Annotated in this window: 38 protein-coding genes and 1 pseudogene (1 of these 39 running past the window's edge); 24 read left to right on the top strand and 15 right to left on the bottom strand. The window is 68.7% G+C overall.

Annotated features, from left to right (window positions below):
- Positions 1–908 carry the 5' portion of a c-type cytochrome gene (locus tag B1991_RS05535; RefSeq protein ID WP_136257720.1) on the bottom strand. The gene continues 103 nt to the left of window position 1, outside the view, so 908 of the gene's 1,011 nt are visible here — the first part of the coding sequence; its start codon is at positions 906–908; its stop codon lies beyond the left edge, outside the window.
- Between the two features lie 82 nt (positions 909–990).
- Positions 991–2,826, bottom strand: a complete 1,836-nt coding sequence (locus B1991_RS05530) for a hypothetical protein (protein WP_136257719.1) — start codon at positions 2,824–2,826, stop codon at positions 991–993.
- A 344-nt stretch (positions 2,827–3,170) separates the two neighbouring features.
- Here B1991_RS05530 and B1991_RS05525 point away from each other — a divergent pair, with 344 nt between their 5' ends.
- Positions 3,171–4,775 carry a S10 family peptidase gene (locus tag B1991_RS05525; protein WP_136257718.1) on the top strand — a complete coding sequence of 535 codons (1,605 nt, stop codon included), beginning with the start codon at positions 3,171–3,173 and terminating at the stop codon, positions 4,773–4,775.
- A gap of 93 nt (positions 4,776–4,868) precedes the next feature.
- Here B1991_RS05525 and B1991_RS05520 read toward each other — a convergent pair whose 3' ends face one another.
- Both B1991_RS05520 and B1991_RS05515 read right to left on the bottom strand, forming a co-directional pair.
- A complete protein-coding gene (locus B1991_RS05520) occupies positions 4,869–5,915 on the bottom strand; it encodes a LacI family DNA-binding transcriptional regulator (RefSeq protein WP_136257717.1) in 1,047 nt (348 codons plus the stop codon).
- A gap of 75 nt (positions 5,916–5,990) precedes the next feature.
- Positions 5,991–7,274: a sugar MFS transporter gene (locus B1991_RS05515; RefSeq protein WP_136257716.1), complete on the bottom strand. Its 1,284-nt coding sequence runs from the start codon at positions 7,272–7,274 to the stop codon at positions 5,991–5,993.
- Positions 7,275–7,712: 438 nt separating this feature from the next.
- Between B1991_RS05515 and glk the strand changes: the two genes are divergently transcribed.
- The 4 genes and pseudogenes from glk to B1991_RS05495 form a co-directional block, all read left to right on the top strand.
- On the top strand, positions 7,713–8,831 hold the full coding sequence (glk, locus tag B1991_RS05510) for a glucokinase (RefSeq protein ID WP_136257715.1): 1,119 nt from the start codon (positions 7,713–7,715) through the stop codon (positions 8,829–8,831).
- A gap of 137 nt (positions 8,832–8,968) precedes the next feature.
- Positions 8,969–11,698, top strand: a complete 2,730-nt coding sequence (locus B1991_RS05505; protein WP_136257714.1) for a TonB-dependent receptor — start codon at positions 8,969–8,971, stop codon at positions 11,696–11,698.
- A 145-nt stretch (positions 11,699–11,843) separates the two neighbouring features.
- The gene (locus B1991_RS05500) at positions 11,844–14,156 is read left to right on the top strand and encodes a beta-N-acetylhexosaminidase (protein ID WP_136257713.1); all 2,313 of its coding nucleotides are present in this window, start codon (positions 11,844–11,846) and stop codon (positions 14,154–14,156) included.
- A gap of 59 nt (positions 14,157–14,215) precedes the next feature.
- Positions 14,216–14,344 (top strand): annotated as a pseudogene (locus B1991_RS05495) (DUF5009 domain-containing protein); the annotation flags it as partial.
- An 89-nt stretch (positions 14,345–14,433) separates the two neighbouring features.
- Here the strand turns inward: B1991_RS05495 and B1991_RS18605 are convergent.
- Positions 14,434–14,592 (bottom strand): hypothetical protein, encoded by a 159-nt coding sequence (locus tag B1991_RS18605; protein WP_168709587.1) that lies wholly within the window; start codon positions 14,590–14,592, stop codon positions 14,434–14,436.
- The gene (locus tag B1991_RS05490; RefSeq protein WP_136257712.1) at positions 14,592–19,307 is read right to left on the bottom strand and encodes a DEAD/DEAH box helicase; all 4,716 of its coding nucleotides are present in this window, start codon (positions 19,305–19,307) and stop codon (positions 14,592–14,594) included. The genes B1991_RS18605 and B1991_RS05490 overlap by 1 nt, the downstream gene beginning before the upstream one ends.
- A gap of 239 nt (positions 19,308–19,546) precedes the next feature.
- Here B1991_RS05490 and B1991_RS05485 point away from each other — a divergent pair, with 239 nt between their 5' ends.
- From B1991_RS05485 to B1991_RS05425, 13 genes are all read left to right on the top strand, one after another.
- A complete protein-coding gene (locus B1991_RS05485; RefSeq protein WP_136257732.1) occupies positions 19,547–20,356 on the top strand; it encodes an alpha/beta hydrolase in 810 nt (269 codons plus the stop codon).
- Positions 20,357–20,440: 84 nt separating this feature from the next.
- Positions 20,441–25,426 carry an alpha-2-macroglobulin family protein gene (locus B1991_RS05480; RefSeq protein WP_136257711.1) on the top strand — a complete coding sequence of 1,662 codons (4,986 nt, stop codon included), beginning with the start codon at positions 20,441–20,443 and terminating at the stop codon, positions 25,424–25,426.
- 165 nt (positions 25,427–25,591) lie between these two features.
- Positions 25,592–27,970, top strand: a complete 2,379-nt coding sequence (gene pbpC, locus B1991_RS05475) for a penicillin-binding protein 1C (RefSeq protein WP_136257710.1) — start codon at positions 25,592–25,594, stop codon at positions 27,968–27,970.
- Positions 27,971–28,091: 121 nt separating this feature from the next.
- Positions 28,092–28,778 carry a response regulator gene (locus tag B1991_RS05470; RefSeq protein WP_136257709.1) on the top strand — a complete coding sequence of 229 codons (687 nt, stop codon included), beginning with the start codon at positions 28,092–28,094 and terminating at the stop codon, positions 28,776–28,778.
- Positions 28,775–30,181, top strand: coding sequence for a sensor histidine kinase (locus tag B1991_RS05465; RefSeq protein ID WP_136257708.1), 1,407 nt, complete (start codon positions 28,775–28,777; stop codon positions 30,179–30,181). The genes B1991_RS05470 and B1991_RS05465 overlap by 4 nt, the downstream gene beginning before the upstream one ends.
- A 119-nt stretch (positions 30,182–30,300) precedes the next feature.
- Positions 30,301–31,758 (top strand): TolC family protein, encoded by a 1,458-nt coding sequence (locus tag B1991_RS05460; protein ID WP_136257707.1) that lies wholly within the window; start codon positions 30,301–30,303, stop codon positions 31,756–31,758.
- Positions 31,758–32,888: an ABC transporter permease gene (locus B1991_RS05455; RefSeq protein WP_136257706.1), complete on the top strand. Its 1,131-nt coding sequence runs from the start codon at positions 31,758–31,760 to the stop codon at positions 32,886–32,888. The genes B1991_RS05460 and B1991_RS05455 overlap by 1 nt, the downstream gene beginning before the upstream one ends.
- A 5-nt stretch (positions 32,889–32,893) precedes the next feature.
- A complete protein-coding gene (locus tag B1991_RS05450; protein ID WP_136257705.1) occupies positions 32,894–33,640 on the top strand; it encodes an ABC transporter ATP-binding protein in 747 nt (248 codons plus the stop codon).
- On the top strand, positions 33,637–34,581 hold the full coding sequence (locus B1991_RS05445; RefSeq protein WP_136257704.1) for an efflux RND transporter periplasmic adaptor subunit: 945 nt from the start codon (positions 33,637–33,639) through the stop codon (positions 34,579–34,581). Before B1991_RS05450 ends, B1991_RS05445 begins: the two co-directional genes overlap by 4 nt.
- 65 nt (positions 34,582–34,646) lie before the next feature.
- Positions 34,647–35,471, top strand: a complete 825-nt coding sequence (locus tag B1991_RS05440) for an alpha/beta hydrolase (RefSeq protein WP_136257703.1) — start codon at positions 34,647–34,649, stop codon at positions 35,469–35,471.
- A 2-nt stretch (positions 35,472–35,473) separates the two neighbouring features.
- Positions 35,474–35,851 carry a DMT family transporter gene (locus B1991_RS05435; protein ID WP_136257702.1) on the top strand — a complete coding sequence of 126 codons (378 nt, stop codon included), beginning with the start codon at positions 35,474–35,476 and terminating at the stop codon, positions 35,849–35,851.
- A complete protein-coding gene (locus B1991_RS05430; protein ID WP_136257701.1) occupies positions 35,848–36,243 on the top strand; it encodes a DMT family transporter in 396 nt (131 codons plus the stop codon). The genes B1991_RS05435 and B1991_RS05430 overlap by 4 nt, the downstream gene beginning before the upstream one ends.
- A gap of 20 nt (positions 36,244–36,263) precedes the next feature.
- Positions 36,264–37,475, top strand: coding sequence for a DegT/DnrJ/EryC1/StrS family aminotransferase (locus B1991_RS05425; RefSeq protein ID WP_136257700.1), 1,212 nt, complete (start codon positions 36,264–36,266; stop codon positions 37,473–37,475).
- Positions 37,476–37,512: 37 nt separating this feature from the next.
- On the opposite strand, the gene B1991_RS05420 is transcribed toward B1991_RS05425, so the two are convergent.
- Together B1991_RS05420 and B1991_RS05415 are read right to left on the bottom strand one after the other, a co-directional pair.
- Positions 37,513–38,406 (bottom strand): arginase family protein, encoded by an 894-nt coding sequence (locus B1991_RS05420; RefSeq protein WP_136257699.1) that lies wholly within the window; start codon positions 38,404–38,406, stop codon positions 37,513–37,515.
- Complete coding sequence (locus B1991_RS05415) at positions 38,399–39,463, bottom strand: peptidogalycan biosysnthesis protein (RefSeq protein WP_136257698.1); 1,065 nt, start codon at positions 39,461–39,463, stop codon at positions 38,399–38,401. The genes B1991_RS05420 and B1991_RS05415 overlap by 8 nt, the downstream gene beginning before the upstream one ends.
- A gap of 91 nt (positions 39,464–39,554) precedes the next feature.
- Between B1991_RS05415 and B1991_RS05410 the strand changes: the two genes are divergently transcribed.
- Both B1991_RS05410 and B1991_RS05405 read left to right on the top strand, forming a co-directional pair.
- Positions 39,555–39,827, top strand: a complete 273-nt coding sequence (locus tag B1991_RS05410) for an acyl carrier protein (RefSeq protein ID WP_136257697.1) — start codon at positions 39,555–39,557, stop codon at positions 39,825–39,827.
- Positions 39,827–41,059: a beta-ketoacyl-[acyl-carrier-protein] synthase family protein gene (locus tag B1991_RS05405; RefSeq protein WP_136257696.1), complete on the top strand. Its 1,233-nt coding sequence runs from the start codon at positions 39,827–39,829 to the stop codon at positions 41,057–41,059. Before B1991_RS05410 ends, B1991_RS05405 begins: the two co-directional genes overlap by 1 nt.
- Positions 41,060–41,736: 677 nt before the next feature.
- Here the strand turns inward: B1991_RS05405 and B1991_RS05400 are convergent.
- The 7 genes from B1991_RS05400 to B1991_RS05370 form a co-directional block, all read right to left on the bottom strand.
- Positions 41,737–42,393, bottom strand: a complete 657-nt coding sequence (locus tag B1991_RS05400) for a DUF6988 family protein (RefSeq protein ID WP_136257695.1) — start codon at positions 42,391–42,393, stop codon at positions 41,737–41,739.
- A gap of 221 nt (positions 42,394–42,614) precedes the next feature.
- Entirely contained in the window at positions 42,615–45,752 is a 3,138-nt protein-coding gene (locus tag B1991_RS05395) for an AAA family ATPase (RefSeq protein WP_168709586.1), read from the bottom strand.
- Between the two features lies 1 nt (position 45,753).
- A complete protein-coding gene (locus B1991_RS05390; protein ID WP_136257693.1) occupies positions 45,754–47,523 on the bottom strand; it encodes a hypothetical protein in 1,770 nt (589 codons plus the stop codon).
- A gap of 749 nt (positions 47,524–48,272) precedes the next feature.
- Entirely contained in the window at positions 48,273–48,665 is a 393-nt protein-coding gene (vapC, locus tag B1991_RS05385; protein ID WP_136257692.1) for a type II toxin-antitoxin system VapC family toxin, read from the bottom strand.
- Positions 48,662–48,856 carry a type II toxin-antitoxin system VapB family antitoxin gene (locus B1991_RS05380; protein WP_136257691.1) on the bottom strand — a complete coding sequence of 65 codons (195 nt, stop codon included), beginning with the start codon at positions 48,854–48,856 and terminating at the stop codon, positions 48,662–48,664. Before B1991_RS05380 ends, vapC begins: the two co-directional genes overlap by 4 nt.
- Before the next feature lie 154 nt (positions 48,857–49,010).
- Positions 49,011–50,414 (bottom strand): aspartate aminotransferase family protein, encoded by a 1,404-nt coding sequence (locus B1991_RS05375; RefSeq protein ID WP_136257690.1) that lies wholly within the window; start codon positions 50,412–50,414, stop codon positions 49,011–49,013.
- A 14-nt stretch (positions 50,415–50,428) separates the two neighbouring features.
- Positions 50,429–51,130, bottom strand: coding sequence for an MtnX-like HAD-IB family phosphatase (locus B1991_RS05370; protein WP_136257689.1), 702 nt, complete (start codon positions 51,128–51,130; stop codon positions 50,429–50,431).
- Positions 51,131–51,296: 166 nt separating this feature from the next.
- Between B1991_RS05370 and B1991_RS05365 the strand changes: the two genes are divergently transcribed.
- The 4 genes from B1991_RS05365 (at position 51,297) to B1991_RS05350 (ending at position 57,503) form a co-directional block, all read left to right on the top strand.
- Positions 51,297–51,920, top strand: coding sequence for a phosphatase PAP2 family protein (locus tag B1991_RS05365; RefSeq protein ID WP_136257688.1), 624 nt, complete (start codon positions 51,297–51,299; stop codon positions 51,918–51,920).
- Between the two features lie 101 nt (positions 51,921–52,021).
- Positions 52,022–53,374, top strand: a complete 1,353-nt coding sequence (locus B1991_RS05360) for a TolC family protein (RefSeq protein WP_246031065.1) — start codon at positions 52,022–52,024, stop codon at positions 53,372–53,374.
- Positions 53,371–54,435, top strand: coding sequence for an efflux RND transporter periplasmic adaptor subunit (locus tag B1991_RS05355; RefSeq protein ID WP_136257687.1), 1,065 nt, complete (start codon positions 53,371–53,373; stop codon positions 54,433–54,435). Before B1991_RS05360 ends, B1991_RS05355 begins: the two co-directional genes overlap by 4 nt.
- Positions 54,432–57,503, top strand: coding sequence for an efflux RND transporter permease subunit (locus B1991_RS05350; RefSeq protein ID WP_136257686.1), 3,072 nt, complete (start codon positions 54,432–54,434; stop codon positions 57,501–57,503). The genes B1991_RS05355 and B1991_RS05350 overlap by 4 nt, the downstream gene beginning before the upstream one ends.
- The last annotated feature ends 168 nt before the right edge of the window (positions 57,504–57,671 follow it).

Genomic DNA, 57,671 nt, shown 5'->3' with positions numbered 1-57,671 from the left:
TGGCCAGCGCGGAACAGGAGCAGCTCACGCACGATGTAGGTCGGCGAGCGTCCGGCCAGCGGCGGGATGAGCTCCGTGCCCTGCAGCTTCGCGCCGTGGCAGGACTCGCATGCTGGCGCCGCGCCACTGCCGCTGGCCGCGATCGCCGCGCCACGCGCGATGCTGCCGGGCGGCACGTACGCGATATAGCGGGTACGGTCGCTGTTGTGTCGATAATCATCGAACGACACCGCCACTTCGACGATGCGTTCGCCTATCGACTCGCGCGCTCCACCCTGGTCCGGCCTCTGCACGAAATCTTCCCAGTGCGTTTTCGGCACGCTCGCGCTCTCGATCACGCTCGTGTGCGGCACGAATTCCAGCCGCGAGAAATAGCTGGCGGCGGTCTCAAGGTCCTCGTCGTTGATGCTGCGCGCCTCGTTGGCCATGTCCCGCGTGGTGCGCGATGCACTCGCCCCGCGCTGACCGTGCCGGAATGCGGCCACCTGTTCCAGGATGTATGCCTTGGGCAAACCCGTGATCGACGCGGTCGCGGGAACGCCGGCGCCATTCACCATGTGGCATTCCGCGCACGGCCATGGCCAGCCGGGGTGGCGATCGACGGTGACGATCGGTGGCGCGGCCAAATGGTCCTGCGGAAACCAGTCGGGAACGAAGTGCTCGACGTCCAGTTGCGCCTGCGTGTAGCTGCGCGTGCTGCCCGCCACGTGAATGATTCTGGCCGGGTCGGACTTGGGCGCGTGCGGGTCCGGCGGCGGAAATTGCGGAAACGCCCATGCCTCGGCCGCGCTGATCTGCGCGTCTGGCGATTCGCCGCCGACCGGAGCGCCGGTCGCGACCACCGGGAACACCCGGCACAGAAGAGCCGTGGCGATGAGCGTCGTCCACTTCCTGCCTTCGATTCGCATGGCGTTCCCCTTGCCGGTTGAAAAACCCCACGCTGCGTCGCCGTAAGCCGGCGCTACCGGTCACCGAGCCGGGCGGCCGGGTTCATGAGCAGACAAATGCCTGCGCACCGCGGGCCGGCGTGGGCTTGCACAGGTCCGGCCAGCCGTACTGCTTCCAGTACGCGAGCATGCCGAGGCGTTGCGCAAAGCCCTGGAAGGCGGGATCGCGGCGTGCCTTGCGCGACCACGGTTCCGGCTGCCACAGCCAGTTCAGGTAGGCATCGGACAGGCCGCTGTGGCCGTGCTCATACAGATCGAACGAACGCGCCGGTGCCCCAAGTTGCAGCAGCATGGTCGGCGCCCAGTTGTCGTCGGCGTGCGTGGCGACGATCCGCCATGCGGCCTGGCGTTGCGCGGCATCGCCGTACGTGCCGCGATAGATCTCCTGCAAATCCGCGCGGGAGATCTTCGTGCCCATCTCGCTGGTGGAGTTTGCGAAGTCCCGCGCGGAAGCCTGCACGTCGCCGTGCGCGGCATCATAGAACTCCAGCATCAAGGCGCCGAATGCCGAATCCGTCACGCCGCCGCGATGGATGTAGGCCAGCGCGCCGGCTTGGTCTCCTTCGCGCCAGCGCAACATGCTCTTGTAGAACAGCAGCAAGGGATTGGCTGGATCGTCGACGAGCGTCGCATCGATGCGCGCCTCTGCGGTGCGGGTGCGGCCCATCGCGGCGAACTCGTTGGCAGCCCAGTAGTTGACCGCGGAGTTCTCCGGCGCCAGCTTCAGCGCCTGCTGCATCGGTTCCACCATGGCCGTGTAGTGGCGCTGCGAAAACTGGTTGTAACTGAGCGCTGCATAGGCTTCCGCGTCGCCCGGATCGAGCGCCAAGGCACGATGGGCGGCATCGTCGGAGGTTTTCCAGCTCGCGTTCCAGTCTCCGGCTACATATTGCGGCAGCACCGCGTTGGCCACGGCGAGCTTGGACCAGGCGCGCGCGAAGCCCGGATCGAGGGCCGTCGCCTGCTGCAACAAGGCAATCGCGCGCGGCAGGCTGTCGCCCACGCGGCGATTCACCAGTTCCTGCGCGGTGACGAAATCCGCGTAGGCGTCCGCGCTGCGGGTGGCCACCGGCACCAGCCGCGTGTTGCCGACATCGCCCAGCACCACTTTCAAGTGATCGGTGATCGCCCGGGCGATCCGCTCCTGCAGGTCGAAGATGTTGCTCAAGTTGCCGTCGTAACTCTGCGACCATGCCTCGAAACCGTCGCGGGTGCGGATCAGTTGCACGCTGATCCGCACCGCCTGGCCCTGCGTGCGCACGGAACCTTCCAGCACGTTGGCCACATCCAGTGCCTTGCCGATCGTGCGCAGGTCGGCATTGTGGTTGCCGTAATAGAACGAGGAGGCGCGCCCGGCGACCCGCAGATCCTGCACGCGCGCCAGCGCATTCAACAGTTCCTCGGCCATGCCGGCGGAGAAATAGCCGTGATCGTGGGCGGGACTCAAATCCTCGAACGGCAGCACGGCGATGGACTTTGCCGGAACGATGGCCCCCGGACCGTCGCCCAATCCCGCGCCCTTGCGCCACACAAGCGTATTTGTCAGCAGCAGCACGACCGCGACCAGCAGCACGCCGATGATCCACTTGTCCAGCTTGCGGCCAGTGGCATGCGCGATGGAATCGCCCGCCGCGATCGCGCTCTCGCGCTTCAAGCCTTCAGGCGTGAATTCATAGAACCACGCGAACGCGATCCAGAACGGGAACCCGATCGCCGCCGCAATCAGGAACCAGCGCGTCGCCCAGTCCGGCAAGCCGATCGCCGGGCTGAACTGCGACAGGCCTTGCCCGAACGCCCACACCGCGCCGGCGTACAGCATGCCCGCGCGCCATACGTTGCGGCGCTTGAGTTCGGAGAAAAGTGAAGGCCGGGTGCTCATGGCGTGCCGGATTTCTCTGGCGTGTATGGCAGCTCGATCTTCTGCGCCACCCGGGGCAGCAGCCACCCGACAACCGCGTACGCAGCCGCCACGCGATACACGTGGCGGCGCCTGATCTCTCGCCAGAATCCCCGCTGGGCCATGGGCATGCGCCGAGTCGCGAAAGCGCGTCGTCCCTGCCCGTTCCGCGGCGGCATTCTGGCATAGATCGCGGGGCTTTCCGCTGCCTTCGGCCAGTCCGTGGCCGCGACTTGCACGCAAGTTCCTGCGCAATGACTTCTGGCGGATGAAGGCCGGCCGCGGCGAAGCCTAAGCTCGGCGCTTCGCCTGCCGGATGCCAGCCCATGCGCAAACTTCCCCTCGCCGCGGTGCTTGCCGCGCTGCTGTTCACCTCGACGGCTTTTGCCGGCACGGACAAGAAGGACGACAAGGCCGCGTCCGAGTCCAAGCCGGACGCGGCGCTGGTGCAAGCGCAGTCCTCGACCAGCGAGGGTTCGGTGTCGGTCGAGGGCAAGCGGGTCGACTACAAGGCGGTGGCCGGCACGCTGGTGCTGCATGGCAGCGGCGACAAGGAGGACGAGCCGCAGGTCAGCATGTTCTACGTCGCCTATTTCAAGAAGGGTGTGGAGGCGGGCAAGCGGCCGGTCACCTTCATCTACAACGGCGGTCCCGGCTCGGCCACGGTGTGGCTGCACATGGGTGCGTTCGGGCCCAAGCGGGTGGTCACCAGCGACGACACGCACACGCCGGCGGCGCCGTACCAGCTGGTCAACAACGACTACAGCCTGCTCGATGCCTCCGACGTGGTGTTCATCGACGCGCCCGGCGCGGGCTTCAGCCGGCTGATCGCCAACGACGAGGACAAGGCCAAGCGCGACGAGCAGATGAAGGATCGGCGCAAGGCGATCTACGGCGTCGACGGCGACGCGCATGCCTTTGCCCAGTTCATCACCCGCTTCCTGTCGAAGTACGACCGCTGGAACTCGCCGAAGTACCTGTTCGGCGAAAGCTACGGCACCACCCGCTCGGCGGTGCTGGCCAACATCCTGGAGAACGAGGACAGCGTCGATTTGAACGGCGTGATCCTGCTGTCGCAGATCCTGAGTTTCGACACCAGCATCGACGGGCCGGAGTTCAACCCCGGCATCGACCTGCCCTACGAGCTGGGCCTGCCGACCTTTGCCGCCACCGCGTTCTACCACCACAAGCTGCCGCAGCAGCCGGCGGCGCTGGAGCCGTTCCTGCGCGAGGTGGAGCAGTACGCGATGGGCGACTACGCGCAGGCGCTGATGGCCGGCTCGCGCCTGGACGATGCGCGCAAGCAGGCGGTGGCGGAAAAGCTGCACCAGTACACCGGGCTGCCGGTGGCGTACCTGCTGAAGGCGAACCTGCGCGTCAGCGGCGGCATGTTCGAGCACGAACTGCAGGCCGACGGCGGCACCACCACCGGCCGGCTCGACACGCGCTTCTCGGGCCCGGCGATCGATCCGCTGGGCAAGGACTCCGAATACGATCCGCAATCCTCGGCGATCAGCTCGGCCTACGTGTCCGCCTTCAACGACTACGTGCGGCGCGACCTGAAATTCGGCCAGGGCCGGCAGTACCGGTTGTTTGCCGACATCGACCACTGGGACTTCTCGCACAAGGCGCCGGGCGTGCAGGGCGAGGCACTGCAATCCTCGACCAACGTGATGCCGGACCTGGCGATGGCGATGAAGACCAACCCCGATCTCAAGATCTATCTCAACGGCGGCTACTACGACCTGGCCACGCCGTATTTCGCCGCCGACTACGAGATGCACCACCTGCCGATCCCGGCCAGCCTCGAGGCCAACATCAGCTACTCGTGGTACCCCTCCGGCCACATGGTGTACGCGCACGCGCCGTCGCTGAAGCTGCTGCACGACAACGTCGCCCGCTTCATCGGGCAGACCGACAACGTGAAGTAATCGCGCCGCGCACGCAGGGCGGGCCTTGCCCGCCGCCGTTGCCGTGGAAAGGCACGGGCGGTGCCGCCCTACGGGTATCCCGATGGTCGGCTTTCAGCGCCGCGAGGTGCCGTGCCGCGGCGCGGTCGAACCGCGCACCACCAGCTCCGGACTGAACCCTTCGTTGCGCGTGGTGGTCGGCTCGCCGTTGGCGGCGCGCTGCAGGTCGCCGATCAGGCGTTGCGCGGCATGGCGGGCGATCTCCTCGGTGGCCTGGCGCGCGGTGGTCAGCGCCGGCCAGGACTGCTTGGAGAACGGGCTGTCCTCGAAGCCGGCGATGGAGAGCTCGTAGGGCACGTTGATGCCGTCCGAGTGCGCCGCGGCCAGCACGCCGGCGGCGATCTCGTCGTTGGAGCCGAAGATCGCTGTGGGCCGGTCCTTCAGTGCCAGCAGCTTGCGCGCGCCGCGGAAGCCGTCGTCGAAGGTGAAGTCGCCGGGCAGGATCAGCTTGCGGTCCAGCGCGATGCCGTAATCCTTCAGCGCATCCTCGTAGCCCTGGTAGCGCTCCGGGCTGGAGCGGTGCTCGCGCCCGCCCCACAGGAAGCCGATGCGCTGGTGGCCGAGCTGGATCAGGTGCTCGGTGATCGCGTAGGCGGCGTCGCGGTCGTCCACGTAGACGCAGGGGTAGCCGTCCTGCGGATCCTTGCGCGCGGAGATGATGCGGATGAAGGGGATCCTGGCCTCGCTCAGGGCGCGAATCAGTTCGGGCTGCTCGGACATCGGCGGCGCCAGCACCAGCCCGGCCAGGTGCGAGCGGCGCACCAGCGTGCACAGCTCCTCGGCCAGCTTGGGCGAGGAGGAATCGCAGGGATGGATCTGCAGGCCGAAGCCGCTGGAGCGGCACACCGACAGCACGCCGCGCTGCAGGTTGATGATGTAGTGCGCGTTGGGGTTGTCGTAGACGAGGCCAATCGCATAGGCGCGCGTGCTGCGCAGGCTGCGCGCGGTGGGATCGGGCTGGTAGCCGAGCGCGTCGATCGCCTGTTGCACCCGCTCGCGCGTGCGCGCATGCACCGAGGGCTCGTTGTTGATGACGCGCGACACCGTCTTCAGCGAGACGCCGGCGCGCTCGGCGACGTCCTTGATGGTGGCACTGCGCACCGGCAACCTCATGCATCGTGATGGAAAGCGCCCCGCGGGAACGCGGGGCGGCGAGCGCATGCTAGCGCATGCGGGTCAGCCACGCGCCTGGCCAGCGCGATGCCCGACCAGGCCGTAGTAGAGGATGTACAGGTAGCACGGCGCCATCACGCCGAGGAACGCCCACTGGAAGTCGACGTACTGCTTCAGGTGCACGTACACCTGCGGGATCAGCGCGCCGCCCACGATGCCCATGATCAGCAGCGCCGAAGCCGCCTCGGTGTGCCGGCCCAGGCCCTTGATCGCCAGCGGGAAGATCGCCGGCCACATCATCGCGTTGGCGAAACCCAGCGCCGCGACGAAGGCCACCGAGACATAGCCATGGGTGGCGAACGCGCCCACGGTGAACGCCACGCCCAGCACCGCCGACACCGCGAGGTAGCGCTGCTGCGAGATGAAGCGCGGGATCACCAGCAGGCCCACGATGTAGCCGGCCAGCATGCCCAGCATGGTGTACGAGGTGAAATGCCTGGTCGCGTCCAGCGGCAGGCCGAAGCTCTGGCCGTAGATGCCGATGGCGTCGCCGGCCATCACCTCCACGCCCACGTACAGGAACAGGCACAGCACGCCAAGCCACAGGTGCGGGAAGCCGAAGATGCTGCCGCCGCGGTGGCCGATCGCATGCTCGTCGTTGGCGCCGGACGGCTTCACCTCCGGCAGCGACGAGCGCACCACCCAGATCGCCAGCAGCACCAGCAGCGCGGCCATCACCATGTACGGCCAGTACACGCGGGCAGCGAAGCTGTCCAGCAGTGCATCGCGCGCAGCCGGCGAGGGCGCGGTCTTCACCTGTTGCTCCAGGCTGTCGATGCCGCTCAGCACCAGCGCGCCGAACACGAACGGCGCCAGCGCGCCGGCCACCTTGTTGCAGATGCCCATGAAGGCGATGCGCTGCGCGGCGCTGTCGATCGGGCCGAGGATGCTGATGTACGGATTCGACGCGGTCTGCAGCAGCGACAGTCCGGCGCCGATCACGAACAGCCCGACCAGCGCGCCGTGGTACACGCGCATGTTGATGAACTCGCCGAACAGCACGGCGCCGATCGCCATCACGAACAGGCCCAGCGCCATGCCGCGTTTCATGCCGGTGCGCCGCAGCACCACCGACGAGGGCAGTGCCAGGCAGAAGTACGACAGGTAGAACGCCACCGGGATCAGGAAGGCGCTGACGTCGTCGAGGTCGAAGGCCAGCTTGACGAAGATCGTCAGCGGCCCGTTGAGCCAGGTGACGAAGCCGAAGATGAAGAACAGCACGCCGATGATCAGCATCGGCCCGAGTTGACTGCGCTGGGACGGCGTGGCCGCCAGTGTGGTGCTCATGGACAAGAGATTCTCCCCGGGTGCCGTGCCGCGCCGGCGCCGATGGGGCGCCGCCGTCGGCAATGTCTCCTTATTCCGCAAAAAGTGCAACGTTGTCAATCCGCGTCCGGAAAGTGCTGCCGATCGGGCTGCTGCGGCATCGGCCTGGCCGTCCTCGCCGGAGCGTTCATGCGGCAGTGCACGACGCCCGATGACGGCACTGCCGATGGCGGAATAGCGACTGTTTCTGCGCTTCAAGCGCCTTGCTGAAGGAGGTTCGCAGCCTGTCATGACAGCTATGCTGCGGTGCCACAGGGCGCGCGTGAAAATTCTGCCGTCGATGTGTTGACAACGTTGTCATTCTGGCCACAGACTCGGCCAAAAGCAGGTCAGCATCCGGCCGCGGCGAGGGTGTCGCCGCCCATCGCCGGGACGCGCCGGGATCACGGGAGATCGCCAGTGGGGGAAGTCGCCAACCAGCGCCATGCCGCGTCGCCGTCGCCGGCCGAGCCGGTTGGCGCGACGTCGTCGATGCAGGCGTCCGCGCTGTCGGCCTCGGCGGGCGAGCCGGGCCAGCCGTTCCTGGCCGCCGACATCGGCGGCACGCACGCGCGCATCGGCCTGGTCAACGCGCGTGGCGACGCTCGCCAGCCGGTCCGCGTGCTGCACTTCCATCGCTACGCCTGCGCGGACTGGCCCGATCTCGCCGCGATGCTGCGCGACTTCGTGGCGCAGCTGGCGCACACGCCGCATGCGGCCGCGGCCGCCGACATCCGCGAATGCGCGGTGGCCTGTGCCGGCTACGTGCTGGACGACGCGATCGTCAACGGCAACCTGGCCTGGCCGGTGTCGATCAGCGCGATCCGCGACGCGCTGGGCATCCGGCAACTGGCCGTCATCAACGACTTCGAGGCGGTGGCCTACGCCACCCAGTTCCTCGACGCGGCCGAGACCCGCTGCATCATCGAGGCACCACCGCCGCCGCCCGGGCCGGTGCTGGTGATGGGGCCGGGCACCGGGCTGGGTTCGGCGGTGCTGCTGCCGGGCTCGCCGCGGGCCCGCGTGCTGGCCACCGAAGCGGGACAGATCTCGCTGGCGCCGGGCACCGAGCGGGAGATCGAGATCCTGCGCCTGCTGCGCCGCGAGCGCAGCCATGTCTCGTTCGAGGATGCGCTGTCCGGGCCGGGCCTGCTCAAGCTGTACCGCGCGCTGGCCGAACTGCATGGCGCCGCGCCGCGCTGGAGCACGCCGGCCGAAGTCACCGCCGCGGCGCTGGAAGGCCGCGACCCGGTCGCCCGCGAAGTGCTGGAGATCTTCTGCGGCCTGCTCGGCAGCTTCGTCGGCGACCTCGGCCTGCTCTACGGCGCCCGCGCGATCTACCTCGCCGGCGGCATCCTGCCGCGCATCCACGACTTCCTGCTGGCGAGCACGTTCGCCGAGCGCTACTTCAACAAGGGCGTGATGCGGGCGTGGCTGCAACAGGTTCCGGTTCGACTGATCGAGCACGGCCAGCTTGGTGTCATCGGCGCCGCAAGCTGGTTTCTGGATGAAGGGCGCAGCCCCAGGCAGGGAGCATGAGATGAGCCCGATCCCGCACCACGGCGCCACGCCCACCGTCGCTGTCCGCTGTCCATCACCACCACGCGTCACCCACAGTCCGCGACCGCATCCACGCCGGTCCTGATTCGATCCAGCCTCTTGAGGGGAGGAACACCATGAACCATCGCAAGACATTGCTCGCCGCCAGCATCATCACCGGTCTGTGCGTCTCCGGTGCGTTGTTTGCGCAGGACGGCGCGGCTGCGGCCGACGCCAGCCAACCGAAAAAAGCCGAAGTCAAGGAACTGGCCACGGTGACCGTCGTCGGCATCCGCGACAGCGAGGCCGAGTCGCTGGCGCTGAAGAAGGCCGCCGATGCGCACGTCGAGGTGGTCACCGCCGAGGACATCGGCAAGCTGCCGGCCAAGAACGTGGCCGACACGCTGCAGCGACTGCCCGGCGTCAGCGTCGGCACCTCCAGCGCGGGCGAAGGCGGCTTCGACGAGAACGACCGCGTCAGCCTGCGCGGCACCGCGCCCAGCATGACCCAGACCCTGGTCGACGGCCACAACATCGGCACCGGCGACTGGTTCGTGCTCAACCAGACCGCCACCGTGGGCCGCAGCGTCAGCTACAGCCTGCTGCCGGCGGAGATCGTCAGCGAAGTGGTGGTGAACAAGACCTCCGAGGCGCGCCTGGTCGAGGGCGGCGCGGCCGGCACGGTCAACATCATCACCCGCAAGCCGCTGCAGTTCGACAAGCCGGTGACCGTGCACGCCTCCGTGGGCGGCGTCTACTCCGACCTGCCCGGTACCACCAAGCCGCAGTTCAGCGGCCTGTTCAACTGGAAGAACGACGCCAACACCTTCGGCGTGATGGCGCAGGCGTTCTACGAGGAGCGCAGCCTGCAGCGCAATGGCCAGGAAGTGCTCGGCCTCGAAAAGCTGGCCCCCACCGACGCCATCGTCGCCGCCCATCCGGACCTCAACGGGGTCTACTTCCCCAGCCTGATCGGCAACGTGCTGTTCACCCAGAAGCGCAAGCGCACCGGCGGTTCGGTCGACGTGCAGTTCAAGCCGACCGACAACGTCACGGTCAACTTGAACGGCTTCTACAGCAAGCTCAAGGCCGACAACTTCAACCGCAACTACATGATGTGGGCCACCCACTTCGTGCACGGCGCCACCAACCTCGAACCCGGCTACGTCGTCGACAACAACACGCTGACCCATGCCTCGTTCTCGCCCAGCAACGACGCGATGAACTACGGCATCTACGACCAGATCTCGCGCGAGGCCTCGTCCTCGACCCGCTTCTTCACCGCCGATGTCGACTGGCGCGCGACGGACAGCTTGAGCTTCACGGCCCAGGTCGGCACCACCAAGGGCGAAGGCTCCAGCCCGAAGCAGGACGTGCTGGAACTGAACACCGCGCCGGGCACCGGCGCCGCGTGGGATTTCCGCGGCACCGGCAAGCCGGTCAACTGGTCGCTGGGTCCCGACAACAGCTCGCCGGCGGCCTCGGGCGTCAGCGCCAACTGGATCTTCGGCGAGGGCGGCATCAACGTCGAGGACAAGGAGAACTGGGGCAAGATCGACGGCGAGCTGGACTTCGACGACAGCACGCTGGCCTCGCTGCAGTTCGGCGTGCGCTACGCCGACCACACGCGCGAGAACCCGTATGCGTTCGCGCAGGGCCCGAACGGCGGCGACTGGAGCAACCCGGCCAATTTCCCGGCCAGCTTCGGCCATTACCCGGGTGATTTCGGCAGCTCGCTGGGCGGCTCGTTCCCGACCAACATCTGGTACTACTCGCAGGCCGACCTGGCCGCCTACGACTCCAAGTACGCCAACCGCGGCCCGGAGCGGCTGTACCCGAACGACATCTACAAGGTGAACGAGAAGGACGGCGCGATCTACCTGCAGGCCAACTTCATCGGCGACCGCTGGAGCGGCAACGTGGGCGTGCGCTACGTGCACACCAAGCAGGCGGTGAACTACACCAGCACCTCGCCGCAGGAAACCGAAGTGGAAGGCCCGATCCTCGGCTCGGCGTTCTTCCCGGCCGGCTACTACTGGAACACCAACAACGCCAGCTACAGCAAGGCGCTGCCCAGCGCCAACCTGAAGTTCAACCTGACCGACGACGTGCTGGCGCGCGTGGCGGTGTCGCAGACGCTGACCCGCCCCGACTACTCGGCACTGGCCGGCACCGTGTCGCTGGATGACACCGGCCACACCGGCAGCGGCGGCAACCCGAACCTGAAGCCGCTGATCTCGACCAACTTCGACGCGGCCCTGGAGTGGTACTTCGCGCCGCGCGGCCTGTTGTCGGCCGGCGTGTACGAGATGTCGCTGCAGAACTACGTCACCTTCGCTTCCGAGTCGCGCCTGTACAAGGACATGCCGGCCAGCACGGCGGCGGGGCACGATGTCTACTCGGCCTATCAGGTGAACATCCCCAGCAACGTCGACGGCAAGGTGCGCGGCGTGGAGTTGAACTACCAGCAGCCGATCGGCGACAACTTCGGCGTCGCGCTGAACTACACCTACGCCACCGGCAACGCCGACAACGGGCAGGACCTGCAGGGCACCTCGAAGAACACCGCCAACGCATCGGCCTTCTTCGAAAACGACAAGTTCAACGCGCGGGTGAGCTACACCTACCGCTCGTCGTACTTCGCCGGCCCGGATCGCGGCGGCTTCTTCTACATGCAGGGCACCGGCTACCTGTCCGCGTCGCTGGGCTACAGCATCAACGACTGGATGTCGGTGTCGCTGGACGGCCTCAACCTCAACAGCCCGAAACTGCGCTACTACGTCAAGGGCGACGGTTACGGCATCCAGCCGCGTTCGACCTACATCAACGGTCGCCAGTACTACCTGAACCTCCGCTTCAAGTTCTGAAGCTGCACCGCGGCATGGCGCGCCAGGGACGGCGCGTCGACACCCTCCCCGTGCGGGCCCCGGCATTGGTTGGCGGGCCCGCTTTTTTTTGGCGTGGCATGGTGGCCCTGCGTGGCACCATGCGAACGCGCACCGGAGAATGCGGATGACTCGTCGATGCTTGCCGACCCTGTATTGCCTGCTCGCGCTGCTCATGCTGTTGCCGCTGCCGCCGGCAAGCGCGACGGCCGCACCGCCTTCGCTGATTCCGCTGCCCGTGCAGCTTGTGCCGGGCGACGGCAGCTTCCGTGTCGATGCCGCCACCGCCATCGTGGTGGCCGACCATGACCCGGCCACCACGCAGGCCGCGCACTACCTGGTCGACCTGCTCTCGCGCACGCGCGGCCTGACGCTGCAGCTTGGCGGCGGCGCGGCGCACGCCATCGTGCTGCAACGCGATCCGCGCGCGCCGGTGGCGCAGGCCGGCGGCTACGCGCTCGATGTCGACGGCCAGGGCATCCGCGTCCGCGCGCGCGACGATGCCGGCCTGTTCCACGGCGTGGTCACCCTGTACCAGTTGCTCACGCCCGATGCCACGCGCGGCGCGGTGGACGTGCCGGCGCTGTCCATCCGCGACTGGCCGCGCTTCGCCTGGCGCGGCGTGATGCTCGATTCGGTGCGGCATTTCCAGAGCGTGGCCGAGGTCAAGGCCCTGCTCGACCAGATGGCCCAGCACAAGCTCGACGTGCTGCACTGGCATCTCACCGACGACCAGGGCTGGCGCATCCAGATCAGGCGCTTTCCCGAGCTGACCAGGATCGGCGCCTGGCGCGCGCCGCCGGGTGCGGGCAAGGATGGCGAGCCGCAGCGCTACGGCGGTTTCTACACCCAGGACGAGATCCGCGACGTGGTGGCGTACGCCGCCGCGCGCCACATCACCATCGTGCCGGAGCTGGACATGCCCGGCCACGCGCAGGCCGCGGTGGCCTCGTACCCGCGGCTCGGTGTCACCGGCAAGCGGCCCGGGGTGTCCGTCGACTGGGGCGTGAACCCGTATCTGTACAACGTCGACGATGCCACCTTCAGCTTCATCGACCACGTGCTGGACGAGGTGATGGCGCTGTTCCCGTCCACCTATATCCACGTCGGCGGCGACGAGGCGATCAAGGATCAATGGCAGGCGTCGCCCGCGGTGCAGGCGAAGATGCGTGCGCTCGGCATCCGCGACGAGAACACCTTGCAGGGCTGGTTCATCGGCCGCATCGGCCAGTACCTGCAGCAGCACGGGCGCAAGCTGATCGGCTGGGACGAGATCCTCGAAGGCGACAAGCTGCCTGCCGACGCGACCGTGATGTCCTGGCGCGGCATCGACGGCGCCATCAAGGCGGCGCTGCTCGGCCATGACGTGGTGATGTCGCCCGCGCCGGACCTCTATTTCGACCACGTGCAGGGCGCGCTGGCCGACGAATACGCCGGCCGTCTCGGCGTGGAATCGCTGCAGGACGTGTACGGCTTCCAGGCCATTCCCGGCGTGCTCGACGCGCGCCAGGCGAAACACGTGCTGGGCGTGCAGGCCAACTTCTGGACCGAGCACATGCCCAGCTTCGCCCACGTGGAACATGCCGCCTTCCCGCGGCTGGATGCGCTGGCCGAAGTCGCCTGGTCGCCGGACGCCCGCCGCGACTGGCCCGGCTTCCTGGCCCGCCTGCCCGCACAGCTGGCGCGTTACCGCGTGCAGCAGATTCCCTACGCCGACAGCGCCTTCGCGGTGGACATCACCACCGACCGCAACGTGGCGCTGGCCACCGGCCGCGCCACGGTGACGCTGGCCAGCCAGACCGGTTTCGGCGCGATCCGCTACACGCTCGACGGCAGCGCGCCCACGCCGGTCTCGCCGCGCTACGAGGCGCCGTTCGACGTGACCCTGCCGGTGACCGTACGCGCCGCCAGCTTCGCCGCCGACGGCAGCGCGCTGGCCGCGCCGCGCCAGCGCGTGCTCAGCCGCGCAGCGCTGCTCAGCCTGCCTGGCAACACCTTGCCCAACTGCCCCGGCAGCGACTTCCGCCTGCGCGTACAGCCCATGCCCGACGCTGCGAGTACCCAGCCGGTCTACGCGGTGAACGTCTTCGACAGTTGCCAGCGGTTCCCCGACACGCGCATGGACGGCGTCACGGCGATCCACGTCGACGCCGTGCGCCTGCCGCGCAACTTCGCACTGGCGCACGAGCAGAAGCTGGTGGTGTCGCGCCCGCACGCCGCGCCGTTCGGCGAACTGGTGGTGCATGCCGATCGTTGCGACGGCCCGGTGCTGGCCTCGATGCCGCTGCCCGATCCCGCACGCAGCCCGCGCCGCTTCAAGCTCGACGCGAAGCTGCCCGCGCGAACCGGCGAGCACGGCCTGTGCCTGATCTACACCGCGCCGATCGACGGCGCGCTGTATGCGCTGGAGAAGGTGAGCCTCGGAGCGGCGGAGCGGTGACCGCGCCTGCGGGGCACCTGCGCTCGCTGGGCGCGCTGCGCGGCTGCACGGTGGCGGCGATGTTGCCGGTCAACGACCCGGGCGACCGGGGCCACGTGTACTGGCCGCGGGAGCATGCGGCGTGGCACGGCTGCACGCCGACCGACCCGATCTTCCCGTTCTTCCCGTTCGTGGTCGGCGTGTCGGTGTGGCTGCTGGTGTGGGCGATGGATCGGCGCGGCATCCACCTCAAGCTGTAGCGGCCCGGACGCCGGATCGAGCCCAGGGTGGGCCGCGCTTACCTGCGTTGGCGCATGGCCCGGATCAGCAGGCCCATGAGCAGCAGACCGAGCACCACGCCGAGGCCGGCGCCCCACAGCGCACCGACCTCGCCGCCGAGCAGGTAGCCCGCGCCGGCGCCCAGCGGGAACAGCAGCAGCACCGGCAGGCAACCCATCAGGACGCCTGTCGTACCGCGGCATCGGGCGCCGACGGATGGCGCAGCAAGACGGCACGCGCACGTTGCCATTCGGCGGCGGACAGCTCGGTCAGCGCCGCCGGCTTGCCGCCGACCAGCGCGGCGATCGGCATGCCGTCGCGGTACAGCACGCGCGAGCCGGCCAGCGCCGGCACCTTGTCGCCGACCAGCACGGTGCCGACCAGGTTCAGCGGATCGCTGCCGCTGACGCAGAGCAGTTCGCCGTCATCCGCGCGCTGGCGAATCGCGCGCAGCGGCGCGATCGCCTCGGGCAGGGCGAACTGCTCGCCGACCAGGCCTTCGACGAAGCGGCCGCCGCGGATTTCGCCACGCGCCTCCAGTCGGTGGTACACGCGCAGCAGTTCGCGCCACGACGGCAGCCATGGCGCCTCGCGTTCCAGCAGCTTCCAGAACACCACGCCGTAGCGGCGAAGCAGAGCACGTGCAACGTGCTCTGCTTCATCCGAATCAAGCCGGCGCGAAGCGCCACGTTCGCTTCCTCTCCCCTCCGGGGAGAGGATTGAGGTGAGGGGCTGTCTTTCCCGCGAATCGACATCTGACTTTCCCGCGAGCACCCGCCCCTCATCCGACCCCTTCGGGGCCACCTTCTCCCCGGTGGGGAGAAGGGAGGCGCCCCGCGCCAGCGCCCAGCGCCCCGCATCCTCGATGCCGCTGAGCTGGTGCCGGCGCAACCGCCGGTGCCGCCCGCCGTCGCGCTTGGCCGCCGGCAGCAGCAGGGCGCGCAGGCCGGCGAAGCTGTCGGCGCTGACCCGGCCGGCGGCGACCAGTTCGCCCAGCGCGTCTTCCAGTTCGGTGCGCAGCAGGTGGGTGTCGGCCAGCAGCTCGTCGAAGAACAGCGCACCATGTTCGCGCAGCGCATCGGCCACGGCCTGGGCGCGCGAGGACAGCAGGATCTCCTGCGGATCGCCCGCGGCGACGGCCGTCCAGACGGCCATCTCACGTCGTGGCAACAGCACGATCGGCGTACTGCGCACCGGCCCGCCGCCACCGCCGCTGCCGGTGCGCAGGCGGCTCCAGGCGATGCGGCCGGAACGGCACAGCTCGTCCAGCCAGCTGGTCGAGTAATCGACCACGCGCGCCGGCAGGATCTCCGCTTCCCACGCGCCGGCCGCGGCCTCGTAACCTTCCAGCTGCGCCAGCGTGGCGACCAGCGCGTCCGGTCCGTTCGAGCGGGTGGCCGCCGACACGTGCTGCCAGTCGAACAGGAAGCGCATCAGCGCGCGCCGGCTGACCGGCTCGATCTCCCGCCGCAGCCGGCCGATGGTGTAGCGGTGGATGCGCGCCAGCAGGTGCCGCTCGCACCATTCGGTGTCGCTGGCATCGGCGGTGAAGCGGCCCTGCATCACGTAGCCTTCGGACTGCAGCCGCAGCAACGCCTGCTCGACCTCGCCCGCGTCGACGTTAATCGACTGCGCCAACTCGCGCACGGTGACCGGGCCAAGCCCGCCGAGACGGTGACGCACCAGTTCCAGCAGCGCGTCCTCGCGCGGCCACGCCTGCGCGGCATATTCGACAGGCGCGACGATCGGCGGTTGCATGCTGGCCGCCGGATGCAGCGCCAGCCACAGCGGCAACTGTTCCGCGGTGGTCCACACGCTGGTGAGGCGCGTCGCGCGCCTAGCCGTGGCGAGCGCCTGCAATCGTTCGGCCCAGCCGGTGTTGGCCTCGACCTCGGTGACGGTGACGAAACCCAGCAAGGTCAGCGCCTCGTGCATTTCGTCCGCATCGCGCACCTGTGGCCAGGCTTCCTCGCGCACGGCGGCGATCGCGTCGGGATCGAGCCGGCCCAGATCGTCGGCGTTGTCGGCGTTCCAGCGGCGTGTCTGCACGGCCTGGGTGCGGCGCTCCTCCAGCGGCGCGTCGTCGAGAAAGGCATACGGTGCCGCGTTCAACACTTCGGCAGCGAGCGGGCTGGGCGCGGTGAGGTCGCGGGCGACGATGGCGATCTCGCCGGCTTCGAGCTGACGCAGGATCCGCAGCAGCCCGTCCACGTCCATCGCCTCGCGCAGGCAGTCGTGCATGGTCTGGTTGACCAGCGGGTGATCCGGCACCTCGCGCTCGCCCACGATGTTTTCCAGGCAGGCGACCTGGTCGGGGAACACCGCGGCGAGCAGGTCCTCGCTCTTCATGCGCTGCAGTGGCGGCGGGGTCTTCTTGCCGCCGGTAAAGCGCGGCAGCGCCAGCGCGGTCACCGCATTCCAGCGCCAGCGCGCGGGGAACAGCGGCGCGTCGAGCAGGGCCTGCACCAGCACGTGCTCGGCGGTGTTCGAGTGCAGGTAATGCGCCACCTCCTCCAATGGAAAGCTGTGGCTGGTCGACAGCGACAGCACGATCGCGTCCTCGGTCGCCGCCGCCTGCAGCTCGAAGTTGAACTGGCGGCAGAAGCGCTTGCGCAGCGCCAGCCCCCAGGCGCGATTGATGCGGCTGCCCCACGGCGTGTGGATCACCAGCTGGGTGCCGCCGGATTCGTCGAAGAAGCGCTCCAGCACCAGGGTGTGCTGGCTGGGAAGGACGCCGAGCGCGGCTTTCGCGCGGGCGAGGTAGTCGACCAGCTGTTGGGCGGCGGCGTCGGGGAGGCCGAGTTCGTCGCGCAGCCAGGCGAGGGCGCGCGCGTTGCTCCCCTCTCCCTCTGGGAGAGGGGTTGGGGGTGAGGGTACGGTCGGAGCGATAGAGTTCAAGGCTTCGCCCGTACCCTCACCCCGACCCCTCTCACCCGCAAGGGGACTCCCTGACGGTCGTCGGAGGGAGAGGGGCTCAAGCAGAGCGGAGATTTCCTCGCGCAGCCGCGACACGCCGAACGACAGCTCGTCGCTGCGCCCGGGCGCCTCGCCCAGCCAGAACGGAATGCTCGGCGGCGCGCCATGCGCGTCCTCCACCCGCAGGCGGTCGCGCTCGACGCGCTGGATGCGATAGCTGGCGTTGCCGAGCTGGAAGATGTCGCCGGCCATGCTCTCGACCGCGAAATCCTCGTTCACCGTACCCACGATGATCGCCTGCGGTTCCAGCACCACCTTGTAGTCGGCGGTCTCCGGAATGGTGCCGCCGGAGGTCAGCGCGGTGAGCCGCGCGCTGCGCCGCGGACGCAGCTGGCGGTTCACTGCGTCGCGGTGAATGTAGGCCGCGCGCGGGCCCTGGCGGGTGGTGAAGCCCTCGGCCAGCATGCGCACCACGGCGTCGAAATCCGCGCGCGACAGCTCGCGATACGGATACGCGCGGCGCACCAGCGCGTACAGCGCGTCCTCGTCCCACTCGGCGCAGGCGACCTCGGCGACGATCTGCTGGGCCAGCACGTCCAGCGGCTGCGGCGGCACCACCAACGCGTCCAGCTCGCCGCGGCGCACGCAGTCGAGCAGGGCGGTGCATTCGACCAGGTCATCGCGGGTGGCCGGGAACAGCCGCGCCTTCGGCGTGCCGTCGATGCTGTGGCCGGAACGTCCGGCGCGCTGCAGGAACGCGGCGATCGAGCGCGGCGAACCGAGCTGGCAGACCAGGTCGACCTCGCCGATGTCGATGCCCAGCTCCAGCGAGGCGGTCGCCACCAGCACCTTCAATTCGCCGCGCTTCAACCGCTGCTCGGCATCCAGCCGCAGCTCCTTGGCCAGGCTGCCGTGGTGCGCGGCCACGTGTTCCTTGCCCAGCCGCTCGGACAGATGCCGCGCGGCGCGCTCGGCCATGCGCCGCGTGTTGACGAAGACCAGGGTGGTGCGATGCGCCTCGACCAGTTGCGCGAGGCGGTTGTAGACAAGCTCCCAGCCGTCGTTCGACATCACCGCTTCCAGCGGGACGGGCGGCACTTCGATGGCGAGGTCGCGGGGGCGGGTGTGGCCTGTATTTATGATGGTGCACGGATCTTCCTTCTCCCCCTTGGGGAGAAGGTGGCCCGAAGGGTCGGATGAGGGGCGGGTGCTCGCAGCGATGTCACAACCGCTAGCCGCTTTGTTATTGCTCTTTCGCGACCCCACCCCCTCACCCCGGCCCTCTCCCCGCAGGGGAGAGGGAGATGTTGAGCCGACCAGAAAGTCGGCGATCTTTTCTATGGGCTTCTGCGTCGCCGACAAGCCGATCCGCAGCAACCGCCGCTGGCACAGCGACTCCAGCCGCTCCAGCGACAGCGCCAGGTGCGAGCCGCGCTTGCTGCCGGCGATGGCGTGGATCTCGTCGACGATCACCGTGCGCACGCTCGCCAGCATGGAACGCCCCGAGGCCGAGCCCAGCAGCACGTACAGCGATTCGGGCGTGGTCACCAGGATGTGCGGCGGCCGCTTGCGCAGCGCGTTGCGCTCGACCTGCGGGGTGTCGCCGGTGCGCACCGCGGTGCGGATCGCCACGTCGGGCAGGCCGAGTTTCTCCAGTTCGGCGCGGATGCCTTCCAGCGGTGCTTCCAGGTTGACGTGGATGTCGTTCGACAGCGCCTTCAGCGGCGACACGTAAAGCACCGTGGCGGCGTCGGCCAGCGTGCCGCCGTGCGCCACGCCCTCGCGCACCAGTTCGTCGATGGCGGCGAGGAAGGCGGTCAGCGTCTTGCCCGAGCCGGTCGGCGCGGCGACCAGGGTGTGCTGGCCGGCGCGGATCGACGGCCACGCCGCCGCCTGCGCCGCGGTGGGCGCGGCGAAGCTGCGGCGAAACCAGGCGGCGACCGCGGGATGGAAGGCTTCGAGGGCTCGGGAGTCCATGCGCATCGGCGCCGATCCGGGCGGCGGCGGGGAGTGGGACACCCGATCATATATGGGACCTGCGGCGCCGGCTGCAACCGGCGTGCGGCGGTGCAAGGCCGGCATCGGCATGTCAGTATTCACGTTCGATCGGAACATGGCGCGGGAGCCGCATGAGCGCGGTCGAACAGGAGAGCGCAGTGCAGCAAGCGTCATCGGATGCGGGTGATGAAACGGTCGGTGTGATCCGCTGGCAGACCATGGCCGATGGTCAGCGCCTGCTGTTGCGCGACTGGCCGCGACATGACGCGCGCGGCGCCGTGCTGCTGGTGCACGGCCTGGGCGAGCACAGCGGCCGGTACGATCGCCTCGCCGCGTGGTTCAACCAGCGTGGCTATGCGGTGCGCGGCTACGACCAGCGCGGTCACGGGCAGTCGCCCGGCCGGCGCGGCGCGCTGCGCCACCGCGACGACCTGCTGGCGGATCTGGCGGCGGTCTATCAGGAATACGCGCGGGCCACGCCGCACCAGCCGTTGCTGCTCGGCCACAGCATGGGCGGCCTGGTGGCCGTGCGCGCCGTGCTGGACGGGGCGCTGGCGCCGCCGGCGCTGGTGCTGTCCTCGCCGGCGCTGCGCAGTTGGGAGTCGCCGCGGATGGTCCGGCTGGCCGGCGTCCTCGCGCGGTTGCTGCCGAACCTGCCGCTGCGCAGCGGGCTCGACGCCAGCCGGCTTTCGCATGACCCGCAGGTCGCTGCCGATTACAAGGCCGACCCGCTGCGCCACGGCTGGATCACTCCGCGACTGGCCGATTTCATCTTCCGCGAGGGCGCCGCCTGCATCGCCGACGCAGGCGAACTTGCCGTGCCCACCCTGCTGCTGGTGGCCGAAAGCGACGAGCTGGTCGACCCCGCCGGCAGCCGCGCCTTCGCCAAGGCCGCGACGTCGAGCGGGCAACTGACCACGCGTTTCTTCGCCTCGCTGTACCACGAGCTGTTCAACGAAACCGAACCGGGCCGCGGCCAGGTGCTGATGCAGCTGGGCGATTGGCTGGGGCGGCAGCTGCCTCGTTGAGAAAAAACGCATGTGCCCGATCCGTGCCATCGGTCCGCCATGAATGCCGGCGATACTTCGATCCAATCTCAGGGAGAGACCACCATGTACGCACGATCGTTGGCGCGCTTTCCGCGCATCTTGCCGGCCCTGTTGCTGAGCGTGTTGCTGGTCGCCTGCGGGCGCGGCCATGACGGCCATCCGCCGGCGCTGCAGGGTGCGCCGGGCACGGCCGCCTCGGCGGCGCCGGCACCGGCCGCGACCACCTTCGCGCTGGTCTCGGCCAGTTCCCGCAGCAGCGATTCGCGCACTGCGCTGACCCTGCGCTTCAATGCTCCGCTGGCCGCCGCGCAGGGTTTCGATGCGCTGCTGGCGGTGAATGGCCCGAACGGCGAAGTGGTCAGCGGCAGCTGGAGCCTCGGCGACGACGGCAAGATGCTGAGCTTTCCCTTCGTGCAGGCGAACACGCGTTACGCGGTGACGCTCAAGGCCGGCCTGTTGGCGGCCAACGGCCGCACCCTGGGCCATGACCAGAAGCGCGAGGTGTATTCGGGCAACCTGCCCGCGGCGGTCGGCTTCGCCTCGCACGGCAGCGTGCTGCCGGCGCGCGGCACGCGCGGCCTGCCGCTGGTGTCGATGAACGTGCACGACGCCGACGTGGAGTTCTTCCGCGTGCGCGAGGACGCACTGTCGGACCTGTTCTGCAGCTATCCGCGCAACGGCCATCGCGACAGCTACGAGCTCGACCACGACGTCGCCTACTACAACACCTGCGGCGAAGGCGACGATCGCCGCAGCCGCATGCCGATCACCGAGCTCGGCGAGTCGGTCTACGCCAACCACTACACCCTGGGCGGCGAACCGAACGAGCGCACGGTGACCTACCTGCCGGTGCAGAACATCAAGGAACTGGCCCAGCCCGGCGTGTACATGGCCGTGGTCAAGGCCGGCGGCACCTTCAAGGACGGCTACGACACCGCCACCTTCTTCGTCAGCGATCTCGGCCTGCACCTGCGCGTGTACCGCGACAACGTGCTGCTGCACGTGGCCTCGCTGCGCGACGGCACGCCGGTGAACGGCGTCGACATCGAGATCCGCGACGAGGCCGGGCGCAGCAAGCTCAAGGCCACCACCGGCGCCGAGGGCAACGCGCTGCTCGCGTACAAGATCAAGGCGTCCGACGTGCTGGTGGCGCGCCACGGCAAGGACGTCTCGGTGCTGCCGTTCAACCGGCCGGCGCTGGACGTGTCCAACTTCGACATCAGCGGCCGCAAGCAGGCGCCGTTCGAGGTGTACGCCTGGTCCGGCCGCGACCTGTACCGGCCCGGCGAGACGCTGCGCGCGTCGGCGCTGCTGCGCGACTACGACGGCAAGCCGATGAAGCCGCAGTCGCTGTTCGTGCGGGTGAAGCAGCCGGACGGGCGCGTGCTCGCCGAGCAGCGGCTGGAGCCGCAGCAGCTGAACTACTTCGAGCTGAGCCAGGCGATCCCGGCCGATGCGCCGACCGGCCTGTGGCAACTGGAGTTCCGCCTCGACCCGGCGAGCAAGGACACCGTGCAGGCGTTCCCGTTCCACGTCGAGGAGTTCCTGCCGGAGCGGCTGAAAGTGGAGCTGTCCAGCCCGCAAGTGCGGCTGGCGCCGGACGAGCCGCTGCGGCTGAAGGTCGCCTCCAGCTACCTGTACGGCGCGCCCGCCGACGGCAACCGCTTCACCGCGAAGCTGCTGGTGGCACCGGAGGTGCATCCGCTGGAACAGATGAAGGACACCTGGTTCGGCAACCCGCTGGTGGAGCTGCCCAAGAGCGCCGACGACGTGGTCGACGCCAAGCTAGACGCGCAAGGCGTGCTGGAGCAGGAGGTGGCGCTGCCCGACGACGTCAAGCCGGTCGCGCCGCTGGCGGTGACCCTGTCCGGCAGCGTCTACGAAAGCGGCGGCCGCGCGGTGACGCGCCTGCTCAAGCGCACCTACTGGCCGGCCGAGGCGCTGGTCGGCGTGCGCCCGCTGTTCGACCCGAAGCAGGGCGCCGAGAGCGAGGCGCCGGCCGGCTTCGAGATCGTGCGCGCGAACGTCGACGGCGCGCTGGTCGCCGGCAGCCACCTCAAGGTGCGCCTGCAGCGCGAGCTGCGCGACTTCTACTGGCTGTACGAGCGCAGCGGCGGCTGGCAATCCGACGCGAACCAGCGCCTGCAGCTGATCGACGAGAAGGACATCGACGTCGCCGCCGGCAAGGCCGCCCACGTCGAGTTCCCGGTGCAGTGGGGCAGCTACCGCGTCGAGGTGTACGACCCGGCGACCAAGCTCACCACGGTGTTCCCGTTCTTCGCCGGCTACAGCTGGGACGACGAGAACCTGGGCAAGGAAGCGCGCCCGGACAAGGTCAAGCTGCAGCTGGACAAGGCGCGCTACCGTGCCGGTGACAGCATGAAGGTCACCGTGACGCCGCCGCACGACGGCCCCGGCGTGCTGCTGGTGGAGTCGGATCATCTGCTCTACACGAAGAACATCGAGGCCAAGGCCGGCGCCGTGTTCGAGATCCCGGTGACCAAGGAGTGGGAGCGTCACGACGTCTACGTGACCGCGCTGGTGTTCCGCGGCGGCGAGGCTGCCGAACACACCACGCCGGCGCGCGCGATGGGCGTGGAGTACGTGGCGATGGACCGCAACGAGCGGCGCATTCCGCTCAAGCTCGACGCGCCCGCGCTGATGCGCCCGGGCAATCCGCTCGAGGTGGGCGTGCAGGCCAGCGGGCTGGCCGGGCAGCAGGCCTTCGTCACGCTGTCGGCGGTCGACCAGGGCGTGCTCAACATCACCGACTATGCGGTGCCCGACGCGTGGGCGTGGCTGTTCGCCAAGCGCGCGCTCGGCGTGGACGCCTACGACCTGTACAGCCGCCTCATCGAGGCGATGGACGGTGCCGAGGCCCGGCTGCGCTACGGCGGCGACATGAGCGCGGGCGCGCTGCCCAAGGCCACCCGGCTCAATCCCAAGGTGCAGATCGTCGACCTGTTCGCCGGCCCGGTCGCGTTCGACGCGCAGGGCAGGGCCACGCTGCGCGTGGACGTGCCCGACTTCAACGGCAGCTTGCGCCTGGCCGCGCTGGCCTACACCGACAGCCGCTACGGCAACGCCGACGGCAACGTCACCGTGCGTGCGCCGCTGGTGGTCGAGCCGAGCACGCCGCGGGTGATGGCCGCCGGCGACCAGGCGATGATCAGCCTCGACCTGAAGAACCTGTCGGGCAAGGACGGCACCGCCAAGGTCAGCGTCAAGGGCGGCGGCCTGATCACGGTGGACAAGGCCACGCAAAGCGTGGCGTTGAAGGACGGCGCCGGCACCACGCTGCAGATGCCGGTGACGGCACAGGCCGGTGCGGCGGTGGCGACGGTCGACATCCACGCCGAGTTGAATGACTACCAGGTCGATCGCCACTTCGAATTCGCCGTGCGCCCGGCCTGGCCGGAAACGGTGAGCACCACGCCGCTGGCGCTGGAGGCGGGCAAGGGCGAGCACTTCGGCGCCGCCGCGATCGCCGGCCTGCTGCCGGCCACGGTAAAGGCGCGGCTCACCCTGAGCACCTTGCCGCCGCTGCCGTACGCCGCCGCGCTGCGCTACATGCTGCGCTACCCGTACGGCTGCATCGAGCAGACCACCAGCAAGGGCTACGCCGCGCTGATTCTGGACGGCCAGACGGCCAAGGCGCTGGGCGCGCAGCAAATGAGCGACGCCGTGCGCCAGGCCGCGGTGGACGGCGCGCTGTCGCGGATCGCCTCGTTCCAGGCCAGCAACGGCCACTTCAGCTTCTGGGGCGGCTCCAGCCCGATCGTCACCTTCACCACGCCGTACGTGGTCGATTTCATGCTGGACGCGCGCGACGCCGGCTTCGCCGTGCCGCAGGACGTGCTGCAGAAAGCGCTGCAGCGGCTCAACGACGACCTGCTCGCCGGCGGCCATCCGTACTACAGCTACGAACACCACGACCATCTGCGCCTCGCCGACGAGGCCTACTCCGGCTTCGTGCTGGCCCGCGTCAACCGCGCGCCGCTGGGTACGCTGCGCGCGATCTTCGACAACGAGCGGCAGAAGCTGGTGGCGCCGCTGCCGCTGGTGCACTTCGGCATCGCGTTCAAGCTGATGGGCGACAACGAGCGCGCGCAGAAGGCGATCGACGAGGCGTTTGCGTGGAGCAAGGAGCGCCCGTGGTATGTCGGCGACTACGGCTCGGAGCTGCGCGACCTGGCCCTGATGGTCGCGCTCACGCATACCTACGGCATGAGCAAGCCGGCCTACGACGCCAAGCTGGTCGACTGGGCACGCAACGCCACCGCCAACGTGCGCGTGCGCCAGCAGCAGGACAGGAACTACCGCTGGTCGTGGTCGTACCTGAGCACGCAGGAGCAGGCGGCGATCGCCCGCGTGGCGGCGGCGTTCGACGCGAAGAGCAACGCGCCGCTGGCCGCCACCATGAGCGTGGCCGGCAAGCTCGAGACTGCGCCGGACAGCCGCGTGTGGAGCCGCGAACTCACCGCCGCCGACCTCGCGGCCGGCGTCAGCGTGCAGCCGACCAGCGACGCGGCGATCTTCGCCACGCTCGACGTCGCCGGAATTCCGCAAAAGGCGCCCGCCGCCGACGACAGCCAGATCGACGTGCGCCGCAGCTGGTTCACCACCGACGGCAAGCCGTGGATGGGCAATCAATTGAAGGAAGGCGACACGCTGATCGTCGAGCTGACCATCGAGGCACGCATGGACGTGCCCGACGCGCTGGTCACCGACCTGCTGCCCGGCGGGCTGGAAGTGGAGAACCTCAACCTCGGCGGTGCGCAGCAATGGTCCGGCGTGGTGATCGACGGCATCGACCTGGACCAGCACGCGGCGGCGGCGGAAACCGTGCACGAGGAATATCGCGACGACCGCTACGCCGCTGCGCTGAATCTGCGCCGCGGCGACAAGTCCCGCGTGTTCTACCTGGTGCGCGCGGTGACGCCCGGCAGCTACACCGTGCCGCCGTCGCTGGTGGAGGACATGTATCGCCCCGCCGTGCGCGGCATCGGCAAGGCCGAGCCGGTGAAGATCAGCGTGGTCGAGCCGTGATGCTCCTGCTCCTCCCCCTGCTCGCAGGGGGAGGCTGGCGACCGAAGGGAGTCCTTCAGGTGAGGGGGTAAGGCTTTTGACTTTCGCTTGGGTATGACAAAGAGCACCCCACCCCAGCCCTCCCCTGCTGTGCAGGGGAGGGAGCCAGGCAGCCTGCACCGCATCATGACTGCGATTCCAGCCGCCACGCCGCTCGCTTCCACACGCCGCTCGCGCGCGTGCCGCTGGCTGCGTGCGGTGCTCATCACTGTCGGCGTGCTGCTGCTCGCCGCCTTCGTCCTCGACCATCTGTTCCCGCTGCACCTCCCCGCCCCCGACACCGGCAGCACCGTGGTGCTCGCGCGCGACGGCACGCCGCTGCGCGCGTTCGCCGACAGCGACGGCGTGTGGCGTTACCCGACCACCGCGAGCAAGGTCTCGCCGCTGTACCTGAAGGCGCTGCTCACCTACGAGGACCGCTGGTTCTACCGCCACCCCGGCGTCAATCCGTACGCGCTGCTGCGCGGCCTCGCCGGCGGCATCGCGCACGGGCACATCGTCTCCGGCGGTTCCACGCTGACCATGCAGGTGGCGCGCATCATCGAACCGATCCCGCATACCTTCCGCGGCAAGCTGGTGCAGATCTTCCGCGCGCTGCAGCTGGAGGCGCATCTGTCAAAGGCGCAGATCCTCGACCTGTACCTCAACCACGCGCCGTTCGGTGGCCCGATCGAGGGCGTCGAGGCGGCGTCGTGGGCGTACCTGGGCAAGCCGGCGACGCGGCTGTCGCACGCCGAGGCGGCGCTGCTGGCGGTGCTGCCGCAATCGCCCAGCCGGCTGCGCCCGGATCGCCACCCGCAGGCGGCGCGCGCCGCGCGCGACAAGGTACTGCGCCGCATGCGCGACCTCGGCGTGTGGAGCGCCGCCGAAGTGCGCGATGCGGCGATCGAGCCGGTGGTGGCGCGCTCGCTGCGTGCGCCGCTGTCCGCCGCGCTGCTGGCCGAGCGGCTGCATCGCGAACAGCCGCGGGCGCGGCGCATCACCAGCACCATCGACGCCAACCTGCAGCGCGCCGCCGAGGATCGGGTCAGCACGTATCTGTCGCGACTGCCGTCGCACACCTCGGCCGCCTTGCTGGTGGTCGACAACGCCACGCTGGAGGCGCGCATCTACGTCGGCACCAGCGACTTCGCCAACCCGCAGCGGCACGGCTACATCGACATGGTGGCCGCGCCGCGCTCGCCCGGCTCCACGCTCAAGCCGTTCCTGTACGGCCTGGCGCTGGACGACGGCCTGATCACCTCGCAAAGCCTGCTGGTCGACGCGCCGCAGGATTTCGGCGGCTACAAGCCGGGCAATTTCGACGAGGCGTTTTCAGGGCCGGTCAGCGCCGCCGAAGCCCTGCAGCGTTCGCTCAACGTGCCGGCGGTGGACGTGCTGGATCGCGTCGGTCCGGCGCGCTTCATGGCGCGGCTGGCGAATGGCGGCCTGGACCTGGGTCTGCCCGCGGGCGCGCAGCCGAACCTGTCGATCGTCCTGGGCGGCACCGCCACCCGGCTGGAGAACCTGGTCGGCGCGTACACCGCGTTCGCCAACGACGGCATTGCCGGCACGCCGCGCTACACGACGGAACAACCGGCGCGCCCGCGCCGGCTGCTGTCGAGCGGCGCGGCGTGGATCATCCGCGACATCCTGGCCAGCAACCCGGCCGACGTCGAAGGCGGCCCGCTCGCCGGCGCGATCAACCGGCATGCCACGGTGGCCTGGAAGACCGGCACCAGCTACGGCTACCGCGACGCCTGGTCGATCGGCGTCACCGACCGCTGGACCGTCGGCGTGTGGATCGGCCGCCCCGACGGCACGCCCTCGCCCGGCCAGTACGGTGCGGTGACCGCGCTGCCGCTGCTGTTCCAGATCGTCGACATGCTGCCCTCGCGCGGCGGCCACGCCCGCGCGCAGCCGGCCAGCGTCAGCCGCCGCGACATCTGCTGGCCGCTGGGCGGCGCGTTCGAAAACACCCCGGCCAGCCTGTGCCGCCAGCGGCGCAGTGCATGGGTGCTCGACGACGCGCTGCCGCCCACCTTCGCCGAGCGCGACCTCGGCGCGTGGTCCGCCGGCCTGCTCAGCCTGCGCGTCGACGCGAAAGGCCAGCGCCTCAGCGGCGCCTGCCACGCCGCGCACGAACGCACGATCCAGCTCGCGCGCTGGCCCGCGCTGGCCACGCCGTGGCTCGGCGTCGACGACCGCGCCGCCGCCGCGCTGCCGCCGCTCGCCCCCGGTTGCGCCGCCGATTCGCTGGACCGCGCCACGCCGATCCGCATCGCCGGCCTGGCCAGCGGCGTCACCCTGCGCCGCGCGCCGAACAGCGACCAGCCGCTGCGCGTGACCCTGCGCGCGCTCGGCGCCGACGGCGAAGTGCAATGGCTGCTCGACGGCCGCCTGCAAGGCAGCAGCGTGGGCGCCGCCGCACAAACCATCGCGCTGCACCGGGCCGGCCCGCACACCGTCACCGCGCTGACCGGCGACGGCGCCTTCAGCGCCGTGCGCTTCCATGTGGCGAACTGAAACCGCACCCGCTTGAACCTCGCGCCGCCGGCGTGGTCAACGAGCGGCACGACCGGGCGAATTGCGCGCCAGAATGGCAGCCGCGCGTCGTGTCACCGCTTTCTCCCGTATCGGAGTCCCCATGCGCATCCTGCTGGTGGAAGACGATCCCTCCATTGCCGAGGGCATCCGCGCCTCGCTGCGCCAGGGCGGGCACGCCGTGGACCATGTGACGGACGGCGGCCAGGCTGACGCCGCGCTGCGCGATCACGGCTACGACCTGCTGGTGCTGGACCTGGGCCTGCCGGGGCTGGATGGCAGCGAGGTGCTGCAGCGCCTGCGCCGCCGCGGCAAGGGCCTGCCGGTGCTGGTGGTGACCGCGCGCGACGGCCTGGCCGAACGCATCCGCGTGCTCGACCTGGGCGCCGACGATTACCTGGTCAAGCCGTTCGCGCTGAGCGAGTTCGAGGCGCGCGTGCGCGCCCTGCTGCGCCGGGTCAGCAGCCAGGGCAAGCCGGAACTGCAACTGGGCCGGTTGCGGCTGGACCTGCCCGGCCACCGCGCCTGGGTCGATCGCCGCCCGCTGGAGCTGACCGCGCGCGAGTTCGGCCTGCTCGAAGCGCTGGCGCTGCGCGCCGATCGCGTCACCAGTCGCGCGCAACTGATCGAGGCGCTGTGCGACTGGGACCAGGAACTGACCGACAACGGTCTGGACATCGCCATCCACCGCCTGCGCCGCAAGCTGGACGGCAGCGGCACCGGCGTGCGCACCATCCGCGGCCTCGGCTATCTGCTGGAGGAGCTGGCCGACGCCGGCGACGCCGCATGAAACGCCCCGCGCCCGCGCGCCCCAGCCTGCGTCGACGACTGCTGGTGTTCCTGCTGATCCCGATGGCGGCGCTGCTGCTGCTTGATGCGCTGCTGAGCTACGGCGTGGCGCTGGGCTACGCCAACCGGGTGCACGACCGCGACCTCGCCGACGATGCGCGCACTCTCGCCAAGCTGCTGCAAAACAACCCGCTGGGCGGCCAGCTGTCGCGGCAGGCGCGTTTCCTGCTCGAATACGATCCGGACGGACGCAGCTATTTCAGCGTGCGCAGTTCCAGCCAGGGCCTGCTCGCCGGCGATGACCGGCTGGCCGCGCCACCGACGCCGACAGCCGCCGGCGTGCCTGCGCTGTACGACGCCCGCCTGGACGGCCACGCGCTGCGCGCGGCCACCGTGCGCGAAGACATGCCGGGCGATGCCGCCGGCCAGCTCACCGTCACCGTGGCCGAGACGCTGCACGATCGTCGCGAACAGGCCCGCGAGATCCTGTTGCTGGCGGTGGTGATGCAGACCCTGCTGATCGCCTGCGTGCTGTCGCTGGTCTGGTTCGGCGTGCGTCGCGGCCTGCGCGTGCTCGATCCGCTGACCGCACGGCTGGCCGCCCGCTCCAGCGAACTCACCCCGATCGACGGTCCCGACGTGCCGCAGGAGATCCAGCCGCTCACGCGCACCATCGACGCGCTGTTCGGCCGGCTGCGCGACATGCTGGCGCTGCACGACCGCTTCATCGCCGATGCCGCGCACCAGCTGCGCACGCCGCTGGCCGGCCTGAGCCTGCACGCCGACCGCGCGCTGGCCGATCCCAGCCCGGCGAACCAGGCCGACGCGCTCGCCCACATCCAGCGGCTGACCCGGCGCGCCGCGCGCACCGCCTCGCAACTGCTGGCGCTGACCCGCGCGCAGGCGGCGCCGCCGGAGGGTGGCGAGCAGCGCCTGATCGACCTGGCCCGGCGGGTGCCCGAGATGGTTGCCCAGCGGGTGCACGAGGCGATCCGCGAGGGCATCGACCTCGGCTACGAGGGCGGTGCGGCACCACTGTGGGTGCTCGGCGAACCCGCCGGCCTGCAGGACCTGCTCGACAACCTGATCGACAACGCGGTGCGCTACGCCGGCCGCGGCAGCGAGATCACCGTGCGACTGCGCGCGCGCGCCGACGGCGGCGCCAGCCTGCTGGTCGAGGACAACGGCCCGGGCGTGCCGCCGGACCTGCTGCCGCGGTTGAGCGAGCGCTTCTTTCGCGTCGGCGCCAGCGCCGAGCCCGGCAGCGGGCTGGGCCTGGCCATCGTGCAGCACATCGCCGGCCGCCATGGTGCCGAGCTGGTCTTCCGCAACATCGATCCTCATGGCCTGCAAGTGGCCGTGCACTTTCCGCCGCCGCCCGCCGCGGTGGACGCGCCGCCATGAACACCTCCGTGGCCGGCGCCGCGGGCGATAAGGCCGGCGAAAGATTCGCACACCACAATGGGGCTCCGACTTCTGCCCCGGCGCCCGCGCACGTCCTGCGCGACCCGCCGCCATGGAACATGCCCGCCGAGTTCGCCCGCCTGAACCCCGCTGCATCCGGCCCGTGCAGGCGCCTCCGCCCGCTGCTGTGCGCGCTGCTGCTGTGCGCATTGGCCGGCTGCGCCGAACCGCTGCCGAAGCTGGCACCGCCGCAGTCCGCCCAGTGGCGGCATGCGACCGCCTCCGCGCCGGCGGCGGCGACCGACCCCGCGCTCTGGTGGCATGCGTTCCACGATCCGGCGCTCGATGCGCTGGTCGAGCGCGCGCTGGCCGACAACCTCGACGTGGCGCAGGCGGTCGAGCGCCTGCGCGCGGTGCGCATCCTGCGCCGGCACGCGACCGATCGCTACCGGCCCGGCCTTTCCGCACGCACCGGCGACGCGGTCGACCCGGACGCCAGCGCCTCGTTCTTCGTCGCCGGCTTCGACGCCACCTGGGAACTGGGCCTGTTCGGCCGCGCCGAGGGCAGTCGCCGCGTGGCGCAGGGCGAGCTGGACGCCGGCGTCGCCGACCTGCGCGCGGCGCGGGTCAGCCTGGTCGCCGAGGTGGTGCGCGAATGGATCGGCCTGCGCACCGCGCAACGACAGGAGCAAGGGCTGCAGCAGGTGGCCGCCGAGCGCGCGCGCGCCTGGCAGTTGCTGCAGGCACGCCAGCGCCTGCAACTGGCCGCACCCGCCGCGGTGGATCAGGCCGCGGCCGCCAGCGCGCAGGCCGAGGCCGCGCTGGCGGCGCCGCGTCAGGCGATCGACGCCAGCGCCCAGCGGCTGGCCGTGCTGCTCGGTCGCGAGCAACCCGATCCGGCCTGGCTGCAGCCCGCGCCGCCACCCGAACTGGGTGCGTGGCGGCTCGGCGCCACCCCGGCCGACCTGCTGCGCACGCGCCCGGAGATCGCCCGCGCCGAGGCCGACGTGCTGCGCGCCGCCGGCGAACTGGCGCTGGCCCACGCCGACATGTTCCCCAGCATCGGCATCGGCGGCTCGCTGGTGTGGGCCACCGACATCAACAACAACCACCGCTTCTCCACCACTCCCAACGCGATCGCCTCGCTCGGCCCGATCATCAGCATCCCGCTGTTCGACTGGGGCATGCGGGTGGCGGCGCACCACGCCAGCGCGCACCAGCTCAAGGCCAGCGTGCTGGCCTATCGGCAGGCGGTGCTGCAGGGCGTGGCCGAGGTGGAGACGGCGCTCGGCAGCCTGCACCAGCAGAGCGAGCGCGAGCGCCACGACCAGGCCGCGTGGCAGGCGTTGCAACACGCCGACCAGGTGCTGCGCCAGCGCGTCGCGCTGCACCTGGACAGCCCGCTGCAGCAGATCGACGGCCGCATCGCCGCGACCCAGGCGGCGCTGGAACTGGACGACGCGCGGGCCGCCCGCGCGCTGGCCTACGTGGCCTTGTTCAAGGCGCTCGGCGGCGCGCCGCCTCCGGCGGCAACGACGGCGCCGACCGCCGCGGCCAGTGCAGCGGCGCCGCGCTGATGGTCGCTCTCGCGCGCAAGACGCTGGTCTACGAATGGCGCCGGTTCCTGCCGGCGATGCTGGCGGTCGGCTTCGCCGGCCTGCTGCAACTGCTGCAGATCGCGCTGGTGCTGGGCATCTTCGGCAGCACCAGTGTGTACGTCACCGGTTCGGCGGCCGAGGTCTGGGTGGGTTATCCCGGCACGCAGAGCGTCGGGCTCGGCCGCGCGATCGACGCGGACGTCGCCTCGCACCTGCAGATGGACCCGCAGGTGCAGCGGGTCGAGCCATACCTGTGGGTCGATGGCGACTGGCGCGGGCCGCGCGAGACCGGCGGCGTCTCGGTGTTCGTCTCCGGCATCGACCCGGCGGCCGACGGCCTGATGTTCGCGAAGGTGCTGCCGCCCGCATTGCGCGCACGGCTGGCCGAACCCGATGCCATCGTCATCGACCGCTCCGCGCTGGACCAGCTCGGCGTGGACGTCGGCCAGAGCGCCACCATCAACGGCCACCGGGTGCGCGTGGTGGGCATCGGCAGCGGGCTGCGCGCGCTGGGCGGGGTCAACGTGCTGTGCTCGCTGGAGACCGCGCGCGAGCTCGACAACGATCCCACCGACACCGGCCCGACCTACCTGGTGGCGAAGCTGCGCGATCCGGCGCAGGCCGAGGCGGTGGCCGCGCGCCTGCGCGGCGCTACCGCGTTCGGCCCGTACACCGCCTGGAGCGCGCGCGATTTCGCCAAGCGCTCGGTGCGCTACTGGCTGTTCGACACCGGCGCCGGCGCCGGCGTGCTGTTCCTGGCCGGCATCGTGTTCCTGGTCGGCACCGTGATCACCAGCCAGACCCTGATCGCCGCGGTCAACGGCTCGGTGCGCGAGTACGCCACGCTCAACGCGCTCGGCGTGGGCGTCGGCGCGCTGCGCAAGGTGGTGCTGGAGCAGGCGTTCTGGGTCGGCGCGCTGGGCCTGCTCGGCGCCAGCGTGCTGGGCATCGTGCTGATGCTGCTGGCGCGCAGCCAGGACGTGCCGGTGGTGCTCAACGTGGCGGCGGCGCTGGGCTGCATCGTGCTGGTGATGGGGCTGGCCGCCGTGTCCGGGCTGGCCGCGATGCGCAGCCTGCGCCGCGCCGATCCGGCCAACCTGCTGCGATGAGCGCGATGCCCGCCACCACCGAAACCGCGCGCGTGCCGTCGCTGCAGGCCGACAACGTCAGCAAGGCGTTCGTCTCCGGCAACCAGCGCACGCAGGTGCTGGACGGCCTGTCGCTGAGCATCCACGCCGGCGAACTCACGTTGATCTCCGGCCCGTCCGGCTGCGGCAAGAGCACCTTGCTGGCGGTGCTCAGCGGCCTGCAGAAGGTGGACGGCGGCCGCGTGCGCGCGCTCGGCAGCGAGCTGGGCCAGCTCGACCTGCGCGCGCTGGAGCGCTTCCGCCTGCAGCACACCGGCTTCGTGTTCCAGGGCTTCAACCTGTTCCCCGCGTTGAATGCGTTCGAGCAGGTCGAGCTGCCGCTGAACCACATGGGCCTGTCGCGCGACGAGGCGCGCCGGCGCGCGCGGCAATCGCTGGAGGAGGTCGGGCTGGCGCATCGCATGCGGCTGCGTCCGTCCGAACTGTCCGGCGGCGAGAAGCAGCGCGTGGCGATCGCCCGCGCATTGGCCAAGCAGCCGGAGCTGCTGTTCGCCGACGAGCCGACCAGCGCGCTGGATGCCGCCAACGGCCAGGTCATCATCGACATCCTGCATCGCATCGCGCACGCCCACGGCACCACCGTGCTGTGCGTCAGCCACGACCCGCGGCTGGTCGTCCACGCCGACCGCGTGCTGGCGATGGAGGACGGCCGCATCCTCAGCGACCGGCGCCCCGCGGCACCGGCCATCGATCCCCAGGAACCCGCCCCATGACCTCGCTCGCACCGCATTCCCCGCACCGCCGCGCGCTCCGGTTTGGCATCCTCGCGCTGGGCGTCGCCGGGCTGCTCGGCGGCTGCTCGCAGCCGGGCGACGCGCCGGCCGGCGCCGCCGCACCGGTCGCCCGTTACGCCGCGGTGGCGCGTGGCCGGATCGACATCCAGGGTGGCCTGCTGGAACTGTCGATGCCGCGCGAAGGCGTGCTCGCCACGGTGGCGGCGCACGAGGGCGACCGCGTGAAGCGGGGCCAGTTGCTGGCCGCACTGGATACGCACCCGGCGCAGCTGGCGGTGGACGCCGCACAGGCGCAACTGGAGCAGGCGCAGGCCCAGCTCAAGCTGCTCGGCGTCAAGCAGCAGGCGGCGCGGCAGCGCGCGCAGCGCCTGGCCGCCGCCGCGGCTGCCGGCGCCGGCGACGGCCAGAGCGCCGACGATGCGCGCGAGGCGGCGGCCCAGCTCGACGCCGAGCAACTGGCCGCGCGTGCCGCGCAGGACATGGCCACGCAGAAGCTGCAGGAGACCCGCTATGAGTTGCAGCAGCGCAGCCTGCACGCCCCGTTCGACGCCCAGGTGGTGCACGTGGCGGCGCAGCCCGGGGCGAGCGTGTCGCCGGGCTCCGGCGCGCTGTTCACCCTGCTGCCGGACAAGCCGCGCATCGTGCGCGCCGAGCTCAACGACAGCTTCGTCGGCGCGGTCCACCCCGGCATGCCGGCCGAGGTCAGCGCCGACAGCGACCGCGACGGAAGCCACTGGGCCGCGCACGTGCTGCGCATCGGCCAGGTGTACGGCCCGGCCACGCTGGAGAACGACCCGCAGGTGCGCGCCAACGCACGCACCGTGGAGTGCGTGCTGACCTTCGACCAGCCGTCGTCGCTGCGCATCGGCCAGCGCGTGGTGGTGCGTTTCGACAAGCCCGCCGGTGCGGCGAAAGACTGAGGAAACCGCCCCCGGCGATCATGCTGGCGGCAAACCGCCACGATTCCGTCCCGCCAGGCCTGCGCGTGATCCAGCAAACCGACTTCTTCCTCGAGGGTGGCCGCCGCGGCGTGCTGCTGATCCACGGCCTCACCGGCACGCCGATGGAAATGAAGCTGCTCGGCAAGGGCCTGAACCGCGCCGGCTTCACCGTGCACGGCATGCAGCTGGCCGGGCATTGCGGCAGCGCCGACGACCTGCTCGCCACCGGCTGGCACGACTGGTACGCCAGCGTGCAGCAGGCCGCCGACGATCTGCTCGGCAAGGTCGATCAGCTGTTCGTCGGCGGCCTGTCGATGGGCGCGCTGCTGGCGTTGAAACTGGCCGCCGATCGTCCGGGGCAGGTCGCCGGCGTGGGCGTGTACGGCGCCACCTTCCGCTACGACGGCTGGAGCATTCCGCCGCTGGCGCGGCTGTCGTTCATGCTGCCGCTGCTGAAGAAACTGGGCATCGGCCGCGGCCGCAGCTTCATGGAGCAGCCGCCCTACGGCATTCGCGACGAGCGCCTGCGCGCCCAGGTCAGCGCGGCGATGCTCGGCGGCGACAGCGCCGCCGCCGGCCTGCCCGGCAACCCGTGGTACTCGCTGGCGGAGATGTACGGCCTGGCCGCCAGCGTGCGGCGCCAGCTGCCGCAGGTGACCGCGCCGTGCCTGGTCGCCCACGCCAGCGACGACGACGTGGCCAGCCCGAAGAACGCCGAGCTGGTGGTGCGCGCGGTCAGCGCGCCGACCGAGCTGCTGCTGCTCGACGACAGCTACCACATGATCACCATCGACAAGCAGCGGCGCACCCTGATCGAGCGTTCGGCGGCGTTCTTCGACGGCATCGCCGCATCGCGCGCGGCGGCCTGACCATGCCGGCGGCGGGCGCCATCTCCCCCCTCGTTGCCAGTCTCTGGCTGCTCAACATCGTGCTCGACACCGGCGGCCAGCTGGCGTTCAAGGCGGCGGCGGGCGACCCGACGGCCGGCGACGGCCTGGCGCGCTGGAAGTACATGGCGTCGCGGCCGTGGCTGTGGCTCGGCATCGGCAGCTACGTGGCCGAGTTCCTGGTGTGGATCGCCTTCCTCTCGCTGATCCCGCTGTCCGAGGGCGTGCTGCTCGGCTCGATCAACATCGTGGCGATCATGCTGGCCGGGCGCTTCCTGTTCGGCGAGAGACTCACCCGGCTGCGCGTGGCCGGCATCGCGCTGGTCACGCTGGGCGTGGCGATCGTGGGGCTGGGCGCATGAAGCGCTTCTACCTGTTCGGCTTCCTGCTGCTGATGGGCTTCGACACGCTGGCGCAGATCAGCTTCAAGTATGCCGGCACCCAGGCGCTGCCTGTGGAGGCGAGCCTGGCGTGGCTGCTGCGCGTGTTCGGCCAGCCGTGGGTGTACGGCGCGGTGGTCGGCTACGTCGGTGCGTTCTTCACCTGGATGGCGCTGCTGAAACACGCGCCGATCGGCCCCGCCTTCGCCGCCTCGCACCTGGAAGTGGTCTCGGTGATGCTGCTGTCGGTGTGGCTGTTCGACGAACACCTCACCGCCGCCCGCGTGCTTGGCGCGATCGCGATCCTCGCCGGCATCGCCTGCCTCGGGCTGGCCGAGAGCCGCGAGCACGCGCCGGAAGCGGCCGTCATCTGAACGCAGGCCACGCGCTGCCCATGCTGCCCCGCCGCCGCCACGAATTGCCGCCCACCGCCGGCCTGCCGCTGCAGCTGGCCGACCTGCGCCCCGGTGCGCCGACGCTGGCCGCCGACGTCGCCGCGCTGCTGGGCTTGCCGCCGCTGTCACTGACCTGCTCCGGCACCGCCGCACTTCTGCTTGCGCTGGCCACGCTGCGTGAACTGCAGCCGCAACGCCGTCGCGTGGTGGTGCCGGCCTTCACCTGTCCGCTGGTGGCGATCGCCGTGCGGCAGGCGGGACTGGAACTGCAATTGTGCGATCTCGCGCCCGGCCACCATGACCTGGACCCGACCGCGCTGCGTGCCGCCTGCGACGAACGCACGCTGGCGATCGTGCCGACTCACCTGGGCGGCCGTGTCGCCGACGTCGACGCCGCGCTCGCCGTCGCGCACGAGGTCGGCGCGTACGTCATCGAGGACGCCGCGCAGGCGCTGGGTGCGCGCCGGGCGGACGGCGCCAGCGTGGGGCTGGCCGGTGACGTGGGCTTCTTCAGCCTGGCCGCCGGCAAGGGTCTGTCGATCTACGAAGGCGGCCTGCTCACCGCGCGCGATCCCGCGCTGCGCGAGCGGCTGGCCGATGCGGCGGCGCGCGTGCCGCGGCAGTCTGGCTGGGAATGGCGCCGGTGTTTCGAACTGCTCGGCTACGCCGTGCTGTACCGGCCGTGGGGGTTGCGGCTGGCCTATGGCAATCCCTTGCGCCGCGCGCTGCGCCGCGGTGACGAGATCGCCGCGGTGGGCGACGATTTCCCGCCGACGATCCCGCTGCATCGCGTCGGCCGCTGGCGGCAGGCGGTGGGCGCGCATGCCGCTGCGCGCCTGCCGGCGTTCCTGGCGCACACCGCCGCGCAGGCGCAACGCCGGCTGTCGCGACTGCGCGACATCCCCGGCGTGCAGGTGCTGGATGACCCGCCGCACGCCCGCGGCACCTGGCCGTTCTTCCTGCTGCTGCTGCCCGACCAGCGCCGCCGCGACGCCGCGCTGGCGCAACTGTGGCAAAGCGGCCTCGGCGTCAGCCGCCTGTTCATCCACGCCCTGCCCGACTACCCCCACCTCGCCGGCGTGGTTCCTGCCGCGGATGTGCCGCGCGCGCGCGACTTCGCCGCGCGCAGCCTCACGGTCGGCAACAGCCCGTGGATGGACGAGGCGGACTTCGAGGCGATCTGCGGCGTGCTGGAGGCGGTGCTGCGCTGAGACGCTGACGATGGCGCTCCCGTCGTCACTCCCGCTTTCACGGGAATGACGCCATCGGCAGGTTCGCGATCGCCGCCAGCAACTGCACGTTCAGCGCATGCTGCTGCGCCTGCCAGCCGGCGAGCTGCGCGGGGTCGACCGCCGGCTGCGCGTCCATCGCGGAGAGCTTGCGCTTCCACCAGCTGCGATAGTGGTAGTGCGAGATCTCGCCGTTGATGTCGCTGCCGACCAGGCCGCGACACAGGCTGCCGACCAGCGCCAGCGCGTGGTCGAGCTGCAGCCGGCCCTGGTCCCAGTTGGTGCGCGCCACCTCGGGTGCGAACACGTCCTTGTCGATCGACAGGTAACTCGGCAGCGTCTGGGCACGCTGGCTTTCGACGAAGGCATCGAGCATGGCCTCCGCCGTGTCGAAGCCATGGAACGCCGGCGCCAGCCCGAGTCGCCGCGACCAGCCGGTATCCACGCCGGTGCTCCAGTAGCTCAGCCTGCCGCGCCGCAATGGCGTCAGGTAGTTCTCCCACGCATGCCCGGCGCCGATGTCGGCGGAGGTGATGCCGAGCACGTGCACGTGGCTCACCTGCGGCAGCAGCGCCACGCGGCGCACCCACGAGCCGCAATGGACGCCGAACGGGAAGCGCATGTTGTCCGGGTGGTTGTCCAGCACCACCACCTGGAACGGCGCGTTGCCGCGCAGGCGCGCGATCAGCGGCCAGCTCAGGTGGTGGAAGTCGCCGCTGCCGGTGAACACGGTGCCGTGGCGCGTCGGCAACAGCTCGTCGAGCACGCGCGCGAAGCGCCGCATCCTCGCCAGCGAACAGCCGAAGCGGATCGACTCCTGCCAGCGTTCCAGCGGCAGCACCAGCCGGTCGCGCAGGGGGCCGACGGAGTGGTCGATGTCCAGCACGATCGGCTGGTTCGAAAGCTCACTCATCGGCCCTCGCCTCCTGCCACTGGCGGTCGCTTTCGAAATGACCGCCGAGGCGACGCAGCAAGGCGCGCAGCAGCGGGTTGCGCGCGTATACCGCGTGGCGGGTGAAGCTCATCCGCGCGCCGAGAAAGGCTTTCACTTCCGGATCGGTCCAGCCGGCCACGTAATGCGTCAGCCCGCGCCGGCGCGCGTGCTCGAGGTTGTGCATCCAGCTGACGAAGTACAGGTTGTGCTCGCGCGCCTGCGGATAGGCAAAACCGACGTACTTGTCGATCAGCTTGCCGGCGTGTTCGTAGCAGAGGTTCCAGCCGATCATCGCGCCTCCGTGACGGTAGACGAACACCACGCCGCCGCTGGCGGCATCCTGCAGCAGGGTGCGGAAGAAGGCCGCGGTGGGCCGGTCGAAGTGGATCGTGCTTTGCGCGTAGACGTTGTCGAACAGCGCGTGGAACGCCGCCAGCGTCGCCTCGTCGCGAAAGCGCGCGTCGCCGGTCGGCACCGCCTCGACATCCAGCGCGGCCCGCGCGCGCAGTTTGCGCCGGATGTTCTTCCGCCGGCCGTGCGACAGGCGCGCCAGGTACTCGTCCTCCGAGTCGAAGTCGATCGGCACCCAGGCCAGCGCCTGGCCCTCCAGCAGCACGAAACCCGCGGCCGCGCAGGCGCCGGCGAAGGCGTGCGCATACGCGTTGTCGGCGTCGCCGAGCAAGGGCGAGTCGTGCGCGATGTCCTTCACGATCAGCAGCCGGCACTGGCGCCCGAAAGCGGCCTTAAGTCCCTGCGCCAGCGCTGCGGGCGCCACCCCCGGCGGCAACGGCGCGTACTCGGTCACGGTGCTGCCGGCGAAGCGCGTGCGCCAGCGCAGCAGCGCCCGCCAGTGGCGGTACAGCGGCAGCGCGGCCACGCGGCGGCGCAGCGCGTCGTCGGCGGTGGTCAGCAGGTCGAACGGCGCCACGAAGGCCGGCATGCCCTGCGGCGAGCGGTCCACCGCGAAACCGGCCGGCGGTTCGGCCGTGAACGCCGCCAGCAGCGCGTCCGGCTCCAGTTGCGCAATGAAAGGCATGAGTAAGCGAGCGTGCCTAGACTGGGGCCGTCAGCTTGCGTCAGCCACCTTGCGCCAGCCTTCCATTGCCGCCTGCCACCCGGGACATGCCATGAATGCCACCACCCAGCAGCAAGTGTTCGAGATCATCGCCAAACAGGCCAAGACCGACGTCGCCAACGTGAAACCCGACTCCACCCTGAAGGACCTGGGCATCGCCTCGCTGGAGGCGATCGAGTTGATCTTCGACATCGAGGAGCACTTCAACATCAACTTCCCCGACCAGCAGGGCGCCAACTTCGACCGCGACACCGCGCAGAGCCTGGTCGACGCGGTGGACAAGGCGCTGGCCGACAGGGCCGGCGCCGGTGAAGGAGCCGCCTGATGCAAGCTCTGCCGCTGCGCCGCGTGGTGATCACCGGCATGGGCGCGATCAGCCCGCTCGGCGTCGGCGCCGCGGCGCTGTGGCAAGGCCTGCGCGAAGGGCGCAGCGCGATCGGTCCGCTGCGCCACCCCGACGCCGAACGGCTGCGCGTGAAGGTCGCCGCGCAGGTACCGGCCAGCTTCGATCCGGCGGCCAATCTCGACGAGCGCATCCTGCCCACGCTCGACCGCACCTCGGAATTCGCGCTGCACGCCGCGCGCGAGGCGGTGGCGCAATCCGGGCTGGAGTTCGCCAATCGCGGGCTCGGCCTGCGCACCGCGGTGGTCGTCGGCACCGGCGTCGGCGGCGAGACCACCCAGGACGAGCAGAGCCGGCGCCTGTACGGCGAGAACGCCCAGCGCGCGCACCCGCTCACCATCGTGCGGCTGATGACCAACGCCTCGGCCAGCCAGATCAGCATCGCCTACGGTTTGCGCGGCCCCACGTTCGCCGTGGCCAGCGCCTGCGCCTCGGCCAACCACGCGATCATCCAGGCCGCGCAGATGATCCGCTGTGGCATGGCCGACGCCGCAGTCACCGGCGGCACCGAGGCCTGCCTCACCTACGGCGCGCTGCGCGCATGGGAAGCCATGCGCGTGCTGGCTGACGACACCTGCCGCCCGTTCAGCGCCAACCGGCGCGGCCTGGTGCTGGGCGAGGGCGCCGCCATCTTCGTGCTGGAATCGCTGGAGCATGCGCGCTCGCGCGGCGCCACCATCCTCGCGGAACTGGCCGGCAGCGGCATGAGCGCGGACGCCAGCGACATCGTGATGCCCAGCGCCGACGGCGCCGCCGCCGCGATGCGCCAGGCGCTGGACGACGCCGGCCTCGCCGCGCAGGACGTCGACTACATCAACGCCCACGGCACCGGCACCCAGGCCAACGACGTCACCGAGACCAAGGCGATCCGCCTCGCCTTCGGCGCGCATGCCGACCGCCTCGCGGTGTCCTCCACCAAGTCCATGCACGGCCACGCCCTCGGCGCCTCCGGCGCACTGGAACTGATCGCCGCCATCGGCGCACTGCGCGATGGCGTGGTGCCGCCCACCGCCAACCTCGACCAGGTCGACTCCGCCTGCGATCTCGACTATGTGCCGAACGTGGCGCGCGAGATGCCGGTGCGGGCGGTGCTCAGCAACTCGTTCGCGTTCGGCGGGTTGAACGCGGTGCTGGCGTTGAAGCGGGCGCCCTGAGCAAGGCGCCCCACCCGTTGCTCGCCATTCCTGCGAGGCGCTTTTCAACAGCCCAAGGCTAGTCAGGCAGGAATCGCACTTCAGCCTTCGCGCAAGACGGCGAATGCCTTGTAGGAGCGCGCTCGCGCGCGATGCTCTTGCTTGTGTGCTGTATTGGAAAGCTAGAGCTTCAGAGCCAAGAGCTTTCGTCTGCCTTCGGCAGCCGAGTTACTTTCTCTTTGCGTGGCCACGCATGCGCAGGAGCGCATGCGAACGGCGAAGCCGGCCCGAAGGGCGGAGGGCAGGATGCCCGGAGTAAAGAGAAAGTAACCAAAGAGAAAGGCCACCCCGCTTGGCGCTTGCCGCCCATCGGGCAACCGCTCCTGCGTTGCCTCAACTCGGGCATCCATGCCCTCGCCATGCCCGGCAAGTCCGTGAGCCGGGGCCGGGCTTTTCGACAGGGCATCCTGCCCTGGCGAAAAGGAGTCGACATCCCTGTCGACTCCCGCTGCGCGGCCTGTCGTCCCCGACTCACCGCCGCACAGGGGCCCCGGTAGAGCAGCGGGCCATCCTCGCCCGCACTTTCAGAAAAAGCCGGAGCAAAGCCACAGCACCGCGCGCGGCCTGTCATGTTCCTCCACAAGGGCAAGAGTTGCAGAGCCAATTGCTGAGCGACCGCTTGCGACTGTGACCGGACGTCAGCTCACGAACGGCTCAAGTGGCGGCAGGATGTCTTGAAATTCCCAATGCAGGGCATGAAGAACTTCGACGATAGCCGGGTCATCTGTTAACTCCGCCAAGACCAGCAAAGTCAGAACCGACAACGCGTTGGCATTCTTGAGCAGATCGGTCAGCAGCGATAGCGGATAGCCTTCTTGCCCGCGCCGGAACGGGTGAATGCCGCCGTGGATGAAGGAGTTCAAACCATCCCAGAGGCGTTCTCTCGCTCTAGCTAGGAGCGCTCCGGCACCACTCGGACCAGTCTTGTCGATCGCTACCAACATGTCAGATACGCCAGGCAGCCTCTTCGCTGCCTGTTGGCTTTCAAGCGTAAGCGGCGCCAGAAGTCGGTCGAGGTCTCCTGGGCGTGCGGCATGTCGGGCCCAGACTGCTCGCACGAAGCTTTCGTACTGAGGGCGCAGAAGCGCTATCGCAGATGGAGGCGACACCGAAAGCAGAAGCCGGATCGCTCGACCATGATCCAGAGATATGCCGCATAGGCCAGCGGGAACCCTAAGCCTTGGCTCGTCGCCATCCTTCAAGCAGCGCCATGTCTCTTCGATCACCGCGCCCAACGAACGCGAGCGCTCAAGTACGGCACCGAACTGATCGGATTGCTGGGCGGCGGATGTCATAACCCCATCATAAGCCCGCTTCCGACCCAAAGCGGAAGTTCGGATGTGCTCTCGACGATGCCGAATGACGGCTCAGTAGCAGGCGCCGTCATTCGCGGCAAATAGACGGCTTAACAGTCCCTGACACGAAGCTGCAATCCGCTCACTCGTCATCGTGCCAACACCGTCTCTTCAACCGAACGCTTTCCCTATAGATTCGAAGGAAAGTTTGAACACCCGCGTTAGCCCTGTGCGGCGGACTCATCGAACTGCGGTTCGCGAACCAAGCTGATGGTCTTGAACGCTTCCCCCATGAAGCTAAATTTCTTTGAAAACAGCGACGCGACTCGAGTGTCCGCAGTGGCAAAGAAGATTTGCCTTCCCGAGTTCACCGCGAGATCACGCAGGTAGTCAAGGAACGACAGGGCGTTGAGGTCGTCGACGTGCGCAATTGGGTCGTCGATGAGCAGAACTGGAGGGGCCGCCGCGGCCGTGCGATTCCTGGCAAGGAAGATGGACAAGGCAAACGCGGAACGCTGCCCGGTGCTGACTTCGTCCAGCGTGCGGGCGTCATGACCATCCGCGGTCCGCAAAAGAACATCAGGGCTGCCAACGTACTCGTACTCTCGAGGGGAATGGATGCGCGAGAACACCTCATTGATTTGGTCGCCGATGGCATCAAGCGCTTCCCGCGTCGCGTTTTTCAGGGAAGCGTTCTCAATGAGGTCGTCCAAGGCCTTGCCCGCCTCAAAGAGCGCCTTCTCCTCGTTGCGATGCTTCCCGAGGCTGAACTTCCAGTCCTGAATACTTTTCGGCAGGTCCTTCTGCTCGGCCGAGCTCTCCGAATCGCTGCGCGACGCTTCGTCAGCTTGCTTGAACGCGGAGGCCACGGCTGCGATGCGTGCCTGAACCTCGACGAGCGGGCCATCGTCCTCGACAGCAAGGTAGGAACGAAGCCCGGCAGCATTGCTTGTAGCGGCAAGGAACTCGTCTTGCAGCGCAACGAGCGATGCGAAGGTGCCGATTGGCTCGACGCGCGTGACCCAGCCGTCAACGACGGCAGACCGAGCGAGGCCCCGGATGGACTCATCAAAACCTCCCATGCTGTTGCGGCACTCACCCAAAACTTTTCGCGCCTCTTCCACAGCGTTCGACTGACGCCGCCGTTCGCCCGACGCAATGTCGGCGGTGAGATTGCTTGACTCGGGGTTGAATAGCCCAGCGATTCGGCCCCACACCAAATCGGCTTCGTTGCTGGAAAAGCCCGCGCTGCCCAGGTCCTGGCCTTCCTTGATGACGCGCTGGAGTTCCTGCTGCGCCTGGCTCGCCCGCTCGCGCAATGCGACCAGTTCTTCAAGGACCTCGTTGGGCGTGGTCCCCTTCAGTTGCAACTGCGCCGCATACTTCTGACAGAGCTCCACGGTGATCGCCGCCCGCCGCGCTTCGCCCGCCTCGTCCCCCGCCAGGCGCAGCGACTCCGCAAGGCCCTTGACCTCCTGAGTGGTCTCCGGCCCTGAGGTGAGTCTCTCGATGAGATGCATCAATGCGCCGCTGGCATGCACCGTGTGGCAGACCGGGCACATGTCCGGGTTCTCCGATGACTTGAGCGCCTCCTTCGCCGCGTCCTTCAGCTTCGCCGCCGCAGCCGCGCGAGCCGACGCGGCCCGGCCGTGAAGGTCTAGGGCTTGCTGAGCGCGGGTCAACCTCGCCTGGGCGGCAGTGGCCGCTTCGCCGGCAGCCTGCAGGGCATCTTGCAGCTGGAGGGAGGCGTACTGCTGCGGTACCTGCGGCAGGTCTCCGGCGACCAGGCCTCCGAGACGTGTGGTCAGTCGTTCGGAAACCTCACGGGCGGACTTGTATCGACGGCGCACGTCATGAAACCCCGCAGACTCGTACGCAATCCACCGGTCCAGGTTTTTGATGTTGGCCTCAAGCTCCTCAATCTTCGAGATGAGTCGCTTCTCCTGTTCAAGGCTCCCAACTAGCTGCGTCTCGACCGGCTTCGCGTTGCCGACCGCCGCCTCCAGTTGCGCCGAGCGCTGCTCGACGTCCTTGATGGTTCGAGCTGCGCCTCCCAGGGAGACGAGCGCTTGCACGTGCGCCAGCGCGGAAAGAAGCTCCTGACCTTCCCTCGGCGTGGGCACGCCGGCTTCAGATGGCCTCTTCCAACCGAGGGCTGCCAGCGCGGTGCGATATGCGTCAGTCAGCGTTTTTGCCGTGGACGGCTTGCCTTGCAGCTCCATCAGCCGCCGTTCCATGACAGTCAACTCCGCCTGCAGCCCATCGGCGCGGCGCCGTGCCTTGTCCCAAGCCTTGTCCACGTCGGCGCGAATCTTCTCCATGTACTCGAAGGTCGTCGACGCTGAAGAGCCCACTAACAACCGGCTCAACTCCTTGGTGATGTCATCTGGTTTTAGCTTGCCGGACAAGCGATATGCGGCATCGGTATCGAGGAAGTTGTAGAGCGAGAAGCCGTCAACAATGTCGGCAACGAGTTGCTCCTTGCGGTTGAACCAAGCGAGATTTCGAGCCTTGATTCGAGGTCCGTCGCCAGTGGATGAAAGCTCGACGCTGCGGATACCCCCGCGAGGCAACAGCGTTCCTTTGAGGCGAACCGGCCCGACAGCAGTGCTTCTGCGGTTGTTCCCGCAGTAGAAGTACTCGACGGCCTCAAGCAGCGAAGTTTTTCCGCTCCCGTTCGCACCGACGAGTAGGGTGACGTCGCCGAAGTCATAGCTCTTGCCGTTGTGTACCGGCCGGAACGCAGCAATGTCCAAGCGGAGCAATTTCGCAGTCGCCAGCGGCGTGTCCGCGGCGTTCAGCTCTTTCACCTGCTGCTTCCCGGTCGAAGCCGCACCTGCTGCGCGCTGGGCAATCTTCTCCACCACGGTGGTGCGAGGGGTAGGAGCGTCGAGCAACAGCTCGAGCCCAGCCGCTGAAAGTCGATGCCGCCAATCCGTCAGTACGTCATAGGTGTTTCCATGCTCCGCCGCCTCGAACAGCTTCGGCCCACCCAGTAAGGATTCGAGGTCGGCCTCGGAGATGACTCGCTTGCGTGCGTAGTCCTTGTCCGACTCTATTGCGGCCTTCGCAGCGGCGAACTGAGGATTTTTTTTGGAGTTTGGGCCGGCAACGATGTAGAGGTACTTGTTCCAACGCAGGTCGCCCGGCGAATCGAAGAAGTCATCAGCAAGGATGCGCTCTTGGAAATCGCGGAGGTGCAGCGAGCGCTCCACAACCTCATCAGCGAAGTCGACGTAGGCAACCGCGTAGGTCTGCTCGCCGAGTTTCTTTTCGCCACGCACAACCGAATCGTCAACGTGGTGAAGCCCGACGAGAAGATGAGTCAGTGCTTCACGCGCAGCTTGCATACCAGGCATGTCACTGTCCCCCTGTGATGGACGCCATGCTGCTCCCATCGTATGTAATGTCAGTCTGTTGCTTGATGTCGGCGAACTTCGTGACGCCGGCGACCGTGCGATAGCAGATGGCCACGCGGTCCTTGTGATCCTTGTTTTCTCTCCGCAGGAGTTCGAACGCGCTCTCGCCAACTCTCTTAACAAATTCCATCGGCGGGTTCTCGCCGAGATAGGCCACCAAGGCGGGGCGCACGCCGGCTTTAATGACGTTGGTGTTGGGTGAGTTGGGAGACCAAGCTATGGAGGCTTCGCCGCCGCCGAGATCTTTTATTTGCGCCGGCAGAGGAACCGCCCGGAGGATGTGGCCGAGTACCGCAACGCGGCTTATGCGCTGTTGACGTTCCTGGGTGGCGGCGACATCGCGGTCGAGCTGAAGGGTAGCGCGGGCTACGACTTCAGACTCTGGAATGCGGCATACATCCAGGTTGTCCACGCGATGCCACTGCTCCTTCATGCTGTGAGGGCCGCATGAGAGCGAGATGGCCCGCTCAATGTGCAGCCGATTCGCGACGTCCTGAAGGCTTTGGAACGCCGCGATGACTTCCGGGCTGGCGGTGATGATTTCGCCCCACCCGGTCTCCGGACATCCTGTGCTTTCCAGCCACGCGCCCGCGTGGGTGTCCCAAGCAAACCGTGTATCAAGTTGCGGTCCGATGAGCACGTCGTGGACCGCCGGGCCATCCTGAAGAACTTTGGGAACCGTCAACGCGAAAACGGCCTCGTCGTAGTGGAAGTGAAGGACGTGACGCTTCTTCTCATGCAGCCAGGTGTAGTACAGGCCCTTGCCCTCATTGCTGACAACCTCTTCATCCTTCACCGAGCAGCGGTGCTGAGGGACGTACCAAGCCGAACCGCTCTCGTTCTTCCATGAGCGCGGCGCGTGGTCAGATGAATCGTGTTCGACGACGTTTTGAGCCCAATTCAAGCAGACGATGTCGCAATTGGTCGTGTCCGCACTGCGCCGGAAGACCTCGTTCCGATACCTGCGATAGTCAGTTTGCTTGGGCTTCGGGTTCAGCTGGATGTGGATGAGGATGGTTCTGTCTGACAACTTCTTGTTGGCGGCAGCATCCTCGCCAAGGTCAAGCGCGTCAGAGCAGATGATGGTCGAGAGCTTGATGTATCCGTCTTTGCCTTCGAAGCGGTAGATGGCACGGCCGCAGCGCAGTTGCTTGTTCTCAAAGCCGTGGTCGTCTCGGGATGGCGCGGTCTTGAACTGGAACAGAACAACCCGCTTGAGCGTGTTCTCCGCGTCACGGGTGACGAAGCAGTAAGCGACAGGGTCGAAGTAGTTGCCCTGCACCGCTGGAAACGGGTCTTCCTCGTAGATGACGTCGCAATGGCCGGGGCCAACGCAGTCGGCCTTGAAGCTCGCGAGCTTCGCGGGGGTCATGCTTTCACATCCAAGCACCCAAAGAGCGCCCTCAGCGGGAAACGGTCCGCCTTGCGCAGCTTTCTCCAGAGAGCTCACCGGGAGGAAGTACTCGGGTGTGACCACAAGTTGGTCGCCGCGCTGCGCAGCTAGCTCAAGGAAGCTATCCGCCCGGGCGGCTGCAGCGGCAATGTCTAGGTGGCCAATTCGCTGTGTGTCTGCGTAGATTGGCCCAGAAGGCTGAAGAAGCAACGCGCGGTAGCTCTGGTGCGTCGCTTGAAGCAAAGCAAGGTTGGGCGTCTCAAGACCCTTCGAATCAAGAACGTCTTTGACGTCTCTGATGCATACAGGCAAAGCCATTTCCCCTTTCGTGGCGGTACCCACCCGCTTTGAGTTGATAGTACCAGCGCGTTGGGCGGCCACGAGTAATTGCGCCGCCTTTCTCATATAAGTTGGTGCTGACGTGATCATCGTGTGCAGGCAGGTCAATTAAAACCGGATCGCGGCTCCAACCTAGCGAGCCCTCGAGCTTGGAGCGCATCAGACGTACGAACAGCCGCCAGTGGAATGTCCGGTGTTGGCCGAGAGAGGACGTTCCCTTTGCCGCTGCGCCCCGCTTTCGCAACCGCGCAGCGGTTGCGCACCGAGTGCGCGCCAGGATGGCGCGTTGCTCTACCGGGGCCCCTGTGCGGCGGTGAGTCGGGGTCGACAGGCCGCGCAGCGGGCATCGGCATGGATGCCGATGCCTTTTCGCCAGCACATGGATGTGCTGTCGAAAAGCCCGGCCCCGGCTCACGGACTTGCCGGGCAGGCGAGGGCATGGATGCCCGAGTTGAGGCAACGCATGGAGCGGTTGCCCGATGCCCAACAAGCGCCAAGCGGGGTGCTCTTTCTCTTTGGTTACTTTCTCTTTGAGCACGCAAAGAGAAAGTAACTCGGCTGCCGCAGGCAGACGAAAGCTCTTGCTCTCAAATGCCGTCGCGCCAAGCAAAAGCATCGCGCGCGAGCGCGCTGCTACAGTGGCATTCGTCGTCTGTCGGGACCAGAAACGGGGTCAGGTTCACTTCGCTTGAGACCGTGGCTACCGTCGAGCCAACGCGCTCGCGTCGCTAGAAAACCGACCGCAACCCCAGGTGCACGACGAACGGCTGGAAGTCCCGGTCGCTGTGCAGCAGCGTCAATCCGTCCACGATGCAGCGGGTGGCGATGAGGCAGTCGATGGTCTTGCGGACGGTGACGCCTTTCTCGCGCAATGCGCGGAAGTTCCTGGCCGCCTGCACTGCCACGGCTTGGCCGCCTAGCTGCACGACGTCGAGGCTGCCGAGCAGGCGCAGGACGTCGCGGAACTCCTTGTCGGTCGTGGTTCCCTGCAATACCTCGGTCAGGATCAGGTCGCCGATGGCCAGGGGCTCGGTTCCCAGCAGGCCATCCAGGCAATTCGTTTGCCGGGTTTCGGTGCCGCGCAGGTAGTCGATCCAGACGCTGGAATCGACCAGGATCACGCATCCGTCCTCAGCTTTTCGAGGTTGCCCTGCCACTGCACCTTGCCGCGCAGGGTCTTGATCTGCCGCTGGCGCTTGAGTCGCACCAGCGTCTGCAAGCCGAGTTCGACGGCCTCGCGTTTGGTCTTGAGCCCCGAAGCTTTCATGGCATCACGCATGAGTGCGTCATCGATCACGATGTTGGTTCGCATGTGTATGTTCCTCCTGGTTCATACACACACTAGCGCAGGTTGCGACGGGCGTTCAAGTGGCCGGCGGCCCTTCGACTCCGGCCCTGCGGGCCTACGCTCAGGGTGAACGGCGGGGAGGGGCGGGCGCCCCTTCGCATGGCGAGTCCGGGGAAGCTCAGCCCTTCTTGGCCTTGGTCAGCAGCTGATCCAGCAGGCTGATCGCCAGATCGATCTCCTCGTGCGTGATGTCCAGCGACGGCGCGAAGGTGATCACGTTCTTGTACCAGCCGCCCACGTCCAGCACGAGGCCGATCCTTTTGCCGTTGTGTTCGAGATCGCCGGCCAGGCCGATGTCGACCATCCTGTCGAGCAGCTCCTTGTTCGGGGTGAAGCCGTCGTCGGTGCAGATCTCCGCGCGCAGCGCGAGACCGAGGCCGTCGACGTCGCCGATCTCCTTGTGCCGCTTCTGCAGGTCGCGCAGGCCTTCGAGGAAATGCGCGCCCTTCTTCGGTACCGTGGTCTCGTAGTCCAGCTCGTAACCCATCTTGATCACTTCCAGGCCCAGCGACGTACCCAGCGGGTTGGAATTGAAGGTGGAATGGGTGGAGCCCGGCGGGAAGATCGTGGGGTTGATCAGCTCCTCGCGCGCCCACAAACCGGACAGCGGGTTGAGGCCGTTGGTGAGTGCCTTGCCGAACACCACGATGTCCGGCGTCACGCCGAAGTGCTCGATCGACCACAGCTTGCCGGTGCGCCAGAAGCCCATCTGGATTTCGTCGGACACCAGCAGGATGCCGTACTGGTCGAGCACCTTCTTCAGGCCCTTGAAGAAGCCCATCGGCGGGACGACGTAGCCGCCGGTGCCCTGGATCGGCTCGACGTAGAACGCGGCGTATTCGCACTGGTTGGTCTTGGGGTCCCACACGCCGTTGTATTCGGTTTCGAACAGGCGCGCGAACTGGTTCACGCAGCTGTCCGAGTATTCCTCCGCGGTCATGCCCTTGGGGCGGCGGAACGGGTACGGGAACGGCAGGAACATCGCGCGCTCGCCGAAGTGGCCGAAGCGGCGGCGGTAGCGGTAGCTGGAGGTGATCGAGGAGGCGCCCAAGGTGCGGCCGTGGTAGCCGCCCTCGAAGGCGAACATCAGGCTCTTGCCGTTGCGCGCGTTGCGCACGATCTTCAGCGAATCCTCGATCGCCTGCGCGCCGCCCACGTTGAAGTGCACGCGCCCATCCAGGCCGAACTTCTTCTTCGCGTCCAGCGCCACCGTCTTGGCCAGCTCGATGCGGGTCTGGTGCAGGTACTGGCTGGCCACCTGCGGCAGCAGGTCGATCTGCTGCTTCAGCACGTTGTTGAGGCGCTTGTTGCCGTAGCCGAAGTTGACCGCCGAGTACCACATCTGCAGGTCGAGGAACGGCGTGCCGGCGGTGTCATACATGTAGCTGCCGGCGCAGGTGCGAAAGATCTTCGGCGGATCGACGTAATGCACGGTGTCGCCGAACGAGCTGTACTTCGCCTCGTCGGCCAGCAGCTGCGCGTCGTCGATCACCACCGAGGTGTTCTTGTCGAAAGCGTTCATGGGGCAATCCGGGATCAGGGGGAAAGGGTGGCCGGCGCAGGAACCGCGTCGCTGGCCAGGCTGCCGTCGAGCAGTCGCGGCAGCAGGTCGAGTGCGTCCTCGAAGCCGGTGATCGGCACGTAGGGAATGCCGCTGGCGCGGCAGTGCTCGATCAGGCGGTGTTTGGCGAACACGAAATCGACGCGGTCGGCGGCGCAGAAATCCGAGGCGCCGTCGCCGATCAGCAAGGTCCTGGCGCCGCTCGTGCGGGCCCGCGCCACGCACGCGCACTTGCAGGTGCCGCTGCGGCAACCGTCGGCCTGGAACGGCGAAGTGAGCTGCCATTGTTCCGGCGGTTCGGCTGGCGCCAGATGGTTTGCCGCCAGTGGCAGGTCGTCCAGGCCGTAGCGGGCGAGGATCCGGTGGATCGCATAGTCGAGGCCATCGCTGACCACGCGGATCGGCATGCCGAGCTCGCGCGCCTTCGCCACGAAGCCGGGGAACGCATGGTCGATCCACAGGCCCGCCAGATGTGTGTCGAGTTCCGCGCGCGTCATCTGCAGCAGAGCGACCTGGCCGGCCATGCATTCGCGCGAACCGATGCGCCCGGCGCGCCAGTCCTGCTCCAGCACTTCCCAGCCGGGGCGACCGAAGCGGTCGAGCAGGGAGTCGATCACGTCCTCGACGGAAATGGTGCCGTCGAAATCGCACAGGATGGTCCAGCCAGACACGGGCATCGCGAACTCACGTAGGCAGCATTGGGCCGAAGCTTAGGCAGCCCGCCTTTCCATCTCCTTTCCTGCAACGCGCACACGTGGCTGCCGGTTTCTAAGCAAACCAACAGCTGGCCTGCGTAGCGTTGACAGGAAGCGACCAGCCAGGTTGTCTGGTCGAGGAGACCTCGTGCGTACGCTGCCATCCTTGCTGTTCTGCGTCGCCCTGCTGGGCCCGGCAAGCGCCTTGGCGTCCGGCGGTCCGCTGGGAATCGACCATCGCATCCACTACGACAACCGCGGCATCTGGAATCGTTCGGACCAGAACGTGCTGATGTATGGCACGGTCGTCACGGTGCTCGGTGGCGCGCTGGCGTTCGGCGACCAGGACAAACTGGGCGACACGTTCTGGCGCTCGGTGGACGCCCTGGCGGTGACCGCCGTCGCCACGGAGGGAATGAAGCTGACTTTCCAGCGTGAACGTCCGTCGCAGACTTCCGATCCAAACCAATGGTTCGCCGGCAGCCACGCGCAGAGCTTTCCCAGTGGCGAGGTGGCCGCGATCTCGGCGGCCGTCACGCCGTTCATGGTGAACTACGGCAAGGACCATCCCGCGGTCTATGCGCTGGCCCTGCTGCCGATCTACGACGCCGTGGCCCGGGTGAAGACCCACGGCCACTGGCAGAGCGACGTCCTGGTGGGCGCGGCGATCGGTACCGGCGTGGGCCTGTGGGCCGCGCATCGAAACTCGCCGCTCATCATCGGCTGGTTGCCCGGCGGCTTCCAGGTCGGCTTCGTCCACCGTTTCAAGTAATGCGAGGGAAGCGATTCGTCAGCCGAAATCCGACTGTGCGCCTGTGGCGCGCTATCGTGTCGTCCATGATCGGGTGCAATCGCGGCAGATGGATCGGTCTGATGCTCGCCACGCTGCTCGGCGTGGGCGGCTGCGCCACCTACGCCGACCTGCCGCTGGGCAGCGGCGCCGGCGTGACCGGCGTGGCCCGGCTCAGCGCACCGACTTCGGAGATGCCGCTTCCCGCGTGGTCGACGCACCGGTTCGATCCGGCCGATGGCCTGGACGCCACCGAGGTGGCGATGCTGGCCGTGGCCAACAGTCCGCAACTGCGACTCAAGCGCGACGAGCTGGGCATCGCGCGGGCGCAGGCGTTCGCCGCCGGGCTGCTGCCCGATCCGCAGCTGTCGGTGTCGGCGGATGTGCCGCGCCGGTCCGGCGCCGGCCTCGTCACCGCCTACAGTCTCGGCCTCAGCGAAGACATCGGCGCCTTGCTGACGCGCTCCTCGCGCCGCGCCGCAGCCCGCGATCAGGCCAGCCAGGTCAACCTCGACCTGCTGTGGGCCGAGTGGCAGACGGTGGCGCAGGCGCGGTTGCTGTTCGACCAGGTGCTGAATCTGCGCGCGCAGCGGGGCCGGCTCGAGCGCGAGCAGCAAGCGCTGGCGACGGTGGGCACGTACATCCGCGCTGCGCTCGACGCAGGCAATCTCACCTACGACAGCGCCAGCGCCGGGCTCAATGCGGAAGCCGACGTGCACAAGCGGCTGGCCGATACGGCGGTTGCGCTGCATCAGGTCGAGGGCGATCTGCACCAGCTGCTGGGGCTGGCGCCGACGGCCAAGCTCGACCTGGCCGGTGCGCCGTACCTGAACCAGCCGACGCCGTCGCAAGTGCAGGCCGCGCTCGACGATCTGCCACGGCGACGTCCGGACCTGCTGGCTCTGCAGGCCGGCTACCAATCGCAGCAGGCCAAGCTGCGCAGCGCGATCCTGGCCCAGTTTCCCGCGCTGAACATCGGCTTCAACACCGCGCGCGACACCAGCGCGGTGTACACCAACGGCCTGAGCATCGGCATCACCCTGCCGCTGTTCGACCGCAACCGCGGCAACATCGCGATCGAACGGGCGACGCGCCAGCAACTGCATGACGACTATGCCGTGCGGGTGCTGGCCACGCGCAGCGACATGCAGCGCATCACCCGCGACCTCGCCACGCTGGACGGCCAACTTGCCACGCTCACCGCACATTCGCAGCAACTCGACCAGGCCCGCGCATCCGCCGAACGCGCCTGGCAGGCTGGCTCGCTGGACTGGCCGACCTATCTGGCTATCCGCACCAACGCACTCAGTGCCGATCTCGACTTGCTGACCGTGCAACAGGAACGTGCCCGGCAGTCGATTGCACTGGAGGCCCTGCTCGGCAACACCGACCTGGTTGCCGCCCATCCCGACGCCGCCAAGGCATCCACGCCATGAATCGTCTCGTCACCCTGCCTGCCCTGGGCGTACTCCTGATGGCCAGCTTGTTGTCGGCCTGCGGCAAGGCCGCGCCGGATGAAGACGAGGCCGCCGCACCTGCCGGCGTGGTCGCGGTCACCACCGCCACGCCGGTGCAGGCGACCTTTCACGACACCATCGAAGCCTGGGGCAGCGCCGCCGGCGACCCGCAGCACGCACGCACGATCAGCCTGGCGCATGGCGGCCAGGTCACCGTGCTGCACGCATCGGCAGGACAGGCGGTGAAGCGCGGCGACCCCTTGCTGACGATCACGCCGGACCCGACCGCACGCAGCGCGTACCGGCAGGCGCAGAGCGCGCTGACGCTCGCCGCCGGCGAGCTCAAGCGCACCGAACAACTGGCGGCGCAGCGGCTGGCCACGCAATCGCAGCTGGCCGCGGCGCGCAAGGCACTGGCCGATGCGCAGGCGACGCTGGACGCGCAGCGCGCGCTCGGTGGCGGCGCGGCCAGCGAAACCGTCGAGGCACCGGCTGCTGGCGTGGTCACCGCGCTGCGGGTCGGCCTGGGCGAGCGGATCGCCGCCAATGCGCCCCTGCTCGATTTCACCCCGACGCATGCGCTGCTCGCGCTGCTGGGCGTGCAACCGGACGATGGCTCGCGCCTGCACCCCGGCATGGCGGTGCAGCTGCGTGCGGTGTATGGCACGCAGACGTTCGCCGGTACGCTGCGCATGGTCGGCCGGTCGATCAATCCGCAAAGCCATCTGCTCGATGCCCAGGTCGAGTTGCCGGCCGCCGCCGGCGCCAGCCTGGTGGCGGGTGCGCCGCTGGAAGCGCAGATCCGCACCGCCGACTTCACCGCGTGGTCGGTGCCACGCGCCGCCGTGCTGCATGACGAGCACGGCGACTATCTGTTCCAGGTCGAGCAAGGCCACGCCAAGCGGGTCGATGTGACGTTGCGCAGCGCGCAGGGCGATCCGGTGGGCGTGGACGGTCCGCTCGACGCGAAGGCGAAGGTGATCGTGCTCGGCGTGTACGAACTCAACAACGGCGATGCGGTGCGGGAGTCCGCCAAGTGAGCCTCACCGCATGGATGCAGCGGCACCGCCGCTCGCTGTTGTTCCTGCTGCTGATGCTGGCGATCGGCGGCATCGCCAGCGCGTTCCTGATGCCGGTGGCGCTGTTCCCGAACGTGGCCTTCCCGCGCGTGCAGCTGAGCCTCGATGCGGGCGACCGTCCGGCCGACCAGATGGCGATCGAGGTAACCACGCCGGTGGAGGAAGCGGTGCGCCGGGTGCGCGGCGTGCGCGACGTACGCTCCACCACCAGTCGCGGCAGTGCGGATATCGCGATCAGCTTCGACTGGGGCGCGGACATGGCCGGCGCGCTGCAGGAGGTCAACGGTGCGGTGAGCCAGGTGCTGCCGCAACTGCCGGCCGGCACGCAGATCTCCTCCCGCCGGATGGATCCGACCACGTTCCCGGTGCTGGCCTACAGCCTGCGCTCGCACACGCTGTCGCCCAGCGCATTGCATGACCTCGCCGAGTACCAGTTGCGCCCGTTGCTGAGCGGCATCAACGGCGTCGCCCACGTCGACGTGCAGGGCGGCGAGGTGGCCGAGTTCCACGCCGACGTCGACCCGGGCAAGCTGCGCGCACTGAACCTGAGCCTGGCCGAGGTGTCGGCTGCGGTGAGTCACGCCGCCACCATCCAGGCGATGGGCCGCGTCGCCGACCACTACAAGCTGTACCTGCTGCTGGCCGACAACCAGCCGAAGACGGTCGACACGCTGCGCGCCATCGTGTTGCGCGCGGGCCCCGATGGCGTGGTGCGCCTGGGTGATGTGGCGCGGGTCAGCCTGAGCCACGTGCCGCAGTGGATCCGGGTCAACGCCGATGGGCAGGACGCCGTGTTGCTGCAGGTCTACCAGCAACCAGCCGGCAACAGCGTGCAGATCGCCAAGGACGTGAAACAGCGCCTCGCCGATTTCGCGCCGCAGATGCCGGTGGGGGTGACGGTCGCCAACTGGTACGACCAGACCCAGCTGGTGACCGGCGCAGCCAGCAGCGTGCGCGACGCGATCCTGATCGGCATCGTGCTGGCCGGGTTGGTGCTGTTCGTGTTCCTGCGCAACACGCGGATGATCCTGATCGCGCTGATCGTGGTGCCCGCAGTGCTGGCGATCACCGTGCTGCTGCTGCGCGTGCTCGGCATGAGCTTCAACATGATGACCCTGGGCGGCATGGCCGCGGCGGTCGGGCTGATCATCGACGACGTGATCGTGATGCTCGAACACATCATGCGTCGCCTCAATCAAGGCGAAGGCGAAGTGCATGAACGCATCGCGGGCGCGGCGTGGGAGTTCACCCGCCCGCTGACCGGTTCCAGTGCCGCCACGGTGGTGATCTTCCTGCCGCTGGCGTTCCTGTCCGGCGTCACCGGCGCATTCTTCAAGGCGCTGTCGCTGACCATGGCCAGCGCCCTGATCATTTCGTACCTGCTGACCTGGGTCGCGGTGCCACTGCTGGCCGAGCGCTTCCTGGACCGGCGTCACCTTGCCGAGCATCCACCCTCGCGCTTCACCACGCGCATGATGAATGGCTATCAGCGTGTGCTCGATCGCTGGCTCAAGCGCCCGGTGCTGGTGCTGCTGCTGATCGTGCCGCTGCTGCTGGTCGGCGGCTTTGCCTATACCCGGGTGAACACCGGCTTCATGCCGAAAATGGACGAGGGCGGCTTCATCCTCGACTACCTGTCCAAACCCGGCACCTCGCTGCAGGAAACCAATCGCCTGCTCAATCAGGTCGAGACGATCATCCGTGCCAATCCCTATGTCGACACCTACTCGCGGCGCACCGGCCTGCAACTGGGCGGCGGCCTCACCGAGGCGAACCAGGGCGATTTCTTCGTGCGCCTGAAGAACGGTTCGCGCCCTTCGACCGAAGAGGTGATGACCCAGGTGCGCACGGCGGTGGAGCAACAGGTGCCGGGACTGGACATCGACCTGGCGCAGTTGATGGAGGATCTGATCGGCGACCTGGTGGCGGTGCCGCAGCCGATCGAGGTGCAGTTGTATGGCGACGACCCGCAACAACTGAATGCCACCGCCAGCAAGGTCGCCGCGGCCATCGGCAAGATCAACGGCGTGGTCGGCGTGCTCGACGGCATCAATCCGGCGGGCGACGCGTTGACCGTGCAGGTCGACCCGGCCAGGGCGGCGCTGCAGGGACTCGATCCGACCGCGGTTGCCGACCAGGTCACCGCCGCGATCGACGGCACCGTCGCCGCGCAGCTGCCGGTGGACGGCAAGGTGGTCGGCGTGCGCGTGCGCCTGCCGGATGGCGCACACCAGCGGCTCGATCAAGTCGCCGCCTTGCCGATCCGTGCTGCGGACGGCCACCTGTTTCCGCTGTCGCAAGTGGCCACGCTGAAACAGGTGCAAGGCCAGCCGCAGATCACCCGCGACAACCTCAAGCGCATGGTGGCGGTGACCGGGCGCATCAGCGGACGCAGCCTCGGTGCGGTGATCGGCGACGTGAAGCACGCGCTGGCGCAACCCGGTCTGTTGCCGAAGGGCATGTACTTTCAGCTCGGCGGCGTCTATCAGCAACAGCAGCAGGCCTTTCGCGGACTGACCATCGTGATGCTGGCGGCGATCGCGCTGGTGTTCACCCTGCTGCTGTTCCTGTACGAGAGCTTCCGCGTGGCGCTGGCGATCCTGGCGATGCCGCTGCTGGCGCTGCCCGGGGTGTTCGCCGGGCTGTGGCTGACCGGCATCGAGCTGAACATCTCCTCGATGATGGGCATGACGATGATCGTGGGCATCGTCACCGAGGTGGCGATCTTCTACTTCTCGGAACTTCAGGATGCGGAGCGGAACGTCGCCTTGCACGATGCCCTGCACGAAGCCGGCAGGCACCGTACCCGACCGATCCTGATGTCGACGCTCGCCGCGATCCTGACCCTGCTGCCGCTGGCCCTGGCGCTCGGCCAGGGTTCGCAGATGCAGCAACCGCTGGCGGTGGCGATCATCGCCGGCATGCTGCTGCAGTTGCCGCTGGTGCTGCTGGTGATGCCGGTGCTGTATGCGCTGCTGCGTCGTCGCGGCGAGCCGCCCGCTTCAGCCGGGCCAGCGCTCGCAGGCTGATGTTTCCCTTCCCCAAGCCAAGGTGACCGCCATGCAAAGACTGCTTCGTTCCCTCCTGCCGGCTGCGCTGGCGCTGTTGCTCGCGCCGGTGGCGGGTCATGCCGCGCCGCCCGTTCCTGCACCGCGACTGCTGTCGACCCTGCCGCTGGGCGGCGCCGGCGGCTGGGA

The organism is Rhodanobacter lindaniclasticus (assembly GCF_004799035.1).
Taxonomy (GTDB): Bacteria; Pseudomonadota; Gammaproteobacteria; order Xanthomonadales; family Rhodanobacteraceae; genus Rhodanobacter; species Rhodanobacter lindaniclasticus.
Note: the sequence above shows the minus strand (reverse complement) of the source record. Positions and strands in the feature narration are given on the sequence as shown.

Excerpts from the sequence above, each read along its gene's own strand:
- B1991_RS18605 (WP_168709587.1), bottom strand. The coding sequence starts at position 14,592 with ATGGGTTGCCTGCCGGTGCTGCTGCTGTTCCCGCTGGGCGCCGGCGCG.
- B1991_RS05355 (WP_136257687.1), top strand. The coding sequence starts at position 53,371 with ATGAATCGTCTCGTCACCCTGCCTGCCCTGGGCGTACTCCTGATGGCC.
- pbpC (WP_136257710.1), top strand. The coding sequence starts at position 25,592 with ATGACTGCGATTCCAGCCGCCACGCCGCTCGCTTCCACACGCCGCTCG.
- B1991_RS05420 (WP_136257699.1), bottom strand. The coding sequence starts at position 38,406 with ATGAGTGAGCTTTCGAACCAGCCGATCGTGCTGGACATCGACCACTCC.
- B1991_RS05450 (WP_136257705.1), top strand. The coding sequence starts at position 32,894 with ATGCCCGCCACCACCGAAACCGCGCGCGTGCCGTCGCTGCAGGCCGAC.
- B1991_RS05515 (WP_136257716.1), bottom strand. The coding sequence starts at position 7,274 with ATGAGCACCACACTGGCGGCCACGCCGTCCCAGCGCAGTCAACTCGGG.
- B1991_RS05435 (WP_136257702.1), top strand. The coding sequence starts at position 35,474 with ATGCCGGCGGCGGGCGCCATCTCCCCCCTCGTTGCCAGTCTCTGGCTG.
- B1991_RS05470 (WP_136257709.1), top strand. The coding sequence starts at position 28,092 with ATGCGCATCCTGCTGGTGGAAGACGATCCCTCCATTGCCGAGGGCATC.
- B1991_RS05410 (WP_136257697.1), top strand. The coding sequence starts at position 39,555 with ATGAATGCCACCACCCAGCAGCAAGTGTTCGAGATCATCGCCAAACAG.
- B1991_RS05480 (WP_136257711.1), top strand. The coding sequence starts at position 20,441 with ATGTACGCACGATCGTTGGCGCGCTTTCCGCGCATCTTGCCGGCCCTG.
- B1991_RS05395 (WP_168709586.1), bottom strand. The coding sequence starts at position 45,752 with ATGCCTGGTATGCAAGCTGCGCGTGAAGCACTGACTCATCTTCTCGTC.
- B1991_RS05370 (WP_136257689.1), bottom strand. The coding sequence starts at position 51,130 with ATGCCCGTGTCTGGCTGGACCATCCTGTGCGATTTCGACGGCACCATT.
- B1991_RS05465 (WP_136257708.1), top strand. The coding sequence starts at position 28,775 with ATGAAACGCCCCGCGCCCGCGCGCCCCAGCCTGCGTCGACGACTGCTG.
- B1991_RS05415 (WP_136257698.1), bottom strand. The coding sequence starts at position 39,463 with ATGCCTTTCATTGCGCAACTGGAGCCGGACGCGCTGCTGGCGGCGTTC.
- B1991_RS05505 (WP_136257714.1), top strand. The coding sequence starts at position 8,969 with ATGAACCATCGCAAGACATTGCTCGCCGCCAGCATCATCACCGGTCTG.
- B1991_RS05455 (WP_136257706.1), top strand. The coding sequence starts at position 31,758 with ATGGTCGCTCTCGCGCGCAAGACGCTGGTCTACGAATGGCGCCGGTTC.
- B1991_RS05405 (WP_136257696.1), top strand. The coding sequence starts at position 39,827 with ATGCAAGCTCTGCCGCTGCGCCGCGTGGTGATCACCGGCATGGGCGCG.
- B1991_RS05400 (WP_136257695.1), bottom strand. The coding sequence starts at position 42,393 with ATGACATCCGCCGCCCAGCAATCCGATCAGTTCGGTGCCGTACTTGAG.
- B1991_RS05425 (WP_136257700.1), top strand. The coding sequence starts at position 36,264 with ATGCTGCCCCGCCGCCGCCACGAATTGCCGCCCACCGCCGGCCTGCCG.
- B1991_RS05375 (WP_136257690.1), bottom strand. The coding sequence starts at position 50,414 with ATGAACGCTTTCGACAAGAACACCTCGGTGGTGATCGACGACGCGCAG.
- B1991_RS05460 (WP_136257707.1), top strand. The coding sequence starts at position 30,301 with ATGCCCGCCGAGTTCGCCCGCCTGAACCCCGCTGCATCCGGCCCGTGC.
- B1991_RS05500 (WP_136257713.1), top strand. The coding sequence starts at position 11,844 with ATGACTCGTCGATGCTTGCCGACCCTGTATTGCCTGCTCGCGCTGCTC.
- B1991_RS05430 (WP_136257701.1), top strand. The coding sequence starts at position 35,848 with ATGAAGCGCTTCTACCTGTTCGGCTTCCTGCTGCTGATGGGCTTCGAC.
- B1991_RS05490 (WP_136257712.1), bottom strand. The coding sequence starts at position 19,307 with ATGGACTCCCGAGCCCTCGAAGCCTTCCATCCCGCGGTCGCCGCCTGG.
- B1991_RS05380 (WP_136257691.1), bottom strand. The coding sequence starts at position 48,856 with ATGCGAACCAACATCGTGATCGATGACGCACTCATGCGTGATGCCATG.
- B1991_RS05445 (WP_136257704.1), top strand. The coding sequence starts at position 33,637 with ATGACCTCGCTCGCACCGCATTCCCCGCACCGCCGCGCGCTCCGGTTT.
- B1991_RS05390 (WP_136257693.1), bottom strand. The coding sequence starts at position 47,523 with ATGGCTTTGCCTGTATGCATCAGAGACGTCAAAGACGTTCTTGATTCG.
- B1991_RS05525 (WP_136257718.1), top strand. The coding sequence starts at position 3,171 with ATGCGCAAACTTCCCCTCGCCGCGGTGCTTGCCGCGCTGCTGTTCACC.
- B1991_RS05360 (WP_246031065.1), top strand. The coding sequence starts at position 52,022 with ATGCTCGCCACGCTGCTCGGCGTGGGCGGCTGCGCCACCTACGCCGAC.
- B1991_RS05485 (WP_136257732.1), top strand. The coding sequence starts at position 19,547 with ATGGCCGATGGTCAGCGCCTGCTGTTGCGCGACTGGCCGCGACATGAC.
- B1991_RS05530 (WP_136257719.1), bottom strand. The coding sequence starts at position 2,826 with ATGAGCACCCGGCCTTCACTTTTCTCCGAACTCAAGCGCCGCAACGTA.